At 59.7% G+C, this 57671-nt stretch carries 43 protein-coding genes and 1 pseudogene (2 of these 44 running past the window's edge); 29 read left to right on the top strand and 15 right to left on the bottom strand.

Annotation, left to right across the window (positions count from 1 at the left end):
* The 9 genes and pseudogenes from flhA to C5F53_RS11155 all read right to left on the bottom strand — a co-directional run.
* On the bottom strand, positions 1 to 915 hold the 5' portion of the coding sequence (flhA, locus tag C5F53_RS11195; protein WP_105261432.1) for a flagellar biosynthesis protein FlhA. Its footprint begins 1167 nt before the window's first position; the window shows 915 of its 2082 coding nt (coding positions 1–915); its start codon is at positions 913 to 915; its stop codon lies beyond the left edge, outside the window.
* A complete protein-coding gene (locus tag C5F53_RS11190) occupies positions 912 to 2066 on the bottom strand; it encodes a flagellar biosynthesis protein FlhB (protein WP_105261431.1) in 1155 nt (384 codons plus the stop codon). The genes flhA and C5F53_RS11190 overlap by 4 nt, the downstream gene beginning before the upstream one ends.
* 95 nt (positions 2067 to 2161) lie before the next feature.
* The gene (locus tag C5F53_RS11185; protein WP_105261430.1) at positions 2162 to 2797 is read right to left on the bottom strand and encodes a protein phosphatase CheZ; all 636 of its coding nucleotides are present in this window, start codon (positions 2795 to 2797) and stop codon (positions 2162 to 2164) included.
* 2 nt (positions 2798 to 2799) lie between these two features.
* Positions 2800 to 3189 carry a chemotaxis response regulator CheY gene (gene cheY, locus C5F53_RS11180; protein ID WP_105261429.1) on the bottom strand — a complete coding sequence of 130 codons (390 nt, stop codon included), beginning with the start codon at positions 3187 to 3189 and terminating at the stop codon, positions 2800 to 2802.
* A 60-nt stretch (positions 3190 to 3249) separates the two neighbouring features.
* Positions 3250 to 4195: pseudogene (gene motB / locus C5F53_RS11175) on the bottom strand (flagellar motor protein MotB).
* Between the two features lie 18 nt (positions 4196 to 4213).
* A complete protein-coding gene (motA, locus tag C5F53_RS11170; protein ID WP_105261428.1) occupies positions 4214 to 5071 on the bottom strand; it encodes a flagellar motor stator protein MotA in 858 nt (285 codons plus the stop codon).
* 164 nt (positions 5072 to 5235) lie between these two features.
* The gene (gene flhC / locus C5F53_RS11165) at positions 5236 to 5775 is read right to left on the bottom strand and encodes a flagellar transcriptional regulator FlhC (protein WP_105261427.1); all 540 of its coding nucleotides are present in this window, start codon (positions 5773 to 5775) and stop codon (positions 5236 to 5238) included.
* A 25-nt stretch (positions 5776 to 5800) separates the two neighbouring features.
* A complete protein-coding gene (flhD, locus tag C5F53_RS11160) occupies positions 5801 to 6127 on the bottom strand; it encodes a flagellar transcriptional regulator FlhD (RefSeq protein WP_105261426.1) in 327 nt (108 codons plus the stop codon).
* Between the two features lie 334 nt (positions 6128 to 6461).
* Entirely contained in the window at positions 6462 to 7994 is a 1533-nt protein-coding gene (locus tag C5F53_RS11155) for a flagellin (protein WP_105261425.1), read from the bottom strand.
* Between the two features lie 438 nt (positions 7995 to 8432).
* Between C5F53_RS11155 and C5F53_RS11150 the strand changes: the two genes are divergently transcribed.
* From C5F53_RS11150 to C5F53_RS11110, 9 genes are all read left to right on the top strand, one after another.
* A complete protein-coding gene (locus tag C5F53_RS11150; protein ID WP_105261424.1) occupies positions 8433 to 9923 on the top strand; it encodes a flagellin in 1491 nt (496 codons plus the stop codon).
* A 161-nt stretch (positions 9924 to 10084) separates the two neighbouring features.
* Complete coding sequence (gene fliD / locus C5F53_RS11145) at positions 10085 to 11563, top strand: flagellar filament capping protein FliD (protein ID WP_105261423.1); 1479 nt, start codon at positions 10085 to 10087, stop codon at positions 11561 to 11563.
* A 94-nt stretch (positions 11564 to 11657) separates the two neighbouring features.
* Positions 11658 to 12077: a flagellar export chaperone FliS gene (fliS, locus tag C5F53_RS11140; RefSeq protein WP_105261422.1), complete on the top strand. Its 420-nt coding sequence runs from the start codon at positions 11658 to 11660 to the stop codon at positions 12075 to 12077.
* 16 nt (positions 12078 to 12093) lie between these two features.
* Positions 12094 to 12393: a flagellar protein FliT gene (locus C5F53_RS11135; protein WP_105261421.1), complete on the top strand. Its 300-nt coding sequence runs from the start codon at positions 12094 to 12096 to the stop codon at positions 12391 to 12393.
* A 128-nt stretch (positions 12394 to 12521) separates the two neighbouring features.
* A complete protein-coding gene (locus C5F53_RS11130; protein ID WP_201740833.1) occupies positions 12522 to 14336 on the top strand; it encodes a type I secretion system permease/ATPase in 1815 nt (604 codons plus the stop codon).
* Between the two features lies 1 nt (position 14337).
* Positions 14338 to 15669, top strand: coding sequence for an HlyD family type I secretion periplasmic adaptor subunit (locus C5F53_RS11125; RefSeq protein ID WP_105261420.1), 1332 nt, complete (start codon positions 14338 to 14340; stop codon positions 15667 to 15669).
* On the top strand, positions 15666 to 17036 hold the full coding sequence (locus C5F53_RS11120) for a TolC family outer membrane protein (RefSeq protein ID WP_105261419.1): 1371 nt from the start codon (positions 15666 to 15668) through the stop codon (positions 17034 to 17036). The genes C5F53_RS11125 and C5F53_RS11120 overlap by 4 nt, the downstream gene beginning before the upstream one ends.
* 3 nt (positions 17037 to 17039) lie before the next feature.
* Complete coding sequence (locus tag C5F53_RS11115; protein ID WP_105261418.1) at positions 17040 to 18812, top strand: tetratricopeptide repeat protein; 1773 nt, start codon at positions 17040 to 17042, stop codon at positions 18810 to 18812.
* A 2-nt stretch (positions 18813 to 18814) separates the two neighbouring features.
* Positions 18815 to 19414, top strand: coding sequence for a class I SAM-dependent methyltransferase (locus tag C5F53_RS11110; RefSeq protein ID WP_105261417.1), 600 nt, complete (start codon positions 18815 to 18817; stop codon positions 19412 to 19414).
* A 67-nt stretch (positions 19415 to 19481) separates the two neighbouring features.
* Here the strand turns inward: C5F53_RS11110 and C5F53_RS11105 are convergent, their stop codons facing one another.
* From C5F53_RS11105 to fliE, 4 genes are all read right to left on the bottom strand, one after another.
* Entirely contained in the window at positions 19482 to 20252 is a 771-nt protein-coding gene (locus tag C5F53_RS11105; RefSeq protein WP_105261416.1) for an FkbM family methyltransferase, read from the bottom strand.
* Positions 20253 to 20264: 12 nt separating this feature from the next.
* Entirely contained in the window at positions 20265 to 24617 is a 4353-nt protein-coding gene (locus tag C5F53_RS11100; RefSeq protein WP_105261415.1) for a tetratricopeptide repeat protein, read from the bottom strand.
* A 9-nt stretch (positions 24618 to 24626) separates the two neighbouring features.
* The gene (locus C5F53_RS11095) at positions 24627 to 38972 is read right to left on the bottom strand and encodes a hypothetical protein (RefSeq protein WP_105261414.1); all 14346 of its coding nucleotides are present in this window, start codon (positions 38970 to 38972) and stop codon (positions 24627 to 24629) included.
* 315 nt (positions 38973 to 39287) lie between these two features.
* Positions 39288 to 39605, bottom strand: coding sequence for a flagellar hook-basal body complex protein FliE (gene fliE, locus C5F53_RS11090; protein WP_105261413.1), 318 nt, complete (start codon positions 39603 to 39605; stop codon positions 39288 to 39290).
* Positions 39606 to 39781: 176 nt separating this feature from the next.
* On the opposite strand from fliE, the gene fliF reads away from it, so the two are divergent.
* The 13 genes from fliF (at position 39782) to fliR (ending at position 50557) form a co-directional block, all read left to right on the top strand.
* Complete coding sequence (fliF, locus tag C5F53_RS11085; RefSeq protein WP_105261534.1) at positions 39782 to 41479, top strand: flagellar basal-body MS-ring/collar protein FliF; 1698 nt, start codon at positions 39782 to 39784, stop codon at positions 41477 to 41479.
* A 21-nt stretch (positions 41480 to 41500) separates the two neighbouring features.
* Positions 41501 to 42502 carry a flagellar motor switch protein FliG gene (fliG, locus tag C5F53_RS11080; RefSeq protein WP_105261412.1) on the top strand — a complete coding sequence of 334 codons (1002 nt, stop codon included), beginning with the start codon at positions 41501 to 41503 and terminating at the stop codon, positions 42500 to 42502.
* Positions 42502 to 43200, top strand: coding sequence for a flagellar assembly protein FliH (locus C5F53_RS11075; protein WP_105261411.1), 699 nt, complete (start codon positions 42502 to 42504; stop codon positions 43198 to 43200). The genes fliG and C5F53_RS11075 overlap by 1 nt, the downstream gene beginning before the upstream one ends.
* Positions 43193 to 44614, top strand: a complete 1422-nt coding sequence (gene fliI / locus C5F53_RS11070; protein ID WP_105261533.1) for a flagellar protein export ATPase FliI — start codon at positions 43193 to 43195, stop codon at positions 44612 to 44614. Before C5F53_RS11075 ends, fliI begins: the two co-directional genes overlap by 8 nt.
* 24 nt (positions 44615 to 44638) lie before the next feature.
* Complete coding sequence (fliJ, locus tag C5F53_RS11065; RefSeq protein ID WP_105261410.1) at positions 44639 to 45106, top strand: flagellar export protein FliJ; 468 nt, start codon at positions 44639 to 44641, stop codon at positions 45104 to 45106.
* Entirely contained in the window at positions 45103 to 46242 is a 1140-nt protein-coding gene (locus C5F53_RS11060) for a flagellar hook-length control protein FliK (RefSeq protein ID WP_105261409.1), read from the top strand. Before fliJ ends, C5F53_RS11060 begins: the two co-directional genes overlap by 4 nt.
* Positions 46243 to 46358: 116 nt before the next feature.
* Positions 46359 to 46934 carry a flagellar basal body-associated protein FliL gene (gene fliL / locus C5F53_RS11055; protein ID WP_201740832.1) on the top strand — a complete coding sequence of 192 codons (576 nt, stop codon included), beginning with the start codon at positions 46359 to 46361 and terminating at the stop codon, positions 46932 to 46934.
* Positions 46935 to 46953: 19 nt separating this feature from the next.
* Positions 46954 to 47958 (top strand): flagellar motor switch protein FliM, encoded by a 1005-nt coding sequence (gene fliM / locus C5F53_RS11050; protein ID WP_105261408.1) that lies wholly within the window; start codon positions 46954 to 46956, stop codon positions 47956 to 47958.
* Positions 47948 to 48382, top strand: coding sequence for a flagellar motor switch protein FliN (gene fliN, locus C5F53_RS11045; RefSeq protein WP_105261407.1), 435 nt, complete (start codon positions 47948 to 47950; stop codon positions 48380 to 48382). Before fliM ends, fliN begins: the two co-directional genes overlap by 11 nt.
* Positions 48383 to 48398: 16 nt before the next feature.
* Complete coding sequence (locus tag C5F53_RS11040) at positions 48399 to 48710, top strand: flagellar biosynthetic protein FliO (protein WP_105261406.1); 312 nt, start codon at positions 48399 to 48401, stop codon at positions 48708 to 48710.
* A 54-nt stretch (positions 48711 to 48764) separates the two neighbouring features.
* Positions 48765 to 49499: a flagellar type III secretion system pore protein FliP gene (fliP, locus tag C5F53_RS11035; RefSeq protein ID WP_370446727.1), complete on the top strand. Its 735-nt coding sequence runs from the start codon at positions 48765 to 48767 to the stop codon at positions 49497 to 49499.
* A gap of 9 nt (positions 49500 to 49508) precedes the next feature.
* Complete coding sequence (gene fliQ, locus C5F53_RS11030) at positions 49509 to 49778, top strand: flagellar biosynthesis protein FliQ (protein WP_105261404.1); 270 nt, start codon at positions 49509 to 49511, stop codon at positions 49776 to 49778.
* A 5-nt stretch (positions 49779 to 49783) separates the two neighbouring features.
* Positions 49784 to 50557 (top strand): flagellar biosynthetic protein FliR, encoded by a 774-nt coding sequence (gene fliR / locus C5F53_RS11025; protein ID WP_105261403.1) that lies wholly within the window; start codon positions 49784 to 49786, stop codon positions 50555 to 50557.
* Positions 50558 to 50565: 8 nt separating this feature from the next.
* On the opposite strand, the gene C5F53_RS11020 is transcribed toward fliR, so the two are convergent.
* Both C5F53_RS11020 and C5F53_RS11015 read right to left on the bottom strand, forming a co-directional pair.
* Positions 50566 to 51195: a response regulator transcription factor gene (locus C5F53_RS11020; RefSeq protein WP_105261402.1), complete on the bottom strand. Its 630-nt coding sequence runs from the start codon at positions 51193 to 51195 to the stop codon at positions 50566 to 50568.
* Complete coding sequence (locus tag C5F53_RS11015) at positions 51192 to 52316, bottom strand: ATP-binding protein (RefSeq protein ID WP_105261401.1); 1125 nt, start codon at positions 52314 to 52316, stop codon at positions 51192 to 51194. Before C5F53_RS11015 ends, C5F53_RS11020 begins: the two co-directional genes overlap by 4 nt.
* A gap of 177 nt (positions 52317 to 52493) precedes the next feature.
* Here C5F53_RS11015 and C5F53_RS11010 point away from each other — a divergent pair, with 177 nt between their 5' ends.
* The 7 genes in view from C5F53_RS11010 to C5F53_RS10980 are tightly spaced (at most 57 nt apart) and all read left to right on the top strand, a layout consistent with a single transcriptional unit that may run on beyond the window.
* A complete protein-coding gene (locus C5F53_RS11010; RefSeq protein ID WP_105261400.1) occupies positions 52494 to 52937 on the top strand; it encodes a hypothetical protein in 444 nt (147 codons plus the stop codon).
* Between the two features lie 40 nt (positions 52938 to 52977).
* On the top strand, positions 52978 to 53340 hold the full coding sequence (locus tag C5F53_RS11005) for a response regulator (protein ID WP_105261399.1): 363 nt from the start codon (positions 52978 to 52980) through the stop codon (positions 53338 to 53340).
* A gap of 42 nt (positions 53341 to 53382) precedes the next feature.
* Complete coding sequence (locus tag C5F53_RS11000) at positions 53383 to 55482, top strand: chemotaxis protein CheW (RefSeq protein ID WP_105261398.1); 2100 nt, start codon at positions 53383 to 53385, stop codon at positions 55480 to 55482.
* Between the two features lie 21 nt (positions 55483 to 55503).
* Entirely contained in the window at positions 55504 to 55992 is a 489-nt protein-coding gene (locus tag C5F53_RS10995) for a chemotaxis protein CheW (RefSeq protein ID WP_105261397.1), read from the top strand.
* Between the two features lie 49 nt (positions 55993 to 56041).
* Complete coding sequence (locus C5F53_RS10990) at positions 56042 to 56887, top strand: CheR family methyltransferase (protein WP_236635343.1); 846 nt, start codon at positions 56042 to 56044, stop codon at positions 56885 to 56887.
* Positions 56888 to 56944: 57 nt separating this feature from the next.
* Positions 56945 to 57649: a chemoreceptor glutamine deamidase CheD gene (gene cheD / locus C5F53_RS10985; RefSeq protein ID WP_105261396.1), complete on the top strand. Its 705-nt coding sequence runs from the start codon at positions 56945 to 56947 to the stop codon at positions 57647 to 57649.
* Positions 57650 to 57656: 7 nt separating this feature from the next.
* Positions 57657 to 57671 carry the beginning of a chemotaxis response regulator protein-glutamate methylesterase gene (locus tag C5F53_RS10980; RefSeq protein ID WP_105261395.1) on the top strand. It continues 1071 nt past the right edge of the window, so the window shows 15 of its 1086 coding nt (coding positions 1–15); it begins with the start codon at positions 57657 to 57659; its stop codon lies off the right edge, out of view.

Genomic DNA, 57671 nt, shown 5'->3' with positions numbered 1-57671 from the left:
AATGATGCCCAGGATGAACATGATGACGGCTGTGACACCCAAAACCTGGGGCGATACAAACATCTGCCCGACAATCTGTTTGCCGATGTCTTTGTCCTTGCCCACGCGCGAGACCACCATGGCCGCAGCCACCGAGATCAGCAGGCCAGGGATCTGGGCAACCAGAGCGTCACCAACCGCCAGCAGGATGTAGGAGTTGGCCGCCTGGCTGGCGCTCAGGTCGTGTTGCAGGATGCCGATGGCGAAGCCGCCAAAGATGTTGATCAGCAAAATCAAAATGCCGGCCACCGCATCACCGCGTACAAACTTGGATGCACCGTCCATGGAGCCAAAAAACTCGGCCTCTTCGCCAATTTCGGCGCGGCGGCGTTTCGCTTCCTTTTCGTCAATCAGGCCCGCGTTCAGGTCTGCATCCACCGCCATCTGCTTTCCGGGCATCGCGTCCAAGGTAAAGCGGGCTGACACTTCGGCAATCCGCTCGGAGCCTTTGGTCACCACCACAAAGTTGATCACGACGAGAATTGCAAAGACGATCAGACCGACGGCAAAGTTGCCGCCAATCAGAAAGTGGCCAAAGGCCTCAATCACGGCACCGGCGGCACCCGGTCCGGTATGGCCTTCGAGCAGCACCACCCGCGTAGAGGCCACGTTGAGCGACAGGCGCATCAAGGTTGTGAGCAACAGGACTGACGGAAAGGCGGCAAAGTCCAGCGGGCGAACCATATAGGCTGCCACCATCATCACCATCAGCGCCACGGCGATGTTGATGGTGAAAAATGCATCCAACAACAGAGGTGGCAGGGGCAGCACCATCATGGCCAGAATGGCCACGACCAGCATGGGGGCGGCTGCACCCTGGAAGGCGGTGGAGTTATTGCCCAGCCACTGTTGCAGCGATTTGATTTGCGCGTTCATGCGGTGGTCGCCTTCAGGGTGTTGGACTGGGGATCCAGTTCAGGGGGGACATAAGGTTGGGGCACGTCCTGCGGCATGCTGCCTTCGCCGCGCAATGCGGCACGCACGCGGTAGACATAGGCAAGTACTTGCGCCACGGCGGTGTAGAGCGCGGAGGGGATGTCCTGGTCCAGTTCTGCGTTGGCATACAGTGCGCGGGCCAGCATGGGGGACTGCAGCACTGGCACCGAATGTTGCTTGGCCACATCCCGGATCTTCATGGCCAGTAGGTCGGCACCCTTGGACACCACCCGAGGTGCATGCATGGTTTTCTCGTCATAACGGATAGCCACCGCAAAGTGGGTGGGGTTCATCACCACAAAGTCGGCTTTGGGTACGGCATTGACACTGCTCCTCTGTGCCAGTTCGCGTTGTTTCTGGCGAATCTTGCCTTTGAGTTGTGGGTTGCCATCGGATTCCTTGCTCTCTTCCTTGACCTCTTGGTGGGACATCTTCATCTGGTCTTTGTGCAAGAAGGACTGCAGCGGCACGTCCACCATTGCAGCAAGAAACACCACCAGCAACAGCAAGCCGACGCCCCCTGTAATCCATTGGGTCATGTGTGCGATGGCAGCACTCGACGGTTGGCGTATCAAGGAGGCCATGGTTTGCAGGCCGGAACTCAGAAACCAAGTCGCAATCGCAAACAACACGCTGGTGATCAACAGCATCTTGAGCGTGTCAAGCATCTTCTTCTTGGTGAACATATTGGCCAAACCCGACAGCGGGTTGAGTCGGCTGAAGTCTGGCATCAGGGGCTTGAGGCTGTTGACCCAGCCGCCCGATGCCACCGCTGCCAGGATGGCCGCGGCCATCACAATGGCTGCGAATGCCACGCAACCGGCAAGCCCGATGGTGGAGGCCTCGCCCAATCGCTGCAACATGCTGCCGGGGCGCATGACGGTGGATGCATCAAAGGACAATTGCTGTCCCATGCTGCGCTTGAGGTGGTCAAAAAGGATGGGGGCCAGTACCAGCACGGCCATGGCGCCAGAACCCAGCACCGCCAGATGCGAGAGGTCTTGCGAGCGACCGACTTGGCCGTCATCACGCGCTTTTTTAAGCTTGCGCTCTGAGGCGGGTAGGTTGCGGTCTTGGCTGCCTTGGTCCATGGTGAAGAAGCTCTCGGGTTCTCACCATTGTCGCGACCGACTTCTGAAACTAAAGTGCAATAAGCGGGGCATTCCCCCGCTTATTCGGGGGTGCTTTAAAAGCCCAGACTGGCGAGCAAATCGTCGACCTGGGATTGGTCGGTCACTACGTCCTGGTTGGCCTGGCCGGCTACCACCGGGCCGGCCAGTGCAGGCACATATTCGGAGGCGGTGGGCACAGCCACTTTGGCGTCAGCTGGCGCGGTTTGCAGTAGCAACAACACCAACTGCTCTTCGATGGTGGCAGCCAGTGTCACCACCTTGGCGATCACTTGGCCGGTCAGGTCGTGAAAGTCCTGCGCCATCATGATCTCGGTCAGATGGCTGTCTACCTTTTTGCTGGCCTGCTCCACATCGTTGATGAAGTTCATCACGTGGCCCTTGGCGACGGCGCCCACCGGGTCTTTCACGATCAGCTCGCCAATGCGGCGGGTTTCTGCGGCAATGTGGTCATGTTGGGCCTTGGCCTGGTCCACCTGGTTGAGCACTTTTTCGGCAGCTTGGCCGGTCAGGCGGGCGATATAGGACAGCCGGCTCTTGGCATCGGGCAGTTCCCCGGCCCAGTCCTTGACCTTTTCAGCCAGTCCCAAGCCATTCAGGGAGTCGTGCAACTGGCGGGTCAGGGCGCCGAGTTGCTGGTGGACTTCGCCAGTGGAGAGTTTTGCGGCAGGAAGGTGCGCGGCGTCAGACATGCTTACTTCAAGCCCATTTTTGTCAGGATGTGGTTCACCTTGTCTTCCAGTGTGGCTTTGGTGAACGGTTTGACGATGTAGCCAGCCGCACCTTGTTGGGCCGCCAGCACAATGTCTTCTTTGCGGGCTTCTGCCGTCACCATCAGCACGGGCAGGTGTTTGAGTTTGTCGTCTTTTTTGATTTCTGCCAGCAATTGGAACCCATTCATGTTGGGCATGTTGATATCGCTAACCACGAAGTCAAAGGTGCTGGCACGGAGTTTTTGCAGGGCGACGACCCCATCCTCGGCTTCATCAGCCTCGGCATACCCACTTTCCTTGAGCAGATTGCGAACAATTCTGCGCATGGTGGAGAAGTCATCAACAACTAGAAAGCGCAATTCTTTGGACATAGATAACCTTTAACCAGGCAATTTTCGAATTTCTGCAAGTATGACGTAATTTTTGCGGGGTCAAGGGCTTGATTTTGCCTCTGTGGCGGCCCCGTTGCCAGCGCTTTCTTCCCCCGCGTCCAGGGCAATCGTTTTGCTGCCCAGCAGGCGCTCTTCTGCGTCCTTGGTCATCACCAGAATACTGATGCGTCGGTTGCTAGGGGCGAGTGGATTGTCTGGCTCCAGCGGCAAGCATGGATGCCATGCCCACCACCCGTGCCAGCTTGTTTTCGGGCATGCCCGCGGCAATCAGTTCCCGCCGTGATGCATTGGCCCGGTCGGCAGAGAGCTCCCAGTTGCTATAGCCACGTGCCGCGTTGCCATAGGCCAAGCTGTCGGTATGGCCATCCAGGCTGATCTTGTTGTCCACATCCAGCAGGGCGCGCCCGATCTCGCTGAGGATGTCGCGCATGTACGGTTTGACCGATGCACTGCCGCTGTCGAACATGGGGCGGCGCTGGTCATCCACGATCTGGATTTGCAGGCCGTCAGGGGTTATCTCCAGCTTGATCTGGGAGCTGAACTCGGCCATTTTGGGGTTGTTGGAGATGGCGCCTGCAATCTTGGCGGCCAGTGTGGCCAAATCTTTGGCGTCTTTTTTAGCCCGCTCCACTTTGGCCTGGTCACCCGACATCTTTTTGGCTGTCTTTTCTTCGCCATCACCGCGGCGTGATTGGCCCGCCTGTTGCGTCAAGTCGTTGCCGCCGCCGGTGATGATGCTGTTGCTGGCGCCAGCCCCTGCGCCTCCTTGGAGCGCCACCTTAAGGGGCGACTGAAAGTAGTCGGAAATGCCTTTCTTGTCGCCCTCGGTGGTACTGCCCAGCAGCCACATGAGCAAAAAGAACGCCATCATGGCGGTCACGAAGTCGGCGTAGGCGATTTTCCAGGCGCCACCATGCGCAGCGTGGCCGCCCTTCTTGACCCGCTTGATGATGATGGGCTGAAGTTTTTTGGCGTCTCCAGCCATGCTCAGGCGCTCCTGCGCTTACTTCTTCTTGACATACGCTTCCAGCTCAGAGAAGGTGGGGCGCTCGGTGGAATAGAGCACTTTGCGGCCAAATTCAATGGCGGTGGACGGGTTGTAGCCTTGCATGCTGGCGAGCAGAGTGGTTTTGATGCACTGGAATTCCTTGCTGCCTTCTTCGACCTTTTGCTCCAGCAAGCCGGCCAAAGGCTCCGCAAACGCATATGCCAACAAGATGCCCAGGAATGTTCCCACCAGCGCCGAACCGATCATGCCGCCTAGCACGGCAGGGGGCTGGCCCACCGAGCCCATGGTGTTCACCACACCCAACACGGCGGCCACAATGCCGAACGCCGGCAAGCCGCCGGCAATGCGCTGGATGGCCGCCACAGCGGCATGTTCTTCGTGGTGGTGGGTTTCGATTTCGCTGTCCATCAGCGACTCGATTTCGTGGGCGTTGAGGTTGCCCGAGACCATCATGCGCAGGTAGTCGGTGATGAACTCCACCACGTGGTGGTCTGAGCCGACCGTGGCGTATTTTTTGAAAATCTCGGATTGCTCGGGCTCTTCGACGTCTTTTTCAATCGCCATCAGCCCTTCTTTGCGGGCTTTCTGGAGGATGTCAAACATCAGCGCCATGAGCTCCATGTACCGCGCCTTGGTGTATTTGCTGCCCTTGAAGCAGGCGCCCAGGCCGGCCATGGTTTTCTTGATCACCTTCATCTGGTTGTTGGCCAGAAAGGCGCCCACCGTAGCCCCCCCGATGGTCAGCATTTCCCAGGGCAGGGCTTTCAAAATCACACTGATGTTTCCGCCGTGGATGATGAACACGCCGAACACACAGCCCAGACAAACAAGCCAACCAACGATTACAAACATAGGCGCATTGTGACAGGGAGGCCAGAAGCCTCAAGGGTGGAAGAAGCGGGCCTTTTCGGTCCGTCTCTATCATATCGTCGCAAGTTCGCTTGGCTTGAATTTATTGCCAAATTGGCACCTAAGCGCCGTGGGTATTGCGCAAGAAGCTATAAAAATAATAGCATCTAGTGGAGCAAAATACCGCCTGCGGTAGAGCCTTTGCCCGCACGGGCTGGGGGCGAGCACAGGCCGCACTCGAAGTGGCGGGAGTTTTCATAGGCTTCCGACACAAAGTGCCCGCCGCACTTGGAGCATTTGGTCATGGACAGCATGTTGTTGTCGATGAACTTAACCAGGCGCCAGGCGCGCGTGATGGACAACAAGGGCTCCACGCCGCAGGCGGCAATTTGCTCGGTGTACAGCCGGTAGGCGGCCATGATGGCATCGATGTCCTCCATGGCGCTGACCTTGGTCAGGTACTCATAGGTGTTCTGAAACAGCGATGCATGGATATTGGGCTGCCAGGTCAGAAACCATTCGGTAGAGAACGGCAGCTGCCCTTTGCTGGGGGAGCGCCCAGCCACTTCTTTGTAGAGGCGCAACAGGCGCTCGTAGGACAGGTCGGTTTCGCTCTCCAGTACCTGCAGGCGGGCGCCCAGCTGGATCAGGGAAACGGCGCGCTCCACTTGCTTGGAGTCGTTCAAAACACTTTTTTGGGTAGCCATGGTGCTGCTCCTGCGGTGCGTGGGGTCAGACGGCTTCGGCAAAACGGCCGGCCATCAAGATGCTGGCGTGCAGCTTGGTGGTGGCGTCGTTGTCGACCTTGGTCGCAGAGTGGTTGGTCAGCAGGTTCCAGACCATGTCGTCATCCACCCGGAAACGGCACAGCAGCATATTGGTGGAGGCAATACGCATGATCTGGGCGGGAGACAGTGTGCTGATCATGTCCGCCGCTTCCTCAGACATGCCCAAGCGAAACAGCGCTTCGGCCTTGTCCTGGCGGATCAGGTTTTGGGCCAGCATCAGGTAAGTCATATTGGCTTCCCGGATCTCGGCGAGTAGTTGTTCCTTGCTCATAGTCGACTCCTGTTTGGGGGCGATTCATGTGAATCACCATGGAGCGAATTCTGGTTGGGTAGCGCAAAAAACTGAATTGGAAAACGGCTAATCCGCGTGTCAGAAACGCGAACATCGCCTGTAGGGGGAATTCCTACATGCGCCGAGTATTGAATTAAATTGCGCGAATACGTCTTGCCCTGACGTAGCGCCGGGTGCGAAGATTTGCGGTAGCTAAAGAGACTTATCGACAGGCCATGCCGAAACTGAAGATGCGATTCCAGCCATCAATGGCGGTGAGCATCCTCCCCGCGCATGGGCGTGTTGGCAGCGCGGCGCTTGCGTGCGAACGCGCTTACTGGCGCAGCAAGGCGAGCACGCCTTGCGGAAGCTGGTTCGCTTGCGCCACCATGGCAGTACCTGCCTGCTGCAGGATCTGGGTGCGCGACAGGTTGGCGGTTTCCAACGCAAAGTCCGCATCTTGAATCCGCGAGCGCGAGGCACTCAGGTTTTCGGCCATGGTTTGCAGGCTGGCAATGGTGTTCTCAAAACGGGACTGCAATGCACCAAACTTGGCACGTTGGCCTGCGATAACCTGAATGGCGGCATCCACCGTGCTTAGCGTGCGGGTGGCGGAGTCGACGGTGGCTACGTCCAGTGTGTCTACGGTTTGCAATTGGCTGGCACTGGTCGCTGCCAAAAAGAAGTCTGTGACAGGCGGTGGGCCCACGGGATCGTTGACCGCTGCATTGACCATGCCAAAAGACTTGTCGGAGTCCAATGTCAAGGTCCCTGTTACGTAAGTGGCATTGTTCGGCGCATTGGGTATGGTTACGCCACCTACGGCCAGCGCCGTCGATGTCGCGGGCACTTCAATCACGATGTCCTCGCCAGCTGCGTTTGTTATGGAGATTCCAGTCCCTGCAGCATTGAGTTTGGCTGTTACGCCTGTCGTGGAGCTCTTTTCATTAAAAGCGGCCACCGCGGCAGACAAACCATCGCCGTCGAGTGCGCCTACGGTGAATGCCACCGTCGTGGCAACCGTATTGTTGGAGCGCATGGTGAGCGAATAACTTGTGTTAGCGGTAAAGCTGGTCAAGTCGATTTCGGTGCGCGCTGTCGCGGAGACGCCGGTAGTGCCCGACTGTGCATTGATAGCAGCCGCTAGGCTTTTTGCCGTTTGTCCTGCCGTGATCCCTATGGTCGCGGAGCCGGATGATCCATCAATACGGAAAGTCGCGTCCGCCGCGATAGGGCTGGTTGCGCTGATGTCTGCGGCGGGCGTTGCCTGCGATGCGCGGGTTCCCGCGGTTGATCCCGTGACCAAGTCGCCAGGACCGCCTGCGGTGGCTGCCACCAACGAGCCGATGCGATGGTTGCCGTACTTGTTGGTGCTGAAGTTGCCAGTCGTCGCAATGATGGTCTGGTTGGCATTGGCGCCAACTTGGAAGGTGGCCGAGGTGAAGCTGCCGTCCAGAATGTTTTGTCCGTTGAATTGTGCGGTCTTGGCAATGCGGTCCAGTTCTGCAGTGAGTTGACCCACTTCGGCGTTCAGTGCAGCGCGGTCGCTGGCGCTGTTGGTGGCGTTGGCGGACTGCACGGCCAGTTCGCGGATGCGCTGCAGCGTGGCAGATGCACTACCCAATGCGCCTTCAGCGACTTGGGCCAAAGAGATGCCGTCGTTGGCATTGCGGGCGGCCTGGTTCAGGCCGCGCACCTGGGACGTCATGCGTTCTGCAATGGCCAGGCCGGCTGCATCGTCCTTGGCGCTATTAATGCGCAGGCCCGAAGACAAGCGCTGCATGGACGTGCTCAACGAACTTTGCGATGTGGCCAAGTTCCGCTGCGCATTCAGCGATTGAATATTGGTGTTGATAGTTGAGGCCATTGCGTAACTCCTAAAAAGATATGAAATCAGCGTCGCCGCCGATTGCAAAGCCTGCTGACCTGCAGACAATCAGTAACGATGGGTGAATTCTGGAGACGCCCGCTAGGCCTATTTGGCGGATAAGCGCCGCAAAAGCGGCCCAAATTGCCTGCGGATGGCAATTCTTAATAGGGGTAAACCCTTATATCCAGGGATTGGCTGGTGCAAGCCCCGCTTTTCTGTTTTCCGGGGGGCATGCGCTGTGATATTGCAAGTCCGTTTTGCAAACGCCCTAAAGTTTTCCACGTACCACCCGAAAACAATTGCAACGGGCTCATAGCGGGCTCGTCGTCCGGAAGGCGTCAGGGTCGGCGCACCGGTCATGGCGGTCAGCAGCAATGCTGACGTTGAGATCGGCATTTCGCCGGAGTACGTGAGTTTTTACTAGGAGTTATCAAAATGGCAGCCACCATCAATACCAACATCAACTCGTTGACAGCCCAGCGCAATTTGACAGCCAGCCAGTCTTCTTTGAGCACTTCGATCACACGCCTGTCCTCTGGCTTGCGCATCAACAGTGCCAAGGACGATGCCGCCGGCCTGAGCATCTCCGAGCGTTTCACTTCCCAAATCCGCGGTCTGACGCAAGCAGCCCGCAACGCCAACGACGGCATCTCTTTGGCGCAAACCGCTGAAGGTGCTTTGGGTGGTGCCGGTACCATCTTGCAGCGTATCCGCGAACTGGCCGTGCAGTCTGCCAACGCCACCAACAGCGCCAGCGACCGCTCCGCGTTGAACCAAGAAGTTTCGCAGCTGACTTCCGAACTGAACCGCATTGCACAAACCACCCAGTTCAACGGCCAAAACCTGTTGGACGGCAGCTTTGCCAGCGCGACGTTTCAGGTCGGTGCCAATGCCTACCAAACCATTACCGCCACAACCGCGAACTTCACGACTGAAAAGTACGGCAACAACCGTGTGGGCTCGGTAGTGGCTGCATCTGCCGGTGCGGCGGGTGACTTGGTGGTGGGTTCCACGGCAGGCGCCAACGCCACAACCGCAACCGCGACAGATACGATTGCCGGAGACACGGTGACGGTGAACGGTGCCTCCGGTACCACGACTGTGACTTATGCAGCTGGTGCGAGTGCCAAAACTGTGGCGTCGCTGTTCAATGCGCAATCCGGTATTACCGGAGTGACCGCCACAGCTCGTACCGAGGTTGACCTCACCGCGTTGAGTACTGCAGGCTCTTTCTCGATCAATGTGACCTCTGACAACGGTACCGCTGTCGCGGTGTCGTTCAGCACGGGTGCTGCACTGAACGCGGATGGATTGGCCTCTGCGGTTCAGGCCTTCAACGAGAAGACCTCGCAAACCGGTGTGACAGCCAAGCTCAATGCCGCCGGCACAGGCTTGACCCTCACCAACGCCAGTGGCAACGACATCGTGTTGGAAAACAACTCGGCGACAGCAACCTTGTCAGCGGGTGCGGTGGCGATGGCTGCTGTGGGTGGCGATGCGGTTGTCAAGGGCGCAGTGACCCTGGATTCCGACAAGTCGTTTGGTATTGCCAACACGGCCCAGGCTGCCGGTATCGGTTATTTCACCGGCGCAACCTCTGCCAGCCAGCTGCAGGCAGTGAGCACACTGGATGTGTCGACGGTGGAGTCCGCAACACGTACCCTGTCCACGGTAGATGCCGCCATCGGCGCTGTGGCCAGCCAGCGCGCCAAGTTCGGTGCTCTGCAATCTCGCTTTGAGACCACAATCTCCAGCTTGAATACAACGTCTGAAAACCTGAGCGCATCGCGTTCGCGGGTGCAGGATGCGGACTTCGCGGTTGAAACCGCCAACCTGTCCCGTGCCCAGATCCTGCAGCAGGCTGGTACCGCCATGGTGGCGCAGGCCAACCAGTTGCCTCAGGGCGTGCTGGCCCTGTTGCGTTAAGACTGGCAAATCAAGGCTTCGCGGTTCATACTGCGAAGCCCGGGAGCGGCGACGGGCTTGGGCTTGTCGCCGCTTTGGTTCTGGAAACTGGCCTTTTTCCGGGCTTTGGGGTGGTGTAGAAGACGCAAAATCCAAGGCTATAGATTGAACAAGGGGCTCCTATGGCTACCATTTCATCCCTCGGCATTGGCAGCGGCCTGGATTCCGAGTCCATTGTGACCAAACTGGTGGCATTGGAGAAGCAACCCCTGAAGACGCTGGAGACAAAAGCCACTTTTGTTCAGCAGCAGATCTCGGCTTTTGGCCAGATCAAGTCCCAGTTCTCCGCTTTGGCCGATGCGGCGGCGGCGATGTCCTCTGCCAGCGCATGGGCGGCTCGCAACGGCTCCTCTTCCAATACCAACGCGGCAGCCATCACAGTCACCTCCACAGCCGCCGCTACCTCGTTCACGCTGGATGTCGACCAGTTGGCGAAGTCGCAATCTGTTGCGTCTGCCCCGATTACTGCCGGATCTGCGGTCGGCGCGGGAACGCTGGTGTTGCGGCTTGGCAAGTGGACGACCGGTCCGGCAGACTTCACGCCCGCCGCTTCCAGTGCGGATGTGAGCATTGATGTGACCGCGTCGGATACCGTGGCCACTATTGCTGCCAAGATCAATGCCACCAATTCTGGCGTGGTTGCCACTGCATTTAATGATGGGACGCAGGACCGCCTGCTGCTGCGATCCAAAGATACCGGTGAGGCCTCTGGTTTCCGCGTGCAGACCACCGTGGATGCGGACACCATAACCAACGATGACGCAGGACTCTCCCGTTTGTCGTTTGACCCGGAGTCGGGGGCATTTGGCATGGCTGGCGCCTCGGCTGGCGCCATTCAATACGGTACCGACGCCAAGGCCCGTATCAACGGACTGGCCGTTACCTCCAAGAGCAACACGCTGACGGGGAATATTCCTGGAGTCACCATCAGCCTGCTGGCGACCACTACGACCAACTACGGCCTTCCTGGTGAGGTGTTGACGCCTGCCACACTGACTGTGAGCGAGGACGTTACGCTGGCTGTTAAAAACGTGCAGAATTTTGTGACTGCTTACAACGCGCTGGCCAAAACCCTGGCCGACATCACCAAGTACGACGACGCTACCAAGACGGCCTCCTTGTTCCAAGGTGATTCGACTATTCTGGGCATGCAAAGTGTCCTGCGCAGCATGGCGGGTTCTGTGAGTACAGGCAGTGCTTATCAGCGCCTGGCCGACGTGGGGTTGACGCGCGAACTGGATGGCACCCTGTCCATGAATACCACCAAACTTGCGGCGGCGGCCAACAACGGGACCGAGCTGCAGAAGCTTTTTACGACCGACAACAAGAATGCCCAGACCAACGGATTTGCCTTGAAATTCAAGGAGTTGGCCCAGGGCGTGCTAGCCACCGGGGGGGCTGCCAAGAACAAGGGCGAGGCCTTGGAGGGCGTCCTGAAGCGCAATATCGAGGAACAAACCCGTGTTACCAACCGGGCGGCCACGTTTGAAGCTCGCCTGCGCAAACAATACAGCGCGCTGGATGCCAAGATGGCCAGTTTGTCGGCGCTAGATGCTTATGTGACCCAGCAGGTCGCCACCTGGAACAAGTCCACCAGCTAAATGGCCGACGTTGATGGTGCAATGATCTGAGAGAAGGACTTTAGTTGGTCAACAGACTGCCGATACTAAGTACAAGAAACTAAGGATCTGCACTATGTTTACCTCTGTTCACAGCCGCACCGCCGCCGCCTACAAACGGGCCAGCGTAGAGGCGAGTGTGGAGATGGCTGACCCTCACCAGCTGGTGACCTTGCTTTTTGAAGCGTTGCAACGCCACATTGCCGCGGCCAAGCTGGCCTTGCAGGCCAAGGATGTGCCCCAGAAATGTAAGCAAATTGGTGCGGCCGTACGGATTTTGGAGGAGGGCTTGAAGGCCCCTCTGGATCTGGAGCGTGGTGGCGAGATTGCCGCGAATTTGAATGCCTTGTACGACTATTGCGTGAATCGTCTGGTGTTGGCCAACGCGCGCAACGATGAGGCGGGTCTGGATGAAGTCGCGGGTTTGATTGAACCTGTTGCCAATGGTTGGAAGCAAATTCAGGGAAAAACCCCTGCCTATCTGCGTCCGGTGTGAGTCGGGAGTACACCACATGCCTTTGATGTTGATTGACTACTACAAAGCCATTGAAGACAGCAGTGCCAAGATGCTGGAAGCCGCCAAGGCAGAAGATTGGGATGGCGTGATGCGCTTTGAAGGGGCTTGCGCGGTGCTGATTGAGCAGCTGCGCGAGCGGGCGCGCAGCGAGGAGCTTGACACACATGCCCGGGCTGAGAAGTCCAAGATCATGCGCCGCATCTTGCACAACGATGCGCAGATTCGGTACTTGGCAGAACCTTGGCTCACCCACTGTGAGCACAAGTTAGAAGGGCAGCCTGCTTTTTTGCACTAACAGCAGGTTCGTCAATCGCCGTTCCCAAAGCGGCATAACCGGGGTATTTGGGGTGTTGTTCGGAGGCTCTCCAGGCAGGGGCGTCCGTAAGATGGTGGCCGATACGGCTCTATCCCAACACCTCGCACATGGTTGCCCCACCATCGTTACCCCCTGATGAACTGAAGCTGGCCTTGCGCCAGCTGCGGACGGCGTTCGTCACCGTAGCGATCTTCAGCGGGTTTTTGAACCTCATGATGTTGGCGCCCTCGCTCTACATGATGCAGGTGTATGACCGGGTGCTCAGCAGCCGCAACGAAACTACCTTGGTGGTACTGACGGTATTGATTCTCGGGGCCTACCTGTTTATGGGGGCGCTGGAGACGATTCGCTCTTGGGTGCTGATTCGTGTGGGCGCGCGGCTGGATGATGTTCTGGGTCTGCGGGTTCTGGGGGCCACCTTTGAGCGGGTGCTGCGCCAACCTGGCAACAGCACGTCGCAGCCCCTGCACGACTTGGGGACTTTGCGCCAAACCCTCACCGGTCCGGGCCTGATTGCCGTATTCGACGCCCCATGGGCCCCTGTGTATCTGGTGGTTATTGCCCTGTTTTCGTCAGAGGTGGCCGTGTTTACCCTGGTGGGGGCATTGATACTGATTGTGCTGACCTGGCTCAATGAAAAGTTGGCCAAAAGCAGTCTGGCTGAGGCTCAGAAGTTCAGCATGCAGGGCCAGCGAGAACTCAGCAGCCATCTGCAAAATGCAGAGGTGATTGAGGCAATGGGGATGCTGGGCAACATCCAGCGACGTTGGCGCAAAGCGCATCAACAAGAAATTGCATTGCAGGCCAAGGCCAGCGACCGGGCCGCGGTGATGGGCAATGTATCCAAGTTTGTTCGGGTCTCCATGCAGTCGCTGGCCTTGGGCTTGGGAGCACTTTTGGTGCTGGAGGGGCGCCTGACCCCGGGCATGATGATTGCCGTTTCCTTGCTCACCAGCCGTGCGCTGGCACCGGCGGAGTCGGTGGTCGCCCACTGGGCGGGGCTGGCGGCCGCGCGGTCGGCGTACTTGCGTTTGCGCGAATTACTGGGGGCTTTCCCTGCCCGTGCCGCATCTATGCCGTTGCCAGCGCCCACGGGGCAGGTCACCTTTGAGGGGGTCGCGACTGCTGCCCCCGGCACACGCCAGGCGATCATCAAGCAGATCAGTTTCTCGCTGCAGGCCGGCGACTCGGTGGCCGTGATCGGTGCCAGCGGGGCTGGGAAATCCACGTTGGCCCGCCTGTTGGTGGGGGTGTGGCCTGCATTGGCCGGTACGGTGCGACTGGACGGTGCCGATTTGTTTCGCTGGAGCAAACAAGACCTGGGACCGCATATTGGCTACTTGCCGCAAGACATTGAGTTGTTCGATGGAACGGTGGCGGAGAACATTGCCCGATTCGGCGATGTCAACCCCGAATGGGTGGTGTTGGCGGCGCAGCGGGTGGGATTTCATGAGCAGATATTGCGTCTTCCCCAAGGCTATGACACCCCCCTGGGGCCTGGTGGTGCCTCTTTGTCCGGAGGGCAGAAGCAACGCATTGCCCTTGCGCGGGCGTTGTACGGCGACCCCGTCTTAGTTGTGCTGGATGAGCCCAACTCCAATCTGGATGACGCGGGTGAGAAAGCCTTGGCAGATGCCATTCGCGACCTGTCCAGCCGTGGCAGAACTTCTGTATTAATTACGCACAGACCCTCCGCACTGACCGTCGCCAACAAATTAATGGTGTTGCGGGACGGGGTTGTTGCTGCGTTTGGTCCGAGGGAGGACGTACTGACGGCCATCAATGCCAGGGCTGCGGAACTGCCGCCAAGCACGCCACCGCCGGGGCCGCCCAAAGGGGCCACGCCGCCCGTGCTGGTTGATAAGCCGCCACCCGCGCCCGCGGGTGGCTTGCCGCCGTTTAACCTGAAGTTCAACGACTGACATGAGCGCTGTGTTGCACGACACACCCTTCGGCTCCACGCCAGTGGTGGACCTTAACGATGCACGTCCTCGGCGCTGGGGGTGGTGGTTGCTGCTGCTGGGCTTGGGGGCGTTCTTTTCTTGGGCTGCTTTGGCACCTCTGGATGCTGCGGTCACTTCTAGTGGGTCGGTGGTGGTGAGTGGCAGTCGCAAACTGGTTCAGCCGGTGTCTGGTGGCAAAGTGGCCGCCATCCTGGCGCACGATGGTGACCAGGTGACTGCGGGGCAGGTTTTGCTGCGCCTGGACAGCACCCAGAGCCGCGCGTTGTTGGACATCGCGCGTGGACAATGGTTGGTGGCTATGGCCACGCAGGCGCGATTGACGGCGGAAAACCAAGGCCTCTCGGCTGTTGACTTTCCGCCCGCGCTGCTCGAACTCGGGAATGATGCGCGTGTTGCAGAAGTCATGGAGTTGCAGTCGCGTCTGCTGGATGCACGCCGACAAACCCGTAGCAATGAAATGCAAAGTCTGGAAGCCACCCTGCGCGGCCTGGAGTTTCAGGTGCAGGGGCATGAGGCGGCCCGCTTGGCCAAAGAAACCCAAAGCCGCATGTTGCGCGAGGAGCTGCGTAACCAGCGTACCCTGGCTGACGAGGGGTTTTTCCCACGCAATCGGGTGTCAGAACAAGAGCGCTTATTTGCCGGGATACAAGGTGGGGTGGCCGAGGATTCCAGCAGCGTGGGCAGAACTCGCCAGGCGATTGCTGAAGTGCGTGCCCGCATTGCCACCCGCCAACAAGAGTTCCGCAAGGACATTGAATCGCAGCTCTCCGACATCCAGCGTGAGACCTCGGGGCTGGAGAGTCGCATGCGGGGCCTGGAGTTTGACTTGGCCAACACGGAGGTACGCGCACCAGTGACAGGAACCGTGATGGGGGTGTCGGTCCACACGGTGGGCGGGGTTGTGAGTGCCGGCACGCCTGTCATGGAACTGGTGCCCAAGGACGATCCTTTGCGGGTGGAAGCCCAATTGCCGGTGCACATGGTGGACAAGGTCCGGCCGGGTTTGCCGGTGCACGTGTTGTTCAGCGCTTTGAACCAGGCCAGCACCCCCCATATTGAAGGACGTGTGGTCCAAGTGTCTGCCGATGCACTGGCCGATTCAAGGCAGAATACCAATTACTTCAAGGTCGTCGTTGAGGTCACCCCCCAGGGTATGACACAGCTTCAGCACCAGGAGATCCGGGCGGGTATGCCTGCTGAGGTATTCATCAAAACTGGAGAGCGCACCTTCATGAGTTATTTGCTCAAGCCCCTGTTAGACCGCATGAACCGCGCGTTGATCGAGCCATGAGTCGACGGTTTGTGTGTCGCAGAGGTTGGGGGCCGGGTGTGTTGGCGCTGGTGGGCGCTTGTTCGCAGGGATTGGTCTGGGCCGGCGACTTTGAGCGCGCCTACCTCGCCGCCTTGCAAAATGATGCCCGGTACCAAGCGGCCAAATATGCCTTGACGTCGGCACAGCAGGCCTCCCCCCTGGCCTTGAGTGCCTTGCTCCCCAATGTGTCGGCCAGTCTCTCGGAAACGGCTGTGCAGGGCACACGCAACACCGATGTGGCGGGTGGCGGCACCGTTTCCAGCAACCTGGACTACCGCGCACCGTCCCAAAGTATCAATCTGCGCACCCCTTTGGTGAATCTGGAGGCGTCGGCCCGCTACCGGCAAGCCAATGCCCAGGTGGGTTCTGCGGAGGCTGCGTTTGCGGCACGCAAAGCGGAATTGGTGGACCGGCTGGCTCTGGCCTATCTCCAGCGCATGCTTGCCGAGGACGCTTTTTTGTCCATCCATGCCCAGGTTCACGCCGTGGTGGAGCAGCGCAACCTGATGCGGCGGCGCTTTGAGCAAGGCGAGGGCACCAAGACGGAAGTGGCCGAGGCCCGCGCCAACCTGAGTTTGGTGTTGTCCCAGTGGGCGGATTCCAGGGACCAGATGAACAACGCGCGCAACGCCCTGAACTCTCTGACAGGCCAGCTGCAGGAAGTCATTGCCCGCTTGCCCAGCGGTTTTTCGCCACCCCCTCTGGTTCCCAATGCGCTCCAGACATGGCAAGACATGGCCTTGAACAACAACCCGGATGTGGCTGCCCGCAAATTTGCAGTTGAGGCTGCTGTGGCCGGTGTATCGCGCAGCAATGCCGGTCACATGCCGCGGCTGGACTTGGTAGCCAGTGCTTCCAGCAGCCGTAACGAGTCCGTCAGCAGCCTGAACCAATCGGTTAACCAAGGCAGTGTAGGGGTCCAGCTCAACATCCCGATCTACAGTGGCGGGGCAGTCAAGGCCGCAGTGACCCAGGCCGTGGCCGAGCAGTCCCGTGCCGAGGCCGAGCTTCTGGCCGAGCAGCGGGCCGCCGAACTGGAGGTGGGGCGTCTGTTCCAGGCCGTCTCGTCGGGTGGCGCACGTTTGCTGGCGTACCAGGATGTGCTGGAGTCCAGCCAGGTTGCGCTGGAAGGCACCCGGCGTGGACAAGCCTCCGGGCTGCGCACCAATGCCGACGTGCTGGAGGCTGTGCGCAAGGTGTTTCAGGCGCAGCGCGATTTGGCGCAGGCGCGCTACGACCATATCTTTCAGCGTCTGCGCCTCTACAACAAGGCCGGCATTGCACCCGAGGCGGTGGTCTCGTACATCGACGAGTTGCTGGGCTCGGGCGAAAGCAGCCCTCCCTGAGCCATGACCCAGGTGGCAACGGACTCCTTTGCTGCTGCGTGGGCGCTGTACACGCAAGGTCAGGTGGTACAGGCGGAGCATGCGTTTACCAAGCTTGCCGAGGAGCATCCTGCCTGGGGTGAGGCACTGCACATGCGCGGGGTTTGCCTGCTGCAGCTTAAGCAGCATGGTGCTGCGTTGCCGGCTTTGCAGGCGGCAGCCCAGCACACACCGCAAGACCCGTCGGTGCACTCCAATCTGGGTCTGGTTTTGCGGGCCCTCAAACGCCACGCGGAGTCCTTGGCTGCTTACGACAAGGCCTTGCAGCTCAAACCGGACTTTGCCCAGGCCTGGGCCAACCGGGGCAATGCTCTGCGCGATATGGGGCAAGGGGATGAGGCCATTAGCTCCTACCAACAGGCCTTGCAATGCCAACCCCAGTACGCCCAGGCCCTACACGGCCTGGGGCTGGCCTACGGTGACGTGAAGCGCTGGCCGCAGAGCCTGGCCGCGTTTGATGCGGCGCTGTTGCAAAAGCCCGATTACGCTGTGGCGTACATGGACCGCGGCAACACCTTGCGAGAGCTGGACCGGGTGCCGGAGGCCTTGCAAAGCTACGAGCGGTCGCTCCAGCTCAACCCGCAGTCCGCACAGGCCTGGTCCAACCGCGGGGTAGTGCTCAAGCGCCTGGGGCGCATGGAAGATGCTGCTGCCAGTTATGAGCGTGCGATTGCGCTGGACGCGGGGTTTGTCGATGCCATGGTGAATTACGCCACGCTGCTCAAAGACATGATGCGTCTGTCTGCTGCCGTGGCGATGAATGGCCGCGCCTTGGGGATTGACCCGGACAACAGTGGCGCCCACCTGAATCTGGCGATATGCCATCTGGTAGCCGGTGCGTGGAGCCAAGGCTGGCCTCACTACGAATGGCGCTGGAAAACCGACCAGCTCAAAGACGGGGTACGTACCTTTGCCCAACCACAATGGCGCGGTGAGCCGCTGGAGGGGAAAACTATCTTGTTGCATGCTGAGCAGGGCCTGGGGGATACCCTGCAGTTTTGCCGTTTTGCGCAAACTCTGGCGGTCCGTGGCGCGCGGGTGCTGCTGGAGGTGCAGGCGCCCTTGGTGGGGTTGCTCGCGCCATTGCCTGGTGTGCACACTTTGCTTGCCAGGGGGGAGCCCTTGCCAGCGTTTGATGTGCATTGCCCTTTGCTCAGCGTACCGTTGGCCCTAGGGCTGACGCTGGAGAATATGGCCCCAGTGCATGCCTATTTGCGGGCGGATCCTGTGGCGGAGCGTGCGTGGGCGCTCAAGGCGGGCAGCGATACGGCATTGCGCGTGGGCGTGGTTTGGTCCGGCCGACCGGAGCACAAAAATGACCACAACCGCTCCATCCCGTTCGCGGAGTTTCAACGCATCTTCCGGTCCGGACAGCGCTACCACTGCCTGCAAAAAGAGTTTCGTGCGGCAGACCTTCCAGCCTTGACTGCGCGCAGCGATGTTGCAGTCTGGGATACCCAGTTACAGAGCTTTTCAGACACCGCGGCCCTGATTGCTGCCATGGACCTGGTGGTCTCGGTCGACACCTCGGTGGCGCATCTGGCCGCGGCCATGGGCAAGCCCGTGTGGTTGTTGCTGCCCTTTAGCCCGGACTGGCGCTGGGTCGTGGGCCGCGACGATTCTCCGTGGTACCCCCGTATACGTTTGTTCCGCCAGCCCGACACCGGCCAGTGGGCGCCAGTGCTGGCACACCTTCACCAGGCCTTGGGCCTGTTCACCCGATCACAGGAGACCTAAGCATGTACGAAACCAGTAAATCCATTTTTCACCGCCTGGCGGATTCCCGATACGCCACGCGTTACTTTGTGGGGCAGGGTATTGATATCGGCGCTGGTCCCGATGCCCTGGGGCAGTACGCGGAGTTTTTCCCTCTGATGCGCGCCTGCCGTGCATGGGATATGCCCGATGGGGATGCCGAGCTGCTGGCCACCGTGGCGGACAACTCCTACGATTTTGTGCATTCATCCCATTGCCTGGAGCACATGCGCAATGTTGAGGTGGCGCTGGACAACTGGCTGCGGGTTCTCAAGCCCGGAGGCCATTTGGTGTGTCTGGTGCCTGACGAAGACTTGTACGAGCAGGGTGTCTTTCCCTCCACGTTTAATAGCGACCACAAGCACACCTTTGCGATCCACAAAAAGTCGTCCTGGTCACCCAAGAGCATTAACGTGACGGCCTTGCTGGCGAACACACGCGCCGATATCCAGGTCAAGAAGATTGAATTGCTGGACGCGACGTTTCGCTACAGCCTGCTGGCTGCACTGGGCAAGCGCCTGGACCAGACCACCACCCCGGTGGGCGAGAGTGCGATCGAGTTTGTGATCAAGAAGCTTGCCTAGTGGCCTTCGCAGCAGGCGGCGCGTGGGGGTGCAGCGACCCGCAAAGCGGTGGAGCGTGGGGGCCTGATTACTCCGACAACTTGCGTAGCGTGGCCTTGAGTTGCGCCAGCTCGGCCTGGGCCTTGGCGGCAGCCTGCTGCGCCTGAACCAAGCGATAGTCCACAAAGTTGTCCCATACGCAAGGTGGGTGCTGAAAAAACTGTTTGAGCTCGGCATGCTCTTGGGCTACATAAAATCGGTTCACTGCGTCAAAGTAGACAAAGTCGTATCCGGTGCGCAGTAGCTCAGGCTCCCACTCATCAAAATTGGTTTGGGGGCGGTTGGGCAGGGTGCTTTCCAGCACGATCAGCCAGGGCCGAAAACGCGTACGGTCCAGTCCCTGCAGTACGGCCAGTTCAGCGCCCTCCACGTCCACACTGAGCAGGTGGATGTCTCCGCTGGGCCGGTGTTGCAGCAGCAGGTCTGTCAAGGTGTATTGCTGCACCGTGTGTTGCTGCACGGGTTTGCCTTCCCGGGCATGCATGGCCGCAATCGCCTCGGAGGTGGTGGCGTTTTGCTCCCGCTCTGCAATCTCAAAAAACGTGACCTCCCCGGTGCTGTTGCCCACGGCGCCACGGACCAGAATATCCTCCGGGCGCTGTGTTTCCCAGAGTCGGTGGAAGCGGGTTTGCGGCTCGACCACCATGCCGCGCCAGCCGCGCTGGTAAAGGCAGAAGGTATTGCTGTCCGCCATCGGCTGGTAAGCACCAACATCGATGAAGAACCCCTGGGGCACCTGGCTCAGGGCCCGGTTGATCATCACGTCTTCGAAATTGCGGGTGAACGAGAGGTAGGCCATGCGGCACTTTCTTCAGGGCGAGGGACGGCGACGCAACTTGCCGGCACGGGTGGCATCGTTGCGTACCGCTTTCAGCAGGTTTTTGAGTGGCACACTCCAGTCGCGCCGCTGGGTTTGGCGGTACAGGTGCGCACTGGGGTACCACGGAGAGTCTGTCCGAGAAAGCAACCAGCGCCAATCCGGAATAAGGGGCAAAAGTACACGTACTTTGACTCCCAGCCCTCCCGCCAGGTGCGCTACCGAGGTATCTACTGTGACAAGTTCGTCGACCAGGGTCAGGATGGCGGCCGTGTCCTCAAAGCTGTTGATTTCGGGGCTCAGGTTGGTGACCTTGCAGTGGGCGGGCAACCCCGACAGCTGTTCCACTGCGTCACCCTTCTGCACTGAAATGCACTCCACATGGTCCAGTTGCATCAGGTCTTGCAACTGTGCCAAGCGCAGGGAACGGTTGGCGTCATTGCCATGGGTGGGGCGCCCAGCCCATACCAAGGCAATTCGGTATTTGGTGGTGGGCCCCAGCCGTTGTTGCCAGTGCGCCATCTTGGCGGGGTCTGCCTGCAGGTAAGGAACCTGTGCCGGAACCGTATCCACGGTTGTGCCAAAGCCGGCTGGCAGACTCAGTAGCGGGCATTGGTAATCAAACGGCGGAAGTTCGGCGCCACTCAATACGATCTGGCCCAGGCCCGGCACCCTCGCAGCAATGCTGTGCACCTCGGTCTGCACCACCAGCACTACGTGGGCGCCTTGCTGTGCGAGCAGGGGCACAAACCGCAAAAACTGCAGGGTGTCGCCAAAGCCTTGTTCTGCATGCAGCAGGATGCTTTTGCCCTGCAGGTTTTGGCCGGTCCAGAGCGGTTGGGTGAATGCACGCTTTTCCTTGGCATCGGGCTGTTGCCAGCGGCTCTCATACCGTGGCCATCCTGCCCTGAAGTCACCCGTCAGCAGCTCCAGCAATGACGCATGCAAGGCGGCCTTGATATGCCCCTGGGGGGCGCTTTGTGCCTTGCGGAAGGCCTGTAACGCTTGGTCAAACTGCGCATTTTCCTTGAGTGCAATGCCCAGGTTGTATTGGTATTCGGGGGAGTTGCCGGTGATGGTTACCGCAGCTTTTGCTGCTTGCAGCGCTTCATCCCACAGCCCCAGCGCGCCCAGGGTGTTGCCCAGATTGGACTGGGCTTGGGCGTTGCCCGGCGCCACTTGTACGGCGATGCGCTGGTACTGCAGCGCCTCATGCAGCAGGCCAGCTGCCTTCATGAAGGCCCCGCAATTGGACCAAGCTTCGGGATCGTTGGGAGCTTGTCGGCAGGCGCGCTGGCCGAACATGACGGCGGCCTGTGTGTGGCCCGTGCGAAACGCGGCAATGGCCAAGGCGCTGGCCGCCCGGGAATGGGTAGGGCACTCGCGCAGCGCCCGCCAGAACGCAGGGGAAGCCAGTGCGGGCTCATTGCGCTCCAGCAGCACACGCCCCTGCTCCACATACTCGTGGGCCAGAGCCGCACGCCGCTTGCCACTAGCCGACTGAGGGCTGGCCAGGTCCTTGAGGTCTTTGGCCAGCGTGCTCACCACACTGTCCCAATCGCGGTAGCGCGGCTGGCGCAAGATGCGCACGCTGGGGTACCAGGGAGAGTCTTCCCGTTCCAGCAGCCAGCGCCAGTCCGGCATCCACGGGACCAGCAGCCACACCGGCAGCCCCAGGGCACCGGCCACATGGCAGATCGAGGTATCCACACACACCAGCACATCCAGGTGCTGCAACGCGGCGGCTGTGTCGCCAAAGTCATGCAAATCTGCGGACAGGTCCACCACCTTGGTTTGCAACTCGGGTGGCAGCTGTGTCAGATCGGCACTGCGCGCACCGACCTGGAAAGAATAGAAAGTGGCGCCCTCTGTCGCCAGCACCGGCACCAAGGCGCTGAGCGCCAGCGAACGGTTGGCATCGTTCTTGTGAGCCGGGTTACCCGCCCACACCAGGCCCACGCGCAAGCCCGGGGCCGCAAAACGTGGGGCCCAGGTGGCGCTGCGTGTGTGCTCCATGCGCAGGTAGGGCAGGGTGGGTGGTGTGTTGTGCGACAGACCCAGCAGATGCGGCACGCTGAGCAGCGGGCAGACCCAATCGTAGGCGGGCGGGCGTGAGCCCTCATGCACCAGCTCTACATTGGTCGGCAACACCACCAGGGGGGTCAAAGACTCCTGAATTAATAGCAGCACGCGCAGGCAGCGAGAGGCTAAGAGGTCGATATAGCGTAAAAACTGTAGGGTGTCGCCCAGCCCCTGTTCGGCGTGGACCAGCAGCGTTTGCGTGGGCAGGGGCTGGCCGGTCCACAGGGGCTTGGTGGTCTTGAGACGCTTGGAGGGGAAGTCCGGCACATCAAAGCGGCGTTCGTAGTCGGCAAAGCCACCGGCCAGGTCACCGGCGAGCAAGCGGGCCAGGCCGCGGTTGTAGATCAGCCCCGCGTAGTCCGGCCTAGCCTCCAGACCACGCTCGAAACAGTGCAGGGCGCCCTGCAGGTCACCCACGGCCTTGTAATACGCCCCGCAATTGGACCAAGCTTCGGGATCGTTGGGAGCTTGTCGGCAGGCGCGCTGGCCGAACATGACGGCGGCCTGTGTGTGGCCCGTGCGAAACGCGGCAATGGCCAAGGCGCTGGCCGCCCGGGAATGGGTAGGGCACTCGCGCAGCGCCCGCCAGAACGCAGGGGAAGCCAGTGCGGGCTCATTGCGCTCCAGCAGCACACGCCCCTGCTCCACATACTCGTGGGCCAGAGCCGCACGCCGCTTGCCACTAGCCGACTGAGGGCTGGCCAGGTCCTTGAGGTCTTTGGCCAGCGTGCTCACCACACTGTCCCAATCGCGGTAGCGCGGCTGGCGCAAGATGCGCACGCTGGGGTACCAGGGAGAGTCTTCCCGTTCCAGCAGCCAGCGCCAGTCCGGCATCCACGGGACCAGCAGCCACACCGGCAGCCCCAGGGCACCGGCCACATGGCAGATCGAGGTATCCACACACACCAGCACATCCAGGTGCTGCAACGCGGCGGCTGTGTCGCCAAAGTCATGCAAATCTGCGGACAGGTCCACCACCTTGGTTTGCAACTCGGGTGGCAGCTGTGTCAGATCGGCACTGCGCGCACCGACCTGGAAAGAATAGAAAGTGGCGCCCTCTGTCGCCAGCACCGGCACCAAGGCGCTGAGCGCCAGCGAACGGTTGGCATCGTTCTTGTGAGCCGGGTTACCCGCCCACACCAGGCCCACGCGCAAGCCCGGGGCCGCAAAACGTGGGGCCCAGGTGGCGCTGCGTGTGTGCTCCATGCGCAGGTAGGGCAGGGTGGGTGGTGTGTTGTGCGACAGACCCAGCAGATGCGGCACGCTGAGCAGCGGGCAGACCCAATCGTAGGCGGGCGGGCGTGAGCCCTCATGCACCAGCTCTACATTGGTCGGCAACACCACCAGGGGGGTCAAAGACTCCTGAATTAATAGCAGCACGCGCAGGCAGCGAGAGGCTAAGAGGTCGATATAGCGTAAAAACTGTAGGGTGTCGCCCAGCCCCTGTTCGGCGTGGACCAGCAGCGTTTGCGTGGGCAGGGGCTGGCCGGTCCACAGGGGCTTGGTGGTCTTGAGACGCTTGGAGGGGAAGTCCGGCACATCAAAGCGGCGTTCGTAGTCGGCAAAGCCACCGGCCAGGTCACCGGCGAGCAAGCGGGCCAGGCCGCGGTTGTAGATCAGCCCCGCGTAGTCCGGCCTAGCCTCCAGACCACGCTCGAAACAGTGCAGGGCCTCCGGCATGCAGTGCCGCTCGGTCCACAGGCGGGCCAAGGTGCCCCAGGCGTCAGCGTCTGCCGGTTTGTGCCGCAGTACCAGCAGCAGTTCGGCTTCCGAACGCTCCATACGCTGCAATTCCAGCAGGCATTTGGCCAGCATGAAGCGGTACTCATCGGCCTGGGGTTGCAGTGCACAGGCGGCTTCAAAGTGTGGCAGGGCACGCGGATAGTCCCCACGCCCGTAGAACAGATTGCCCAGGTTGTTGTGGGCCGTATGAAACTGCTTGTCGCAGGCGAGCGCGGTTTCGTAGGCGGTGACAGCTTCATCCAGATGCCCTAGCGCCTTGAGGGCCACACCGCGATTGGCATGGGTGCGTGGGTCTTGTGGCGCCAGCACCGCTTGCTGGTCAAAACGTTCAAGGGCTTGCTGGTGTTGGCCTGCGCTGTTGAGCAGCACCCCCAGGTTGTTCAGCGCATTGGTGTCTTGCGGCGCGTCTGCCAAAACGGCTTCGTAGGAAGCTCGGGCCAAGTCCCAACGCCCTGCACTTTGGTGTGCAAGGGCTTGGGCAAACAGATCAGAGGGTTCTGTACTTGGCTGCCGTCTTGGCATGGGGCGTGGTTAGGTCCATTGGAAGTCAGAAGCACTGAGTCCATCAGACGTAGCGGCCACCAAAGTGAGTTTCATTTCAGCGACGCCGTTACCGTCTGTGTCGACCAACAGTATATTGGTCGCAGAGTCCCATTTGGCCTGCGCGTCGCCTGAATTGGTGAAAGTACTCACCATGCTGAAGTTGCCGTTGCCCAGTCCTTCGAAGACCAGTTTGTCCTGGCCCACCACAAAGTCATTGATCGTGTCAAAAACAGTGGCACTGGACTGCGCAGTGTCGCGGAAGACGAAGTAGTCGGCACCACTGCCGCCAATCAGCAGGTCTGCGCCATTGCTGCCCACCAGGGTGTCGTCGCCACCGCCGCCGTTGAGTGTGGCGCCAATCGTGGACAAAACCATGGTGATGGTGTCGTCGGACGAGCCGCCCAAAACGGTTTCGATGGCGTTCACGGTGACGTTGTTGTTGCCCGTGCTCGACAGGTTCAAGGTGTCCGTACCGCCTGCTAGGTTGTAGGTGACGCCCACGGCAGCGGTGCCCAGGGTTACGGAGTCATTGCCTGCGCCAGCGACCAGGGTTTCCACGTTGGTGATGGTGAGGCTGTTGGGCCCCGATGCGGAGAGCGTCAGGCTGTCGTTGGAGCCGCCCAGGTCAATCACACCGTTAGTGATGGCGTTATTGAGGGTGATGCGGTCGCTGCCGCTGCCGCCATTCACGGTTTCCACCCCACTCAGGGTAATGGTGTTCACTCCGCTCGCCAGGTTGAGTGTGTCACTGCCAGCATTCAGGTTGATCAATCCACCCGACAGGGTGGTGGTCAGTGTCACTGTGTCGCTGCCAGAGGAGCCGGTGACCGTTTCTACGCCCGATGCGGTGACGTCATTGGCGAAGTTGCCCAAAGTCAAAATATCTACGCCAGCACCCAGGTCAAAGGTATTGCCGGTGGCCTGAACGGCCATGGTGATGGAGTCTGCCCCCGAGTTGCCTGTGACGGTCTCGATGGTGTTGCTCATCAGCGTGAACGTGTTTGCCGCGTTGAACAGTCGCAGCTGGTCTGCTCCGTCTCCGAGGTTGAAGTTGGTCGTACCGATCACGGCGGCACCCAGGGTCACGATATCGCTTCCAGTGCCGCCGGTGATGGTTTCCACATTCAGCACGGTGAAGTCATTGTCGTCGTTGCTCAAAATGAGCGTGTCGTTCAGGCTGCCCAGGTCAATCCGGGTGCCGGTCTGACCGGCAGTCACCGTGATGGTGTCAACACCACCCGTGCCGATGATCGTTTCTGCATTGGCAACGGTCAGTGTGTTGCTGCCTGCCGCGGCCAGGATCAGGCGGTCGGTACCCGCGCCCAGGTTGTAGTTGCCACCCACCTGTGCGACGCTGAGCGTGACGATGTCGTTGCCCGTACCGGCCACCAGGGTTTCGACGCCGGTGAGGGTCACGGTGTTGTTGAAATCAGCCAGGGTCAAATGGTCTGCACTGCCTGCACCAAGGTTGAAGATGCCGGCTGAGCTCTGTGTAGTCAGGACAGCCGTGTCATTGGCGGTTCCACCCACCAGGGTTTCCACGTCGGTCAGTGTGACTGCATTGGCGAAGTTGCCCAGAGTCAGCTTGTCCGAACCTGCGCCCAGGCTGTAGACATTGCCTGTGGCGATGTTCGTCAAGGTGATGGTGTCTACCCCTGAGTTGCCAATCAAAGTGTCCACGGTGTTGTTCACAGACAAGGTATTGGCCGCATTGAACAATCGCAGGGTGTTGTTGCCATCGCCCAGAGAGTAGCTGCCTCCGGCGGTTGCGGAGCCCAGCGTAATGTCGTCAGCCCCCGAGCTGCCGACAATGGTTTCCACGCCGGTGGCCGTCAGGGTGTTGTCAAAGTTGGCCAGTGTCAGGGTGTCGATCAGACCGGCGCCAAGATTGAAGTTACCTGCAGTCACCTGGGTCAGGAACGTCAGCTTGTCATCTGCCGCCCCACCCACCACCGATTCCACATTGGAAACCGCTGTCAGGGTGTTTGCTGCTGCCGCCAGTATCAGCTTATTGACACCGCCACCCAGATTCACGGTGCCATTGCTAATGGCGGAGGCCAGAGTGATGGTGTCGTCCGTTGCATCCGCCACGATGGTTTCGGTGTTGTTGACCGTGACGGTGTTGGCGCCACTACTGGCGGTGAAGGTCAGCACATCGCCCGTGCCGCCAGCCAAGTTCACGATGCCGCCGGTGAGGGTGTTGGTGAGTGTGACCAGGTCATTGGCGGTGCTGCCAATGACGGTCTCGATATTGGACAGCGTGACGGTGTTGCCGTTGCCTGCCAGTGTCAGGGAGTCGGAGCCCGCACCCAGATCAAAGCTGCGTCCGCTTACCGCAGCGCTGAGCGTGATGCGATCGATGGCTGCGCCGGCAGTGAGGGTCTCGATGTCTGTGTTCAACACGAGGGTGTTGGTGCCGGCGGTGGCCAGAACCAATGTGTCCGCAGTGCCAGCGCCCAGAGAAATACTGACACCAGACACTGCTGCGGTCAGGGTCACGGTGTCGTCACCACCGCCACCCACGATGGTTTCGGTATTGGCCACCGTCAGGGTGTTGGCGTCGGAGCCCGTGGTTTTGAGCACCAGTTTGTCAATGCCGCCGGCCAGATCGATGGTCTGGTTGGTCACCGACGATCCGAGGGTAACCGTGTCTGCGCCAGCGTTGGCAACCAGTGTTTCCACATTGCTGACCGTGATTGTGTTCACACCGTTGGCGAGTACCAATTTGTCAGCACCATCGCCCAGGTCAAAAGTTCTACCCGAAACTGCAGCCGACAAGGTAACGGTGTCGTCCAGGGTGCCGCCGATCAGGGACTCAATGCTGCCATTGAGCGTCAGGGTGTTGGACGCACTGGCCAGTTGCAGCGTGTCGTTGCCCAGCCCCAGGTCGATGTTGGCGCCAGAAGCAGCGGTGGTCAGTGTGATCACATCAGCGCCCGATCCACCGACCAGCGTTTCGATGCTGCTCAGTGTCAAGGTATTGCCTGCGCCATTGGCAAGCGTGAGCTTGTCGATGCCGTTGCCCAAGTCCACCGTGGCGCCCGAAATAATGGCGCTAAGGGTGATGGTGTCTGCCCCTGTACCCCCGGTCAGCGATTCCACGCCACTCAGGGTCAAGGTGTTCAGGCCGTCGGCCAGGGTCAGCACGTCTGCGCCACTTCCCAGGTTGTAGACGCCTGCGCTTTGGGCTGCCGTAAGTGTGATCAGGTCTGCGCCAGTGCTGCCCGTCAGCGTCTCCACACCGCTCAGGGTCACGGTGTTGCCTGCACCGGCCAGGGTCAGTACGTCGGCACCCGCAGACAGGTGGTAGACATTGCCGGAGACGGCTTCGCTCAGAGTCAGGGTGTCGGCACCAGAATTGCCCAGCACGGTTTCTATGTCGCTGGCGACCGTGAGGCTGTTGGCGCCATTGGCCAGGGCCAGGCTGTCGGTGCCGGTGCCCAGAACCACGCTAAGGCCTGTGCCAGACAGGATGGTGGACAAGGTCACCGTGTCGTTGCCATCGTTGCCGATAAGCGTTTCAATACCGCCTACGGTGATGGTGTTGTTGCCGTTGTTATTGAGCGTGAGTTTGTCACCTGCACCTGCGCCCAGGTCAAACACGGCATTGCTGGCCAAGGTGCTCAGCACGACGGTATCCGTGCCGGAGCCGCCGGCAAAGGATTCGATATTGGACATCGTCACCGTGTTGGCTGCGGTGCCCGTCGCCAGTAGGCGCAAGGTGTCCGTTCCGGCGCCCAGGTCGTAGATGCCACCCGTGACCGGTGCGGTCAGGGTAATGGCGTCGGCCAGTGTGCCGCCCAACAGCGACTCGATACTGCTGTCGATCGACAGCGTGTTGTTGAAGTCGGCGAGTGTTAATACGTCGGCACCCGAACCCAGGCTGATATTGGCGCCCGATACGGCCGCCAGCATGGTGACGTTGTCTGCACCGGTGCCGCCCACCACGGTTTCGATGTTCGCCAGTGTCACGGTATTGGCGCCGTGGGCCAATGTCAGTTTGTCAACGCCCGCCCCCAGATCGAATGTGCGGCCTGTGACTGCTGTGGTGAGGGTAATGGTGTCAACCCCCGAATTGCCCACCAGGGTTTCAATGTCGCCGCCGATGGACAGGGTGTTGGCGGCATTGGCCAAACGTAAGACGTCTGTGCCATCGCCCAGGCTGAAGCTGCCCGAGGTGACGCCTGCGCCCAGAGTGATGTCATCATCGCCGCTGTTGCCAGTGATGTTCTCTATGTTGAGTGCCGTCAACGTGTTGTTGAAGTTGCCCAGCACCAGCGTGTCGGTACCTGCACCGAGGTTGTAGGCGCCCGCAGTGACGGCAGTGCCCAAGGTGACGGTGTCCGCACCAGATCCCCCCACCAAATTCTCTATATTGGACAGTGTGACGGTATTGGCGCCGGTGCCACTGGCCATGAGCGTCAGGGTGTCTGTGCCATCGCCCAGGTCGTAACTGAAGCCCGTGACGGTGCTGGTAAGGGTGATGGTGTCGTTTGCCGTGCCGCCAACCAGGCTTTCAATGCTGTTGTCGATTGACAAGGTATTGTTGAAGTTAGCCAGTGTCAGGACATCTCCCGCACCAGCGCCCAGGGTGACCGACCCGCCTGCGATTGCCGTGGCCAGTGTCACCAGATCGTTGCCGGAATTGCCCACAATGGTTTCGACGTTCGACACCGTAATCGTATTGGCACCGTTGGCCAGGGTGATCTTGTCGCTGCCTGCTCCCAGGTCAATCGATCCGCCAGTGACTACGCTGCTCAACACCAGGGTGTCTGCACCGGTGCCACCCACGATGGTTTCGATATTGGCCAGTGTCAGGGTGTTCGCGCCATCTGCGAGTTGCAAGGTGTCTGTGCCACCTGCCAAGTCGTAGCTATGGCCGCTTACCGCACTGCTCAGGGTGATCGTGTCCGCTGCGGAGTCGCCCACCAACGACTCGATGGAGCCGTTCAGTGTGAGTGTATTGGCCGCTAGGCCCGAGAGGTTCAGGCGGTCTGCGCCAGCACCCAGGTCATAGCTGTTGCCACTGACACTGCCGTCCAGGGTGATGGTGTCAGCACCCGAGTTGCCCAGAATGCTTTCCACCGTGCTGCTGGCGGTGAATGTATTGGTACCCAAGGCCAGGTTCAGGGTGTCGGTTCCCGCACCCAGGTTGTAGGTGCCGGCACTGATGGCGCCACTGAAGGTCACCGTATCCGCGCCAATACCACCCGTGATGGTCTCCACTGTGTTGAATGCGGTGACGGTGTTCACTCCGTCAGCCAAGGTCAGCGCATCAGCACCTGCACCGAGGTCGATGGTGCCACCGGTCAAGGTGGTCTGCAGCGTGACCGTGTCTACACCGCTTCCGCCCGTCACACTTTCCACGTTGGAGGCCGTTACCGTGTTGCCGCCGTCAGCCAGGTAGAGCTTGTCTACGCCAGCGCTCAAGTCCAGCGTGGCTCCGCTCACGGCTGCGGCAAAGGTGATGATGTCTGCACCGGCATTGCCTGTCACGGACTCTACGCTGGTCAAGGTCATGGTGTTGCCACCAGCTGCCAACGTCAGACTGTCTGCGCCTGCACCCAGGTTGACTGAGGCGCCAAATGGACTGGCGCTGGAGAGTGTGATGGTGTCGTCGCCCGAGCCACTGGTGGTGAGTGTTTCCACGCCATCCACCGTGGCGACGTTGGCGCCCACCGCGAGAGTCAGGGCATCGCTGCCGCCACCCAGGCTGACACTGCCGCCCGTCAAAATCGTGCTCAGGGTGATGTTGTCGTTGGCGCCCGCGCCAACCAAGGATTCCACATCGCTTACTGTGACCGTGTTGTTGCCAGCCCCGGAGAGGGTCAGGACGTCATTGCCAGCCGCCATGGCAATGGTGGCGCCGTTGACAGCCGCACCCAGCGTGATGTCTTCGTCGCCCGCGGAGCCGGTAATGGACTCCACCGACGACGCAGTCAAAATGTTGGTGCCGTTGGCGAGTGTCAGGCTGTCGGCACCGCCGGACAGATCGAACACCGCACCCGACACCGCTTGGGTCAGGGTGATTGCATCGGCCGCCGTGCCGCCATTGATGCGCTCCACACTGGCGTCCAGCGTCAGTGTGTTGTTGCCACTGGACGCCAGGTTCAAGGTGTCTGTACCCGCACCCAGGTTGAAGGTGCCGCTGCTTTGTGCTGCACCCAAGGTGATGGTGTCTGCACCGGTTCCGCCGGTGATGGTCTCAATATTTGTGGCGGTCAGGTTGTTGGTGCCGTTTTTCAGGACCAGTTGGTCCGTGCCATCACCCAGATCGATATTGCCACCTGCGATGACGGTGTTCAGCGTCACTACGTCTGCACCACTATCGCCCACAATCGTTTCCACGTTGCTGGTAGTGACGGTATTGGCACCGTTGGCCAGCGTAAGTTTGTCGCCAATGCTGCCACCCAGATCAATCTGGGCGCCGCTGATGGCTGTACCCAGGGTGACGTTGTCTACCCCGGTGCCGCCGGTGATGCTCTCTACGTCGGTGGCGGTCAGCGTGTTGCTGCCGTTGGCCAGTGTCAGTCGGTCGGTGCCTGCGCCCAGGCTGTAGATGGCGCCGCTCACCGTAGTGGTGAGGGTCACGGCATCTGCACCTGTGCCACCCGTGACAGTTTCTACGGTGCCGTTCAACGACAGCGTGTTGGCGCCATCAGCCAACACAACGCGGTCACCTGTGCCGCCGCCCAAGTCCACGGTGACACCGCTGACTGCGGCGCTGAAACGCACCGTGTCGTTGGCACCAGCGCCGCTGATGGTTTCGATGGCGTTGACGGTCAGGTCGTTGGCACCGGCGCCAGACAGAATAATGCGGTCTCCGGCGCCCGCGCCCAGATCGTACGTTTGGCCCGACACGGCGCCAGCCAGTGTGACGATGTCGTCCCCCCCACTACCGACCAAGCTCTCGATCGTGGTGGCTACGGTCAGGGTATTGCCGCTGGCCCCCAAAGTCAGGGTGTCACTGCCGGTACCCAGGTCTACGCTACCACCCGATACGCTGGTAGCCAGTGTGATGGCATCGTCACCGCTGCCGGTGGCTGTGATAGTCTCTACATTGCTCAGGGTCAGGGTGTTACCACCCGCAGCCAAAGTCAAGGCGTCTGTGCCCACGCCCAGGTCGATGCTGCCGGCCGTCAGGGCCGCGCCGAGCACCACGCTGTCATTAGACGAGCCCCCGGTGATGGTTTCGATGTCGGTGGCCGTGAGGGTGTTGGCCGCTGCGCCAGACAAGATCAGGCTGTCGGCGCCAGCACCCAGGCTGTAGTTGCCGCCCGTGACGGCAGTGGTCAGGGTGATTGCGTCGGCCAGGGTACCGCCCGCCACGCTTTCAATCCCGCTCAGAGTCAGTGTGTTGGCCACATTGGTCAACGTGAGGGTGTCGCTGCCGGTGCCGCCACTGACGGATTCCGTATTGCTCACCGTCAGGGTGTTGGTGCCGTTGGCCAAAACCAGTCGGTCGCTGCCGTCGGCCAGGTTCACTGTGGCACCGGTCACCGTGCTGCCCAGTGTCACCAGGTCTGCGCCGGAGTCTCCAGTGATGGTTTCCGCGCCAGTGACGGTCAGGGTGTTGGCGCCATTGGCCAGCGTCAGGCTGTCGGTGCCAGCGCCCAGATTAACGACGGCGCCCGTAACGGTGGAGCCGAGTGTGACGGCGTCATCACCCGTGCCACCGGCAAGTGTTTCTACTCCGCTGACGGTGAAAGTGCCGCCCGAGTTGGACAGAGTCAAGGTGTCCACGGCTGCACCCAGGTCCACGGTGGCCGCAGTGCTACCGCTACCCAGCGTAATGGTGTCTGCCCCTGTGCCGCCAGTGAGGCTTTCCACATCGCTCACCGTGAGCACGTTCACACCGTTGGCAAGGACCAGGGTATCGGTGCCTGCATTGAGGTCGATGGTGGCACCCGAAAGCGCACCGCCCAGGGTGACTGTGTCGTCTCCAGTGCCGCCCACGATGCTTTCCACCTGCAGGGTGGTGACCGCATTGGTGCCGTCGGCCAGGGTCAGGGTGTCTGTGCCTGCGCCCAGGTTGACCGTGGTGTCGGTAATGGCCGTGCCAAAGGTTACCGTGTCTGCTGCGGTGCCACCGTTGACTGTTTCCACGTTGGAAATGGTCAGGGTGTTGGCTCCGTTGGCCAGATTCAGGGTGTCGTTGCCACCGTTGAGGTTGATGGAGCCGGAAACAGCATCCGTCAGGGTGATAGTGTCTGCCCCCGCATCGCCCACCACAGTTTCCACGCCTGTCACGGTTAATACGTTGGCGTCATTGAACAAGGTCAGCGAATCGGTGCCCGCGCCCAGGTTGATGGTGCCGCCGCTCACGCCGGAGCCCAAGGTCACGGTGTCCGCACCGCTGTTGCCAGTAATGGTTTCAACGTTGCTGACCGACAGGGTGTTGGCGCCGTTGGCCAGAATCAGGGTGTCGGCACCAGCGCCGAGGTTGGCGTCCAGCGCGGTCACGGCGGTGGCCAGCGTCACGGTGTCAGCGCCAGAGTCGCCCACCAGAGTTTCCACACCAGTAATGGTGAGGCTGTTGGGCGAATCAAACAGGGTCAGCGTGTCGGTGCCGGCGCCCAGGTTGATCTGGCCGTTGGTAATGCTGTTGCCCAGGGCCACGGTGTCGTCTGCCCCCAGGCCCACGATGGACTCGGTGTTTTTGGCAATGACGTTGTTGTTGCCCGCGGCACTCAGGTTCAGCTGGTCGGCGCTGCCTGCGCCCAGGTCGTACACGCCGAAGGAGCTAGCATCGGCCAGGGTCAGGGTGTCGTTGCCGGTGCCGCCTACGACGGTTTCTACGCCGGTGGTGGTCAGGGTGTTGGGCGCATTGGCCAGGATCACTTTGTCCGCAGAGCCCGTGCCCAAGTCAATCTGGCCGGCGGTCAGAGCGGTGGTGTAGGTCAGCTGGTCGACGCCAGTGCCGCCGGTGACGGATTCGATGTTGGACAGCGTCAGTGAGTTGCTGCCGTTGGCCAGGCTCAGGCTGTCGGCACCTACGCCCAGGTCCACACGCATATTGGACACAGCGGCACTCAGCACAATGGTGTCGTCGCCGGAGCCTGATGTCAGGGTCTCCACGCTGTTGCCCAGCGTCAAGGTGTTGTTGCCGGTGGTGGACAGCGTGAGTTGGTCATTCGAGCCTGCGCCCAGGTCGTAACTGCCCGTGCTGACCGCTGCACTCAGGGTAATCGTGTCGTTGCCGTTGCTGCCCACCAGGGTTTCAACCGTGGTGTCCAGCGTCAGGGTCGAGCTGGCGCCCAGCGTCAGTGTGTCGGTGCCTGCGCCCAGGGACACGGTGCCCCCCGTCACAGCGGCCGACAGCGTGACGTTGTCATCACCCGTGCCGCCGTTGATGGATTCGACGCCACTGAGCGTGACGGTGTTGGCTGCACCATCGGCCAGGATCAGGCGGTCGGTACCACCATTGAGGTTGATGGTGGCACCTGTGACGACGGTGCCCAGCGTGACGGTGTCATTCAAGTTGCCACCGCTGATGCTTTCGATGTCGGTGGCGGTCAGGGTGTTGTTGCCGGTGCCGGAGAGCGTCAGGCTGTCTGCCCCGGTGCCCAGCGAATAAACGTGGCCGGTCACGGCTGCCGTGAGGGTGATGGCGTCGGCCCCGGTACCGCCAATGACGGTTTCCACACTGGCGTTGAGCGACAGGGTGTTGGTGCCGTCAGCCAGGGTAATTTTGTCTTGGGTGCCTGCCCCCAGGTCAATGGCCGTACCCGAAACGGCGGCGGTAAAGGTCACCGCATCGTTGGCGGTCCCGCCCACCAGGCTTTCGATGCCGATGGCGGTGATGGCGTTGTCACCGGTGCTGGAGAGGGTGAGGCGGTCCGCACCACCACCCAGGTCGTAGGTGAGGCCGGTGACTGCGCTGCCGACGGTAATCAGGTCGTTGCCTGCGCCGCCCACCAGGGTTTCCACCGTACCACTGACGGTCAATGTGTTGCCGCCCGCTGCCAGATTCAGGGTGTCGTTGCCGGCGGCCAGGTCAAAATTGCCCCCGCTGACGCTGGCACCCAGCGTCACGACATCGTCGCCGGTGCTACCGGCAATGGTTTCCACAGCAGACACGGTCAGCGTGCTGCCGTTGCCTGCGAGCGTGAGTGTGTCCGTGGCGCCACCGCCCACAACACTTTCCACGCCGGTGACAGTCAAGTTGTTGGCGCCGCTGGCCAGGGTGACCGTGTCGGTGCCGCCTGCCAAGTCGTAGCTGGCGCCGCTAACTGCCGTGCTCAGGGTGATGGCATCGTTTAGCGTGCCACCCGTTAGGGTTTCAATGCTGCTGACGGTCAGGGTGTTGGCAATATTGGTCAGCGACAGGGAGTCGTTGCCCGAGTTGCCCACCACGGTTTCGACATTGCTCACCGTCAGTGCATTGGTTGTGTTGGTCAGCATGACGGTGTCACCCGCATTGCCGCCGACCACGGTTTCCACGCCAAGTGCGGTCACGGTGTTGGTGCCGTTGGCCAGTGTCAACACGTCCCCGGTGTCACCTGCCAGGTTGACGGTGGCGCCGCTGATGGCGGCACCCAGGGTTACCAGGTCGGCGCCTGCGCCGCCGGTAATGGATTCGGTGCCCGACACGGTGAACGTGCCGCCCGCTGCCGCCAGAGCCAAAGCGTCTGCACCAGCCCCCAAGTCAACGGTGGCCGCCGTAGAACCCACGCCCAGCGTCACGGTGTCGGCGCCCGTGCCGCCCAGAATGGATTCGATATTGGTGGCTGTCACGGCATTGGTGCCGTTGGCCAGAATCAGTTCGTCGTTGCCGCCCAGCAAATCGAAGGTGCCCGACGCCATGGCACCGCCCAGGGTGATGGTGTCCGCACCTGCGTTGCCCGTGATGCTTTCTGCCGCGGTGACGGTGAGTGCGTTGGTGCCACTGGCCAAAGTCAGGCTGTCTGCGCCCACCCCCAGGTTCACGGTGCCTGCCGCGACTGCCGCGCCGAAGGTGACCGCATCGGCACCGCTGCTGCCGGTAAAGCTTTCGGCGTTGCTGACGGTGATGGTGTTGGCGCCTGAACCGTTGCCCAGCGTCACTTGGTCTGTGCCCGCGGCAAGGTCATAGGTGCCGCCCGTGACCACATTCGAGAAGGTGATGTTGTCCGTGCCACCATCGCCCAGCACGGACTCGACGTTGTTGACTGTGATGGTGTGGTTGCCCAGCGAGAGGGTCAGCGTATCGGTGCCGGTGCCTAGGTTGAAGGTGGCGCCAGAAATGCCGGCGCCCAGTGTTACCAGATCATCGCCGGTGCTGCCGGTCAGGCTCTCGGTGCCGGATAAGGTCAGTGTGTTGCCGTTGCCTTGCAGTACCAGTACATCGGATACCCCGTCGCCTAAGTCCACGGTACTGCCACTGGCCATGGCACTGGTGATGGTGACCGTATCGGCCCCCGAGTTGCCGACAATCGCCTCGATGCCTGTGGCCGTGACCACGTTGGCGCCATCGGCCAAATTGAGTTGGTCGGTGCCACCCCCCAGGTCCACAATGCCGCCCGAGATGGCCGCGTTGAAGGACACGGTGTCATCACCCGCGACACCCACAATGGTCTCGATGTTGGACACTGCCAACACGTTGTTGGCGTTGGCCAGGGTGATCTTGTCGTTGCCGGCGCCCAGGCTGTAGGTGCCGTTGGTGGTGATGGTGGTCAGCGTCAGTGTGTCGTCACCGGTGCCACCGATCACGGTTTCCACATCGGTGGTGGTCAGGCTGTTGGTGCCGTTGGCCAGGGTCAGGCGGTCGGTGGCGCCTTCGGCCAGGTCAAAGGTGCCGTTGGTGACGGTGGTGCTTAGTGTGATCTGGTCTGCCCCAGAGCCACCCACGATGGATTCCACGTTGGAAGCCTGGAAGGAGTTGGAGCTGTCGGCCAGGGTCAGGGTGTCGGTGCCACCTGCTGCGTCAATAACCACATTGGTCAGCGCTGCCGAGAAGGTGATGTTGTCGGCACCCGCGCCACCCACCACAGTTTCGATGCTGCCGTTCAGGGTCAGGGTGTTGCCGCCTGCGGCCAGGTTCAGTTTGTCGGAGCCGGCGCCCAGGTCGTAGCTGCCAGCGGTGACTGCCGCGCTCAGTGTCACGGTGTCGTTGCCGTTGCTGCCCACCACGGTTTCGATGGTGCCGTCCAGCGTCAGTGTAGAGGCGCCGCCCAGTGTCAGTTTGTCGCCGGTGCCATCGCCCAAGGTGATGCTACCGCCGGTCACGCCGCCGGTGAAGGTGATGTCATCGTCGCCACTGCCGCCCGTGATGGTTTCGATGGCGGTGACCGTGGCGGTGTTGTTAGCAGTGCCGGTCTGCGCCAGTGTCAGGCTGTCCTGGCCATTGCCCAGGTTGAAGGTGCCGCCAGTGACGGCCGCGCCGAGGGTGATGGTGTCGTTGCCGGTGCCGCCGGTGACGCTCTCCACGTTGGACAGCGTCATGGTGTTGGTGCCACTGGCCAGGGTCAGTACGTCGGCGCCGCTGGCCAAGTCAATGGTTGCGCCTGTGATGGCTGCGCCCAGCGTGACGGTGTCTGCACCGCTGCCCCCCAGAATGCTTTCCACGCCCGTTGCAGTCAGGCTGTTGCTGGCCGTGTCGAACAGGTTCAGCACGTCTGCGCCAGCACCCAGGTTGATGCTGCCCGCGGCAATGGCCGAGCCCAGGGTAATGGTGTCGACGCCAGAGTTTCCGGTGATGGTTTCGGTTCCCAGCACGGTCAACGTGTTGACACCGTTGGCCAGGGTGAGGTTGTCGGTGCCCGCTGCCAGGTCAATGCTGCCGCTGGCTTGTGCCGCGCCTAGGGTCACGGCGTCGGCGTCTGCGCCGCCCGTGATGGACTCTGCACCTGAAATATTGAGGGAGTTGCCACCCGCCACCATGGTGACTACGTCGCCAGTGCCGCCTGCCAAGTCAATCGTTACGCCAGAGGAGGCGGCAGACAGGGCCAGCACATCGTCGCCTGCGCCGCCGGTGATGGATTCGACACCGGTCGCGGTCACGGTGTTGCCGCCTGCGGCCAGGGTCAGGCTGTCGGCGCCATTGCCCAGGTTCACGGTGGCACCAGTAATTGCGGCACCGAACGTGACCGTGTCTGCGCCGGTCCCACCGGTCAGCGACTCGGCATTGCTCAGCGTCATCGTGTTGGTAGCGCCAGTCAGGGTGATGGCGTCGGCGCCATCACCGAGGTTGTAGGTGGCGCCTGCGATGGCGGCCCCCATCGTGATGGTGTCAGCGCCGGAGCCTGCGGTCAGTGTCTCCACCCCGGTGGCGGTGACGCTCTGGCCTGTCGTGTCCGAAGCCAGCAGCGTCAGGGTGTCTGCGCCACTTCCCAGATTCACTACGCCGTTGGTGATCGCTTCGTTCAGGGTAAGGGTGTCGGCGCCGGAGTTTCCGGTGATGGTTTCCGTGCCCGACACGGTGAGGACGTTGGTGCCGTTGGCCAGGATCAGGGTGTCGGTGCCGTCGTTCAGGTCGATGGTGCCACCGGACTGGGCCACGCCCAGCGTGATGGTGTCGGCTGCGGAGTCGCCCAGGACGCTTTCGATGTTGGACAGGGTCAGGCTGTTGGTGCCAGTGCCAAACAGGGTAAGCACGTCGGCGCCAGCGCCCAGGTTGATGGTGCCGGTTTGGGCTGCGCCCAGCGTGATGGTGTCGTCGCCCGAGGCGGAGGTGGCGATGCTTTCGGCCCCGGTGATGGTGGCCGTGTTGCCACCACCCGCCAGTGTCAGCACGTCAGCGCCAGCCTTCAAGTCGATGACCCCTGCCGCAGTAATGGCGGAGGTGAGGGTGACCACATCGGCCAAAGTGCCGCCGGAGACGGTTTCAGCGCCCGCCACCGTGATGGTGTTGGTGCCGTTGGCCAGGGTGATGGCGTCGGCGCCAGCGCCCAAGTCAAAACTGCCGGAGGTTACGACGCTGGACAACACCAGTGCATCGTCACCAGCGCCGAGGCTGATGTTGGCGGCGCCTATGGATCCGCCCAATGCCACCGTGTCTGCCCCTGTGCCGCCTACGACGGTTTCGACGCTGTTCAGGGTGATGTTGTTGGTGCCGTCGGCCAGGGTGACCTTGTCTGTACCCGCGCCGGCATTGATGGTGGAGCCGGAGGTGGCTGCGCCCAGTGTCAGGGTGTCGGCCCCGGTGCCGCCGGTAATCGACTCGATATTGGAGACGGTGGCGGTATTGGTGAAGTTCCCCAAGGTCAGCGAGTCGGCTCCTGTGCCCAAGTCGATGGTGGAGTTCAGCGCGCTGCTGATCGTGATCGCATCATCACCCGTGCCCCCGATGATCGTGTCAATGTTTCCCGGCAGGGTCAGGTCGCTGTTGCCGTCGGAAATGGTGATCGTGGTCATGTGGGGCCTCTCGAAAGATGGTGTCTGCTAACTAGCCTAGCCTTGGATGGTTTTCGCTACAAGCGGAAACCACCGGGGCGTTCGGAGGCCCAGGCCCCCGAAACTAACAATTCGGCATCTCATGGTTATTACGGCAGTTTTGAAGAAGTCTTTAGGATTTGCCTGTCCGGGCCGATACCGTGCCACTACAGGGCGTAGTGCAGCCGCCAGGTGCGGTCAGAGTCTCCGATGGGCCGCCAAGGAAAAAAGGCATCAAATTGGCCTCTAGCACCCGTGGAATATGCGCAAGCAGCTCCTATTTTGATAGTAAATCAATCAGACTTGCATATTCATGATGTCGGTGTAGGCTTGCACCATGCGGTTGCGCACATGCAGCGTGGCCTGGAAGCCGATCTGGGCTTTCTGGATCGCCACCATGGTCTCTTCCAGGCTGACTTTGGGGTTTTCCATCTGGACTTCGCGCTGCAGCCGGGTCGATTCGTTCTGGGTTGCGCTGACCGATTGCAGTGCGCCTTTGAGCGCGCCGGAGAAGCTGCCCCCCACCCCTTCCGTGGAAGACGCCCCTGCTGGGCGCACCCCGGCGCTGGGGCGAATCGTGCTGGGCATGGTGACGGGGGTGAGTTTGAGGTCCATGGCAGGTCTCTCTGGTCTTGACGTTGGGGCGATCCTAAGACGCGAGGCCATGCCGTATTTTTTTGAATTGCTGGGTAAAGCGGGTGCTTATTACCCTAATGTTTTTGGGGGTGGGTCGAATAATCAGCCCCATTCAGTCAGGCGAGCCGCGCCCCACCGCATTGGAAACCATGGATATGCAAGCTGTAGCCACCGTCCCCGTCAACCCCACCATCGGGCAACGCTTTGCCGCGATGGACCAGGGGCAGCGCATGCGCCTGGCCCTGGGGGTGTTGCTGTTTGTGGCGATTGGCATCGTGGGCTTGGTCATGGGGCGCCAAGCCGAGTGGCGGGTGCTGTATTCCAACCTGGCTGACAAAGACGGTGGCGCGGTCATCTCCCAGCTCAGCACCCTGAACATTCCTTATAAGTACACCGAAGGCGGTGGCGCCATCCTGGTGCCGGCCGACCGCGTGCACGATGTGCGCCTGAAGCTGGCCTCCCTGGGGCTGCCCAAAGGCTCGGTCAATGGCTTTGAGATGATGGAGGCCAACCGCTTCGGCATGACCCAGTTTCAGGAGCGCCTGACCTTCCAGCGCGGCCTGGAAGGGGAGCTGACCCGGTCGATCCAGGCCCTGTCCTCGGTGCAAAACGCCCGTGTGCACCTGGCCTTGCCCAATCAGAATGGGTTTTTCCGCGAGCAACAAAAACCGTCTGCCTCCGTCTTGCTCAGCCTGCACCCCGGCCGTACGTTGGACCGCAACCAACTGGCGGGCATCGTGCATTTGGTCGCCTCCAGCGTGCCCGAGATGAACCCCAGTGCAGTGAGCGTGCTGGACGACTCCGGCAAGCTGCTGTCGGCGCTGCCCGACGGCACAGGAGGCATGGGGGCCGATGCCGAGCAATTGCAGTATGCGCAGCAGATAGAGATGCTCTATAGCCGTCGCATTCTTGATATTTTGGAGCCATTGGTCGGCAAACAAAACGTGAAGGCGCAGGTAACGGCCGAGCTGGATTTCTCCCAAACCGAGTCGACCACCGAATCGCACAAACCCAACCAGACGCCGGACAGCAGTGCCGTGCGCAGCCAGCAGCTGGTGGAAAGCACCAACGGTGCCCAGTCCGGCCCGCCCTCTGGTGTGCCTGGTGCCACCACCAACCAGCCACCCGCCCAGCCCGCCGCGCCCATCAATGGCCAGCCGCAAACGCTGGCTGCTGCTGGCCAGGCTGGCGGCGCTGCGGGAGCCAATAATTCGTCCAAGAAAGAGTCCATCATCAATTACGAGGTGGACAAGACGGTGCGCGTGGTCAAAGGCGCCACCGGAGTGATCAAGCGCATTAACGCCGCGGTGGTGCTGAACAACCAGACCGCCACGGATGACAAGGGCAAGGTCACCAGCACCCCCTTGACCGAAGCCCAGCTCGAAAAAATGACCGCTCTGGTTCGCGAAACCGTGGGTTTCAGCCAAGACCGCGGCGATTCGGTGAATGTGGTCAATGCGCCTTTTGCCGCGCCCGTGGTGGACAGCACAGAGATCCCGGTGTGGCGTCAGCCCGAAGTGGTGGATCTGGCACGCAGTCTGGCCTGGCCGCTGGGCACCCTGGGTTTGGCGGCCCTGGTGCTGCTGGGCGTGATTCGCCCGGCCATGAAGTCGCTGGCCCAACCTCCTGTTGCTGCCGAGCCTCTGGGTGATGAGCGCGGTGGCCAGCTGGATGCGCTGGAGTCCGAACAGCCCGCCCGTCCGCAGCTGGGCGGCCCTGGTGGTGAAACCGGCACTGCGGTGGTGTCTCCAGGTGAGTTGCGCCTGGAGGACGCCCGCAAGCTGACCCGCGATAACCCGGCTGCGGTGGCCAACATTGTCAAAGCGTGGATGAACGGCGAGGCACCGGCCTGATGGCCAGCGCAAAATAGCACCATGGCAAACGACGACGGACTCCAAGACGCGGCAATCCTCATGATGTCTCTGGGCGAAGCCGAGGCATCAGAGGTCTTCAAACACCTATCGCCCAAGGAAGTGCAACGCCTGGGTGAGGCCATCGCCAAAACCACCCAGCTCTCGCGCGAAAAAGTGGACGAGGTGGTGGAAAAGTTCACCGGGGTGGCGGCTTCGCAAAGCCTGCTGGTGTCCAACTCGGGCGACTATGTGCGCTCGGTGCTCAAACTTGCCCTCGGGGATGACAAGGCGGCACTGCTGATTGACCGCATCTTGCAGGGCGGCGACGTATCGGGCATTGAGAGCCTGAAGTGGATGGACCCCCTGAGCGTGGCCGAGTTGCTGCGCAACGAACACCCGCAGATCGTGGCCGCCATCCTGGTGCACCTGGACTACGACCAGGCAGCCGATGTGCTCAAGCACCTGACCGAGCGCCAGCGCAACGAAGTCATGCTGCGTGTGGCCACCATGGAGGGCATCCAGCCCACGGCCCTGAAGGACTTGAACGAGGTGCTATTCAAGGTGCTGGCTGGCGGCGACAAGATCCGCAAGTCCTCGCTGGGGGGTATCAAGACAGCGGCCGAGATGATCAACCTGATGGGCACCGCCATCGAGGGCACGGTGATCGAGTCCATCCGCAGCCACGACGCAGACTTGGCGCAGAAGATCATGGACAAGATGTTTGTGTTCGACGATGTGCTCAAGCTCGACGACAAGGCGATCCAGATGGTGCTGAAGGAGGTGTCCTCCGATGTGCTGATCGTGGCGCTGAAAGGGGCACAGCCCGAGCTCAAGGAAAAGATTCTGGCCAATATGTCTTCGCGTGCGGCGGCTACGCTCAAGGAAGATTTGGAGTCTCGTGGCCCCATGCGCTTGTCCGAGGTCGAAGCGCAGCAGAAAGAAATCCTCAAGACGGTGCGCCGCCTGGCCGACGAGGGGCAGATTGTCATTGGTGGTGGAGGTGGCGACGACGCCATGGTCTGATGTCACGCAACCAAGCACGTTTTATTTCCGGCGAAGACGTCTCCACGGTCACCGAGTGGGACTTCGGCGCGGTCGACCAATCGTCGGTACGTTTTGCCGCCAAGCTCAAGGCGCAAGCCGAAGCCGAGGAGCAGGCCAAAGAAGACGGTGTGCGCCAGGCGGGGTATTCCGAGGGTTATGCCGCGGGGTACGCCCAAGGCCATGCCCAAGCCACGCTGGAAGGGCAGCGCCAGATTAACGAGTACATCGCCACCCAGGGCAAAGACGCCGCCGCCAACTTTGCGGCTTTGTTCGAGAGCGCCAGCGCGCAGCTGGCGGAGTCGGAGCAAGTCATGGCCCAGGGCGTGCTGGAGTTGGCCTGTGAGCTGGCACGGCAGGTGCTGCGCCATGAGCTCTCCACCAACCCCAATGCGCTGCAGCCCGTAGTGCGCGAGGCCTTGGGTGTGCTGGCGGTAGATAGCAAGGCTGCCGTGGTTCGCTTGCACCCGCTGGATCTGGAAGTCTTGGCCGAGGTGTTGCGACAAGAGTTTTCGGGTCTGGCCCTGACCCTGTTGCCAGACAGTAGCGTGGCCCGCGGCGGTTGCCTGGTGGAGTCGGCCGGTACCGTGGTGGACGGCACTGTGGAGAAACGCTGGCAGCGTGCCCTGGCCAGTTTGGGGTTTGACAGCCCTTGGGAGCCACGCGATGACCATGCCTGAGCCCCATACCGCCGCGCCCAAGTGGCAGGCTTTTCTGCAGGGCGCCCGTCAACAGGTGACCCAGGAGTCCACCCTCGAAGTGCGTGGCACGCTGACCCGCCTGGCGGGGTTGGTGCTGGAGGCCAGCGGCATTCGTATGCCCGTGGGGTCCCAATGCGTGGTCACCATGAAGGCGCGTGAGCCCGTACTGGCAGAGGTGGTCGGCTTCTCGGGCGACCGTGCGTATTTGATGCCGGCGGGTGACGTGCACGGACTGTCCAGCGGTGCCGGGGTGGCCGTAGCGGCCGCGTATGTGCCGGTGCCCCGCCTGGGCGAGGCGCCCTTGGCCCACGATCTGAGCGCTGCGGGTTTGTTGCGTTTGCCCTTGGGCGATGGCCTGCTGGGCCGGGTGGTGGACTCGCAGGGCACGCCCATGGACCGCATGGGCCCCTTGCAAGATGTGGTGTCCAGGCCCATGGACAGAAAACCCATCAATGCCATGGACCGCGCGCCGGTGCGGGATGTGCTGGATACCGGGGTTCGCTCCATCAACGCGCTGCTGAGTGTAGGGCGTGGCCAGCGTCTGGGCCTGTTCGCTGGCTCGGGGGTGGGCAAGAGCGTGCTGCTGGGCATGATGGCGCGTTACACCCAGGCCGATGTGATTGTGGTGGGCCTGATCGGCGAGCGGGGCCGCGAAGTCAAGGAATTCATTGAAGACATTCTGGGTGTGGAGGGGCGGGCCCGTTCTGTGGTGGTGGCTGCACCTGCAGATGCGCCGCCACTGCTGCGCATGCAGGGCGCCTCGTATGCAACCGCGATTGCCGAGCATTTTCGGGACCAGGGCCGCCACGTGCTGCTGCTCATGGACTCGCTGACCCGATACGCCATGGCGCAGCGTGAGATTGCGCTGGCCATTGGCGAGCCGCCTGCCACCAAAGGTTATCCGCCCTCGTGTTTTGCCAAGCTGCCGCAGCTGGTGGAGCGCAGCGGCAATGGCCTGCATGGCGTGGGCTCCATCACGGCGTTTTACACCGTACTGTCTGAAGGCGATGACCAGCAGGACCCGATTGCCGATGCCGCACGCGCGATTCTGGACGGGCACATTGTGCTGTCCCGCCGTCTGGCGGAGGCGGGGCATTACCCGGCGATTGATGTAGAGCAGTCCGCCTCGCGCGTGATGCACAACGTGGTGTCGCGTGAACATTTCGAGCTGGCCCGCCGTTTTCGCAGCCTGTACTCCAAGTACGAAAAAGGGCGCGATTTGGTGCAGATTGGTGCCTATGCGCAGGGCTCAGATCCGATGCTGGATGAAGCTATTGCCCTGCATCCCCCCATGCACCAGTTTTTGCAGCAGGACATGTTCGAAGCCTCCAGCATGGACGAAGCCTTGCAGGGCATGGCGGTTTGTACCTCCTTGCCAAGGGCGAGCGTGTAAGCCCCGAAAAAACCTGAGCCTGCCATGAACCCACTCCACGGACTGCAACTCGCGATTGAACTGGCCGAGCGCAAGCGCGATGAACGGGCGCAGGTGCTGGCGCAGGCGCAGCGACAAGTGCTTATGGGGCAACAGCAGTTGCAGCAGTTGCAAAGTTATGCCAATGACACGGACGCCCGTTGGACCCAAGGCCACAACATGGCGCTGTCCTCGGAGCTGATCCGGCACCATTACCAGTTTGTGGAGCGTCTGCAGCACGCGATTGGTATGCAGGACGGTGTGATTGCCAACCTGGTGCGTCAGGAAAACCAGTGTCGTGCAACGCTGATGCAGGCGGAGATGCGCGTTTCCGGCCTGAAGCAGGTCTTGGAGAAGCGCAAGCTGCAAATAGCGGCTGTGGAGCAACGCCGCGAGCAGGGGCGTATGGATGAAATGGCCGCGCTGGTCTATGCCCGCAGGATGGCCAGTGCCCAATTGGAGGATGCACGATGAGTATTGAGTCAACACCCGCCAGCCACAGTTTGGCGAAGGCTGCCCAGCCGGCTGCTGGCGGTAAAGGAAAAGCCACACCCGCGGTCGCAGGAGACGCTTTGGGTTTCTTTGCCATGCTGTCCGCTGCAGACGATGCGCTTGCGCTGTCTGCGGGCGCCTCTGGCCTCGCGGAGGGCGCAGGAGAGGGTGCATTGTCGGGAGCCGGGCCCCAGGATGCGGATGATTTACTGGAGGCAGACGCAAATGCGCTGGCCGGCTGGGTATTGGGTGTCCCGGTGCCCGTGGCGCAAGAGGCGGCTTCTTCGGGGGGGGCGCCCGCCACTGCGTCTGGTGGGCATTTTCCAGGTGCCGGGCGGCCGGCGTGGTCTGTGGATGCCGAGGCACATGCCAATGGCGTGCTGTCAGCCACTCCGCGCAAAGCTGGCAAAACGGCAGCTACTGCCGACTTGCAAAAAGCCCAAGATGGGCCAGCACCAGCCGTGCCCCTCGGGCACGACGTGGCGGCCAGCAAGCTTTTCGATGAAGAGATGGTGCGGGTGCAGGAGATTGTTTCTACGCTGGGCTTGGAGGTGCGGGAGTCGTCCGCCCCCAGCGCTGCACAGGTCACGATGGGTGAGCGTCGTTTGCTGGAGCCTGCCGCCGCCAAGGCGGCACCGGCGGATGTGAGTTATTTTCAAAGCCAGGCCACCTCTGCCCCCATGGGCATGGACGGCGTGGTCGCCGCCCAATCGAGCATGCCACTGGAGGCGTATGTTGCTGAACAAGTGACTTACTGGATTGCGCAGGACGTTCAAAATGCGGAGCTCACGCTGGATGGCATGGGGTTTAGCCCCGTGGAGGTGAGTATCAGCATGCAGGGCAATGAGGCTCAGGTGGCGTTTAGAACAGATGAGTTGCACGCACGCGATGCGATCGAGAGTGCCTCGGAGCAGTTGAAAGACGCTTTGCAACGCCAGGGGGTGTTGCTAACAGGCATGTCCGTTGGTACCTCGCACAGCGGGGATGCTTCCGGGCAGGGCAGACGTCCGCGCCAAGAGGGTAAGCAGGTGGTGGTGACGGCCTTGGCACCGGTGCCGGTCGATAGCCCGGTGCAGACCAAGATCCCGCAAGGCCGAGCCCTGGATCTCTTCGTGTGAGTCGGTCTTTCTGTCAATAATGGAGGCGATGGTCGAATTCCCTGTCTTATTGGTGTTTAGGTGCCGGGTTTCTCCATCAATAATCCGAATACCGTTTTCAATGTGAGGATCCCACTGTGTCAGCAAAACCCGATGCCGCAGACGCCGCCAAGGCCCCCGCTAAAAGTAAAAAGATGCTGATCATCATTGTGGCGGCCGTATTGGTGCTGGTGATGGGTGGGGCCGCGGCTTTTTTTGTCATCAGCAAGCAGCGTGCAGCGGCGGAGGATGGCGAAGAGGCAGCACCCGCAAAAGCGGCTGCCCATGCCGATCCTAAAGCGCCCCCTGCTTACCTGCCTCTAGATGCCATGGTGGTGAATCTTGCGGATCCCGGTGGGGAGCGTGTGGCGCAGATTGGTATCACCCTGGAGGTGATGGATGCCAAGTCCTCGGATTCCGTGAAGGCCTATTTACCAACTATTCGCAGCGGTATTTTGATGCTGATTTCCCAGCGAACCGCGGAAGAGTTGCTCAAAGCCGAGGGTAAGGAAAAGCTCGCCAAGGATATTTTGCGAGAAGCCTCCGTCCCCTTTGGGGGCGGCGAAGAGGAGGAGGAAGAGGAAGTTGCTTCCACCAAGAAGAAGAAAAAGAAAGCACCACCGGTGCAGTACCCCGTCGTGGGCGTGCTGTTTTCCAGTTTTATTGTGCAATAGGGGTCAACAGGACTGAACTATGAGTGAGTCGTTTCTTTCCCAAGAGGAAGTTGATGCGCTCCTGGAAGGCGTCACTGGCGAGAGCCAGAAGACGGTGGAGGAGGCTGCAGAGCACGGCGAGGTCCGTTCGTACAACATTTCCAGCCAGGAAAGAATCGTTCGCGGGCGTATGCCCACGATGGAAATCGTCAATGAGCGCTTTGCGCGCAACCTGCGTGTGGGGTTATTCAATTTCATTCGCCGTAGTCCTGAAATTTCTGTTGGACCTGTGGCCGTGCAGCGCTACAGCGCTTTTTTGCGTGAGCTGGCGGTGCCAACCAATTTCAACATCGTCGCTATCCGCCCATTGCGTGGCAGTGGTCTGATCGTCTGCGAGCCTGCACTGGTGTTTGGTGTGATTGACACCTTGTATGGCGGCATCGGGAAATTTCAGACGCGTATTGAGGGGCGTGATTTTTCGGCGACGGAGCAGCGTGTCATCAACCGGCTGGTAGAGGTGATCACCACGGAGTACAAAAAAGCTTGGAAGGGCATATATCCGTTGGAACTGGACTACCAGCGCAGCGAGATGCAGCCCCAGTTTGCCAACATTGCCACACCCAGCGAAATTGTGATTTCGACCTCGTTCCAACTTGAGATTGGTGACATCACCGGCGCGATCCACTTTAGTTTCCCGTACTCGACGCTAGAGCCTATCCGGGATGTGTTGTACTCGTCCACCCAAGGTGACTCTATTGAAGTGGATCGCCGTTGGGTGAATGTGCTGACGCGGGAAATCCAGGCAGCGGAAGTTACCCTGGTCGCCGAGTTGGCGCGTGCGGATGCGACGGTAGAGCAATTGCTGGCTATGAAAAAAGGGGATTTCATTGAACTGGACCGAGAGCCGCGTATCCAAGCCACGGTAGACGGGGTTCCACTTTTTGAGTGCCAGTACGGCACTCACAACGCCAAATACGCCATTCGCATAGAAAAAGCGCTGCGCGGTAACGACCAAAACTGGTTGGGAGAACGAAATGGCATCTGAAGAAAAACCGGAAGACAATGCAGGCGCGGCCGACGATGGCATGGCAGACTGGGCGGAGGCGTTGCTGGAGCAAAAAGCGACAGAGTCCGGCCCCGATTCGGGTGGCCCTTTGTCTGGAGAGCCGCCTAAACCCTTTGCGTCGAGTGCGGACGGGCATGTCAATGACATCAATATGGTGCTGGATATTCCCGTACAGCTTTCCGTGGAGCTTGGGCGTACCAAAGTACCTATCAAGCACATCCTGCAGCTCGGGCAAGGGTCGGTGGTGGAGCTAGATGCCTTGGCCGGCGAGCCTATGGATGTATTGGTTAATGGGTACCTGATCGCCCAGGGCGAGGTGGTGGTTGTTAATGACAAGTTTGGCATCCGACTTACTGATGTGGTGACGCCCTCGGAGCGTTTGCGGCGTGTCAGTAAAAATTAGCCTTGTGTGATTTGATATGACGCAGCAACTGCTATTGGTGGTGGCTTTCTTGGCTGCCTTGGCTGCTTTACCTTGGTTTTTGCGGTGGGTGCGTAGTCGGGTCGGCGCAAGCGCGGTGGAGGCCGGTGGGCAGAGTCGCTTTATTTCCGCGGTGGCGGTGGGGCCCAATCAAAGAGTGGTTACAGTCGAAGTTGGTCCGGAAAACGCAAGGGTTTGGTTGACGCTTGGGGTTGGGGCGCAGTCCATTGCACTCTTGCATACTGCGCCAGTAGGCGCCGCCTCATCTCGTGATGAGGGGGCTGTAACCCTGCCGAGCCTGCGGACATAAGTGCTTTCCAGTAATTTGAAAGAGACGGTGCGCTTGGGACGCTTTGGTAACTGGATTCGACTCGGTTTGGGGCTTGCTTGCCTGGGCTATGGTGCCGCGGTTTTTGCGCAAACGCCCGGGCAACTGCCTTTGTTGGTTGGGACTGGAGAAAGTGGGATGAGTTTTTCCGTCCCCATCCAGACCTTGTTGTTCTTCACCGCGCTCTCTTTCATCCCCGCCGTCTTGCTGATGATGACGAGTTTTACGCGCATCGTGATCGTGCTCTCCTTGCTGAGGCAGGCGCTGGGTACGCAGTCCTCTCCGCCAAATCAGGTGATTGTTGGGCTTTCTCTGTTCCTCACTTTGTTTGTGATGGGGCCCACCTTTGATCGTGTGTACGCAGATGCGTATGAACCCTACAGCCGAAGTGCGATTCCATTTGAGCAAGCACTTGTTAAAGCCGAGATGCCATTGCGTGAATTCATGGTGAAGCAAACACGCCAGTCCGACTTTTCTCTATTCGCCAAATTGGCAAAATTGGATGCCAGCGTGAAGGCTGATACCGCGCCGCTGCGGGTGTTGGTGCCAGCCTTTGTAATCAGCGAGCTCAAATCTGCATTCCAGATTGGGTTCATGATTTTTATCCCATTTTTGGTGATCGATATTGTTGTCGCCAGTGTGCTGATGTCTTTGGGGATGATGATGCTGTCGCCCGTGTTAGTGGCGTTGCCGTTCAAACTGATGCTTTTTGTCTTGGCCGATGGTTGGAATCTGCTTATCGGATCCTTGGCGGCCAGTTTTGTAACCTGAGGAACGACTATGAATGCCCAAACCGTTCTGACCATGGGGCAAGAGGCGTTGTTGATGCTGCTGATGGTGTCCTCTCCGGTGCTGGGCGCGGCTTTGTTGGTGGGGCTGCTGGTGAGCCTGTTCCAGGCTGTGACGCAGATTCACGAGGCGACTTTGGCTTTTGTGCCTAAATTGGTAGCTGTAATTGCTGTGTTTGCTATCGCTGGACCTTGGATGTTGACGATGCTGGTGGAGTACATCCGCAGAATGATCGAGGCGATCCCCGGCTCGGTGGTCTGATCGGTATGCCCGGGATTGCATTTACCGAGGCGCAGATTCTTGCTTGGCTATCTCCATTGCTGTGGCCTTTTCTACGCGTCCTTGCAGTTTTTACCTCGGCTCCCGTTTTGTCCTCACGGGCGGTGCCCATGCGTGTCAAAGTGGCGCTGGCCTTGTTTGTGGCGCTGGCTTGCCAGGCAACCATCCCTTCCTCGCTGAATTACAGCATTGCGTCTCCCGACGCCTTGGCTGTTGTGCTTCAGCAGGTACTGATTGGCCTTTCCATTGGTTTTGCCGTGCGATTGGTATTTGCGGCCATGGAGTTAGCGGGAGAGGTGGTCGGGTTTCAAATGGGGTTGAATTTCGCAGCCTTCTTTGACCCCTCGCTCAATTCTCAGAGTAGTGCGGTCGCTCGTTTCTTTGGTCAAATGGCGACACTGCTGTTTGTTGTGCTTAACGGCCACATCATGGTCCTGATGGCGGTGACCAAGAGTTTCGAAGCGTTCCCTGTCAGCCCCAGGTTTTTGGATGCTTTGGCTTCCATGCAGTTGTACCGGTTGGGGACAGATCTGTTTGCCAGCGCTTTGTGGATAGCACTACCCATGGTGGGGATGTTGTTGTTCGTTAACTTGGCATTGGGCGTCATTTCTCGTGTTGCGCCGCAGATTAATATTTTTGCCGTAGGCTTCCCAGTCACTTTGGTAGTTGGGATTGTGGGGATCGCTGTGACACTTCCGACCTTGGATCAACCTATGATCGCGCTGATGGAGCGGGCGATCGGTATTTTTTCTGGTTCGTGACGGCTTCGCTAGACCAAGTCGTTTCGAATGGCATAGACCGCCAGTTCTGCGTTGTTGCTTAGCCCCAGTTTTTCGAGTAGCCGCGCACGGTAAACGCTGACCGTCTTGGGGCTCAACATCAGTTCTTCCGCGATATCGGCCAACCGCTTGCCCGACGCGATTTTCAGCAGGGTTTGCAGCTCGCGCTCCGAGAGGCGTGCGTGCAGAGTTTCTGTACCTGGCTTGGACAATTGCTCTACCAGCATTTCGGAGACGGACGGTGTGACATACCGTCGACCTTGGGCTACGGTTCGAACTGCGCCGACGAGTTCATCGGGATTCCCCGCCTTGTTCAAATAGCCGTGCGCACCAGCCTTGAGACTGCGGATGGCGTACTGGTCTTCTGAGAACATCGAGACAACCAGTACTTTGATGTTTGGGTGACTGTCTTGGATGGATGCGAGGACGTCAAGGCCGCTTCGGCCGGGTAAATTGAGGTCTAGCACCAATACATCGCAGGGCTGTTCCCGTAAGACATCCTTGAGTTCGGCGTAGCTACCGGATTCGCCGACCACTTTCATGTCGACATGCTCACACAACATATCGCGGATTCCGCGGCGAATCATGGCGTGGTCATCGCACAAGACAACTTGAATCATGGCGAGCCTTCTTGCGCAGAGTTTTCGCTGCGATTCAGGGGCACCGATAGCGTAATAGTCGTACCGGTATGGGGCGTGGAGCTGATATCCATCCAGCCACCGACGGACTTGGCGCGCTCTGCTAGGCCACGCAGACCATAAGAGTTCTGCTTTTGCAATGCGAATTTCTCTAAACCTGGGCCGCTGTCTGCAATTTCTATGGTGAGTGTGTTGCCCAGGTTGGAGATTTCGATGCGCATATCACTGCCTAGTGCGTATTTGGAGGCGTTGGTGAGCGCTTCTTGCGCCGTCCTGTAGGCGGTCAACATGACGTCTGCCGGTAAGCTCATGGTTTCGGTGGTGGTAGTGATTTCAACTTTGCACGTGGTTCGCCTCTCAAAATCACGCGCTAACCACTGAATGGATGGCACTAATCCTTGATCCAGGATGGCTGGGCGCAGATTTTTCATGATGCGCTGGCTGGCGTGTGCGGCGTGCTGAATCATGTCGCTAGCTGACGCGATGTGCTGCAAACACTGCCTGTCGTTGGTATGGCGTGCCAGCCATCCCAAGTCTAGTCGAACGGCGGCAAGCGCTCCACCAATGTCGTCGTGCACTTCACGTGCAATCGACGCACGCTCGCGTTCTATGGCAGTTTGCAGGTGCCCGGCCAGTTCAGAAATTCGACGCTCGGAAAGCGCCAATTCCTGTGCAGTCTTCTCTTTTTCCCTTTTTATGGCCTGTAAGTCCATGGTCCGCTGGATAACTCGCGGCAAGGCGGAGATTTCGTCCTTATGAAGGTAGTCACTGATGCCGCATTGGATAGCCTCGACGGCCGCAGCTTCGCCAATGGTTCCGGAGAGAATGATGAACGGGATCCTCTGGTGGTCGTTTTTGGATGTGTTCCACGCATCAATGGCAGTGAAGTCCCCAAGGCGGTAGTCAGCGATTACCAACTGATAGACCCCTTGGTCCATCGAGTGCTTGAATGCTGCCAATGTTTCGACACGCACCAAGCTGAATCGCATCCCCGTTTTTGAAAGGGTTCGAAGCACAAGTTGGTGGTCGATTGCCGAGTCCTCTAAATGGAGGATGTTCACCGCGTTCTCGGTATTTTTTGCATTGAGGATTGCCGATATCATGGGGTCTTATGGTAATCACAACCTCGTCTGCGGTGGGGGTGTTTCTGGGATGCATATGGGGACGCATAATTTCCCTGACAAGACAAGAATCCTGATACTCTAGAAGCGTGGCCCGGTTTGGTGATTCACAAGGACGCCGTGGATTGGTATAAAGACAGGCAAAGAGGAAAAAAGACAATGGAACCTTCGTCGATTTCGCCTGCTGCTCCTGCTGTGCAATTGCCGGTCATGCTCGTTGCAGAGGTCCAAGACTCCTTGTTGGTGGTTGTGCACGACCTGACCCGTCTGGATGGTCTGCTTGCGCATACGATGGAAAACCTCATGGAACGGTTTACCACCGCCAGTGCAAATCTGGCTTCACCAGCTCTCATGGAGTCCCAGGAGCTAGAGCTGGTTCGAAACACATTGCGGGCGGCCGTCACAGAGCTGCAATTTCAAGACATGGCTTCTCAGCTGATTGTTCATACCTCCAAAATTTTGCAGGGATGTGCCTATAGACTGGCCTCTGAGTCTATGGGCGCTGAAGATGGAGAAGCCGTGCCTTTTGTAGAGGAAGTGCCTGAGCGACCGAATCCAGTGACTCAGGACGAGATGGATGCTGGATCCATCGAGCTATTTTAATTTTCGCCACACCTTTTAACGGAATATTTCGGAGCCTTTCATGCCTTTAATCCTAGCTGTTGATGACTCACCGTCTATGCGGAAAATGGTTTCCTTTACGTTGACTGGCGCTGGTTACCAAGTGGTTGAGGCCGTGGATGGGCAGGATGCCTATGAAAAAGCCCAAGCGCAGGCTTTTGACTTGGTTCTTACCGATCAGAATATGCCGCGTCTGGATGGCTTGGGTTTGACTCGAAAGTTGCGTGAGCACCCGCAGTTCAAGACCGTCCCTATTCTGATGTTGACCACAGAGTCGAGTGACTTAATGAAGCAAGCGGGCCGCGCTGCGGGAGCTACTGGTTGGCTGGTGAAGCCCTTTGATCCTGCTCGATTGCTTGATGTAATTAAAAAAGTCATTCGTTGAGGTCGGTGACTTCAACTGGCACGCAGAAAATAGGAGATTCAGATGGCTGAGACGCATACCGAAAGTGGCGCTGGCGGTGATTTTGATCTAAGTCAGTTTTACCAAATTTTCTTCGAAGAGGCGGGAGAAAATCTGGATCAGATGGAGCAAATGCTCCTGAACCTGAACTTGGAAACGGCAGATGACGAAGAGCTGAATGGCATCTTCAGATGTGCGCACTCTGTGAAGGGCGGTGCTGCTACGTTTGGCTTTGCTGATGTGGCGGAATTGACCCACCAAATGGAATCGCTATTAGATCGGTTGCGCCGTCACGAACTACAGCCCAACGCGGCAATGGTCGACGTGCTTCTGGAATCTGCCGATGCGTCTAGGGGCTTGCTGGCTCGCCATCAGGCTGGCGGAGAGGGCGATGCGCCTCCTACGGCGGATTTGGTACGTCGTATCAGCGAGCTTGCTGCTGGAGGTGCTGTGGCCCCGCCTGCAAAACCGACTCCTGCGCAGGTTGTCGTAGCGCCTGCTCCGTCGCCGAAGTTGGCCTCTCGGGCTGACGGTGTGCGAGATCTGCAGATTAGCATTGGGCCGTTGGATCGCCCCGAACAGGCGGATGCGATACAGGAGTTGTTTAGAGATATTCCGGGACTGGGGAGCATCAAGGCTGCTGCCAGTGAGCGGTCGGGTGTGCGCGTATTCGATGTTGAAACAGCATCGACTGATGATGATCTGTTGGATTTGTTTGCCTTTCACGTGGCGCGGGAGAAAGTCGCTATCGTGGAACGCTCGCATGAGTCGGTCGAAACACCCGCAATGGAGTCCTCGGCTGCGGACCACGTAGGCTTCGGTTTCTTTGATGGCTCTCCTGGTGCTCCTGCGCAAGTCGTTTTGGCGCAGGAAGTTGCTGTGGTCCAGGCTATTGAACCTGCTTTGGCTGCCAAAGCCGCACCAGGTAAGGCTGCTACGGCGGCTGCGGCCGCACAACCGGAAGCTGCCACGATACGGGTTGCGATCAGTAAGGTCGATCAGTTGATCAATTTGGTTGGAGAGTTGGTGATTACGCAGGCGATGCTTGCTCAAAACAGCCGAGCTCTTGATCCGGCGGTGTACCAGCAGCTATTGACAGGGTTGGCTGATTTGGACCGCAACACACGTGATTTGCAAGAGTCTGTGATGTCCATTCGGATGATTCCGATGTCCATCGTTTTTAGTCGCTTCCCCCGCATGCTGCGTGATTTGGCCGGTAAGTTGGGCAAAAAGGTTGATTTTGTAACGCAGGGTGAGGCGACAGAGTTGGACAAAGGCTTGGTTGAAAAAATCACGGATCCTCTGACACACTTGGTCCGAAATAGTTGTGATCATGGCGTCGAAATGCCTGCAGACCGTATTGCTGCAGGCAAGTCTGAAACCGGGACCATCACTTTGTCTGCTTCCCATCAAGGGGGCTCCATCGTCATTGAGGTGCGCGACGATGGGCGAGGTTTGTCCCGCCCCAAGATACTTGCGAAGGCGCGCGAGCGTGGCATCGACGTGTCCGACCAGATGTCTGATGCAGAGGTGTGGCAGCTCATCTTTGCCCCTGGGTTCTCCACGGCCGCCGTGGTAACAGACGTTTCTGGTCGCGGTGTGGGTATGGACGTAGTGAAGCGCAATATTGCGGCCCTCAACGGCACGGTCGAAATTGACTCTGCCGAAGGTTATGGAATGAAGGTGTCGGTTCGCTTGCCGTTGACCCTGGCCATCATGGACGGGATGTCCGTAGGCGTCGGTGATGAGGTTTATATTTTGCCGTTGTCTTCGGTCGTGGAGTCTTTCCAGGTGAAAGCCGATGCGGTTAGTACGGTGGGGCAGGGTTCTCAACTGGTCAAAGTTCGCGATGAATACATGCCAGTCATTGAGCTGGAGAAGGTGTTCCAAATTCCACGTTTCGACTTCGAGCGCTCCAGTGACATCATGGTTGTTGTCGAAGCGGAGGGGATTCGAGTCGCATTGCTGGTGGATGAATTGCTTGGGCAGCAGCAGGTGGTTGTCAAGAACTTGGAGTCGAACTATCGAAAGGTTCCGAATGTTTCTGGTGCAACCATTTTGGGTGATGGAAAGGTTGCGTTGATCCTTGATACGGGAGCCCTGGTAAGGCGCTCACGTCATTGATAAAAGCCTAAGGAGAAGACCATGGGAATGATGGAAAAACTGAATGAACTGACATCTTCTGGTGCGAGGGAGTACTTGACTTTTCGCTTGGATCAAGAGGAGTATGGAATTGATATTCTTAAGGTTCAAGAAATCCGCGGATACGAGTCGCCTACTCGGGTTGCCAATGCTCCTAACTTCATTAAGGGTGTCGTGAATTTGCGGGGAACCATTGTTCCTATCGTTGACATGCGGTTGAAGTTCAACTGCTCCAAGGCTGAGTACAACTCTTTCACAGTGGTAATCGTGCTGAACTTGCGCAATCGCATTGTGGGAATTGTTGTTGATTCAGTCAGTGATGTTATGGAATTACCCCCCGAGAATTTGAAATCAGCTCCGGATATCGACAGTGTGATTGATAGTGCGGCCGTGCTCGGATTGGGATCTATCGGTGACCGAATGTTGATTCTTTTGGATATTGAGCGCCTGATGTCCGCTGCGGAGATGGGGTTGGTTAGCGCATCGGAATAGCGATTGCTCAAGTGACTTTCAAAATTACTACATAGAAATAAATTGCAATATGGCCTTGCCCCCCCCCCAAGCTGTTGGAGAGATGCAAGGCAGGGAGTTCGCTTGGACGAACTCGGATTTTGACCATGTTCAAAAACTGATTTACCAGCGTGCTGGCATCAGTTTGCATGATGGCAAGCACGCCATGGTGTATAGCCGGCTCTCTCGGCGATTGCGTGATACCGGGCACAACAGCTTTAGAGAGTATTTGAGTTGGCTCGAGTCAACCGATGGTCCTGAGTGGCAAGAGTTCGTCAATGCACTGACCACCAACTTAACGTCTTTTTTTCGTGAGCATCATCACTTCGAAATCCTTTCAGATTTTTTGAAGTCACGGGTCGGATCTTCCGAGTGCAAAATTTGGTGTAGCGCTGCCTCTACTGGTGAGGAGCCGTATTCGATTGCGATGACTGCATCCGAGGTGCTCGGCAAGTCGAAATTCTCCTTACAAGCAAGCGACATTGACTCGAAAGTGCTGGCGACTGCCGCGCAGGGCGTTTATCGCATGGAGGGTCTGAAGGGGGTCTCTGCTGATCTTGCGCGCAAATACTTTTTGCGTGGAAAGGCAGGGAATGCCGGTTTGGTCAGGGTGAAGCCTGAGCTGCGTCACGCGATTGAGTTCTTGAACGTGAACCTCATAAAAGACGATTGGCCCTTCCGCGATCCTTTCGATGCCGTGTTTTGTCGAAATGTCATGATTTACTTTGATGCATCCACCCAAAGAAGAGTTCTGGAAAAAATCCACCGGGTTATGAAGCCTGGGGCTTTGCTTTTTGTCGGACATGCAGAGAACTTCAGTGACTCGCGGGATCTCTTTGCTCTTAAAGGAAAAACTGTCTACGAGCGTTGTAGGTGAGCGTTACACCCCCTGGTAGTCGATAAACCGATTCAACTGTTTGGATAGCAATTTCAAATGATTTCAACTTCAAGTAGTTTGGTGTCCGGTGTTGTTCGAACGAATGCCGTGGTTCCGCCGCCAAAGACGTTGGCAAGTGGACGTGTATCCCGAATTGAGCATTTGAAATCCCAGCCGCGCAAGCCCGGAGAGGCGTCTTTCTTTTATGCCGACCATCATTTCCAATACGATGCCGTAAAAGTGCTCCCGGGGGAGTATTACGTTTCGAATGAAGATCTGGTCATCATGACGGTGTTGGGTTCCTGTATCGCAGCGTGTATCTGGGACGGCAAAGCTCGTACGGGGGGGATGAATCACTTCATGCTGCCTGATGGTGATGGCGCGGATGGTTCTGGCAGATATGGTTCCTATGCGATGGAGCTCTTAATCAATGAAATGTTGAAGTTGGGTGCTCGGCGCGAAACAATGCAAGCCAAAATTTTTGGCGGCGCCCAAGTAATGGCTGGTTTTACCACGATGAATGTGGGGGAGCGCAACACCAAATTCGTTCTGGATTACCTTGCCACAGAGCGCATCCCTGTCGTCTCGCAAGATGTTTTGGATATTCACCCGCGCAAAGTCTGTTTTTTTCCAGTTAGTGGGAAAGCATTAGTGAAGCGGTTGGCTCATTCGCATCCAGAAACATTGGCTGTTGAAGAGCGGCGTGGTAACGCCGCGTCTGTTGCGAAGTCTACGTCGGGCGGTTCTGTCGACCTTTTTTGAGTTGGTAATGAAGAAAATTCGA

The organism is Rhodoferax sp. TS-BS-61-7 (genome assembly GCF_002943465.1).
GTDB lineage: Bacteria > Pseudomonadota > Gammaproteobacteria > Burkholderiales > Burkholderiaceae_C > Allorhodoferax.
Note: the sequence above shows the minus strand (reverse complement) of the source record. Positions and strands in the feature narration are given on the sequence as shown.

Bases quoted from the DNA above. Each gene is read 5' to 3' on its own strand.
- C5F53_RS11020 (WP_105261402.1), bottom strand. From the start codon at position 51,195: ATGATTCAAGTTGTCTTGTGCGATGACCACGCCATGATTCGCCGCGGA.
- fliR (WP_105261403.1), top strand. From the start codon at position 49,784: ATGCCCGGGATTGCATTTACCGAGGCGCAGATTCTTGCTTGGCTATCT.
- C5F53_RS11185 (WP_105261430.1), bottom strand. From the start codon at position 2,797: ATGTCTGACGCCGCGCACCTTCCTGCCGCAAAACTCTCCACTGGCGAA.
- fliF (WP_105261534.1), top strand. From the start codon at position 39,782: ATGCAAGCTGTAGCCACCGTCCCCGTCAACCCCACCATCGGGCAACGC.
- fliI (WP_105261533.1), top strand. From the start codon at position 43,193: ATGCCTGAGCCCCATACCGCCGCGCCCAAGTGGCAGGCTTTTCTGCAG.
- C5F53_RS11150 (WP_105261424.1), top strand. From the start codon at position 8,433: ATGGCAGCCACCATCAATACCAACATCAACTCGTTGACAGCCCAGCGC.
- fliG (WP_105261412.1), top strand. From the start codon at position 41,501: ATGGCAAACGACGACGGACTCCAAGACGCGGCAATCCTCATGATGTCT.
- flhD (WP_105261426.1), bottom strand. From the start codon at position 6,127: ATGAGCAAGGAACAACTACTCGCCGAGATCCGGGAAGCCAATATGACT.
- fliJ (WP_105261410.1), top strand. From the start codon at position 44,639: ATGAACCCACTCCACGGACTGCAACTCGCGATTGAACTGGCCGAGCGC.
- C5F53_RS11095 (WP_105261414.1), bottom strand. From the start codon at position 38,972: ATGACCACGATCACCATTTCCGACGGCAACAGCGACCTGACCCTGCCG.
- C5F53_RS11040 (WP_105261406.1), top strand. From the start codon at position 48,399: ATGACGCAGCAACTGCTATTGGTGGTGGCTTTCTTGGCTGCCTTGGCT.
- C5F53_RS11115 (WP_105261418.1), top strand. From the start codon at position 17,040: ATGACCCAGGTGGCAACGGACTCCTTTGCTGCTGCGTGGGCGCTGTAC.
- C5F53_RS11155 (WP_105261425.1), bottom strand. From the start codon at position 7,994: ATGGCCTCAACTATCAACACCAATATTCAATCGCTGAATGCGCAGCGG.
- fliD (WP_105261423.1), top strand. From the start codon at position 10,085: ATGGCTACCATTTCATCCCTCGGCATTGGCAGCGGCCTGGATTCCGAG.
- C5F53_RS11015 (WP_105261401.1), bottom strand. From the start codon at position 52,316: ATGATATCGGCAATCCTCAATGCAAAAAATACCGAGAACGCGGTGAAC.
- C5F53_RS11005 (WP_105261399.1), top strand. From the start codon at position 52,978: ATGCCTTTAATCCTAGCTGTTGATGACTCACCGTCTATGCGGAAAATG.
- cheY (WP_105261429.1), bottom strand. From the start codon at position 3,189: ATGTCCAAAGAATTGCGCTTTCTAGTTGTTGATGACTTCTCCACCATG.
- C5F53_RS10990 (WP_236635343.1), top strand. From the start codon at position 56,042: ATGGCCTTGCCCCCCCCCCAAGCTGTTGGAGAGATGCAAGGCAGGGAG.
- C5F53_RS11100 (WP_105261415.1), bottom strand. From the start codon at position 24,617: ATGCCAAGACGGCAGCCAAGTACAGAACCCTCTGATCTGTTTGCCCAA.
- fliM (WP_105261408.1), top strand. From the start codon at position 46,954: ATGAGTGAGTCGTTTCTTTCCCAAGAGGAAGTTGATGCGCTCCTGGAA.
- C5F53_RS11110 (WP_105261417.1), top strand. From the start codon at position 18,815: ATGTACGAAACCAGTAAATCCATTTTTCACCGCCTGGCGGATTCCCGA.
- C5F53_RS11075 (WP_105261411.1), top strand. From the start codon at position 42,502: ATGTCACGCAACCAAGCACGTTTTATTTCCGGCGAAGACGTCTCCACG.
- C5F53_RS11120 (WP_105261419.1), top strand. From the start codon at position 15,666: ATGAGTCGACGGTTTGTGTGTCGCAGAGGTTGGGGGCCGGGTGTGTTG.
- C5F53_RS11000 (WP_105261398.1), top strand. From the start codon at position 53,383: ATGGCTGAGACGCATACCGAAAGTGGCGCTGGCGGTGATTTTGATCTA.
- C5F53_RS11135 (WP_105261421.1), top strand. From the start codon at position 12,094: ATGCCTTTGATGTTGATTGACTACTACAAAGCCATTGAAGACAGCAGT.
- C5F53_RS11060 (WP_105261409.1), top strand. From the start codon at position 45,103: ATGAGTATTGAGTCAACACCCGCCAGCCACAGTTTGGCGAAGGCTGCC.
- fliN (WP_105261407.1), top strand. From the start codon at position 47,948: ATGGCATCTGAAGAAAAACCGGAAGACAATGCAGGCGCGGCCGACGAT.
- cheD (WP_105261396.1), top strand. From the start codon at position 56,945: ATGATTTCAACTTCAAGTAGTTTGGTGTCCGGTGTTGTTCGAACGAAT.
- C5F53_RS11190 (WP_105261431.1), bottom strand. From the start codon at position 2,066: ATGGACCAAGGCAGCCAAGACCGCAACCTACCCGCCTCAGAGCGCAAG.
- fliE (WP_105261413.1), bottom strand. From the start codon at position 39,605: ATGGACCTCAAACTCACCCCCGTCACCATGCCCAGCACGATTCGCCCC.
- C5F53_RS11125 (WP_105261420.1), top strand. From the start codon at position 14,338: ATGAGCGCTGTGTTGCACGACACACCCTTCGGCTCCACGCCAGTGGTG.
- fliS (WP_105261422.1), top strand. From the start codon at position 11,658: ATGTTTACCTCTGTTCACAGCCGCACCGCCGCCGCCTACAAACGGGCC.
- C5F53_RS10995 (WP_105261397.1), top strand. From the start codon at position 55,504: ATGGGAATGATGGAAAAACTGAATGAACTGACATCTTCTGGTGCGAGG.
- C5F53_RS11010 (WP_105261400.1), top strand. From the start codon at position 52,494: ATGGAACCTTCGTCGATTTCGCCTGCTGCTCCTGCTGTGCAATTGCCG.
- flhC (WP_105261427.1), bottom strand. From the start codon at position 5,775: ATGGCTACCCAAAAAAGTGTTTTGAACGACTCCAAGCAAGTGGAGCGC.
- C5F53_RS11105 (WP_105261416.1), bottom strand. From the start codon at position 20,252: ATGGCCTACCTCTCGTTCACCCGCAATTTCGAAGACGTGATGATCAAC.
- C5F53_RS11130 (WP_201740833.1), top strand. From the start codon at position 12,522: ATGGTTGCCCCACCATCGTTACCCCCTGATGAACTGAAGCTGGCCTTG.
- fliQ (WP_105261404.1), top strand. From the start codon at position 49,509: ATGAATGCCCAAACCGTTCTGACCATGGGGCAAGAGGCGTTGTTGATG.
- motA (WP_105261428.1), bottom strand. From the start codon at position 5,071: ATGTTTGTAATCGTTGGTTGGCTTGTTTGTCTGGGCTGTGTGTTCGGC.